The sequence below is a fragment of the Curtobacterium herbarum genome (assembly GCF_016907335.1).
Lineage (GTDB): Bacteria > Actinomycetota > Actinomycetes > Actinomycetales > Microbacteriaceae > Curtobacterium > Curtobacterium herbarum.
In genome coordinates this window covers 1,471,984-1,529,654 of sequence record NZ_JAFBBT010000001.1, presented here as the reverse complement: position 1 = coordinate 1,529,654, position 57,671 = coordinate 1,471,984, and the positions used below count along the sequence as shown (strand labels likewise).

Below are 57,671 nucleotides of genomic sequence, written 5' to 3'. Positions count from 1 at the left end.
GGGTCCACGGGGGTGCCGAAGGGCGTCGCCGTCACCCACCGCTCCGCCGCCGCGTTCGTCGACGCCGAGGCGCGGATGTTCCTGCAGTCGGCACCCCTGGGACCGACGGACCGGGTGCTCGCCGGGCTCAGTGTCGCGTTCGACGCCTCGTGCGAGGAGATGTGGCTCGCCTGGGGGCACGGTGGGTGCCTGGTGCCCGCGCCGCGGTCGCTCGTGAAGAGCGGTGTCGACCTCGGGCCGTGGCTCATCGCGCACGGCATCACCGTCGTCTCGACCGTGCCGACCCTCGCGGCGCTGTGGCCGGACGACGCGCTGGAGTCGGTGCGCCTGGTGATCTTCGGCGGTGAGGCGTGCCCACCCGAGCTCGCCGCGCGCATCGCGTCCCGCGACCGGGAGGTCTGGAACACCTACGGGCCGACCGAGGCCACCGTCGTCGCGTGCGGGGCCCTGCTCGACGGCAGCACCCCGATCCGGATCGGGCTGCCGCTCGACGGGTGGGACCTGGCCGTCGTCGACGCCGAGGGGCAGCGGGTCGCGCCGGGTCAGGTCGGTGAGCTGGTGATCGGTGGTGTCGGGCTCGGCCGCTACCTGGACCCGGCGAAGGACGCCGAGAAGTACGCGCCGTTCCCGGCGCTCGGGTGGGAGCGGGCGTACCGGAGCGGCGACCTGGTGCGGTACGACCCGGAGGGCCTCGTCTTCCAGGGCCGTGCGGACGACCAGGTGAAGCTCGGCGGGCGCCGGATCGAACTCGGTGAGATCGACGCGGCCCTGCAGGCGCTCGACGACGTCGCCGGTGGTGCCGCGGTCGTGCAGCGCACCCCGGCCGGCAACCAGGTCCTCGTCGGCTACGTCGCCCCCGTCGCGGGCGCGACCATCGACACGTCCGCCGCGAACGAGCGGCTCCGGCAGGAGCTGCCCGCTGCCCTGGTGCCGCTCCTGGCTGTGGTGGACGTGTTGCCGACCCGCACGTCCGGCAAGGTCGACCGTGCGGCGCTCCCCTGGCCGCTCGCGGGTGCGACGGGCACGGACCTGCCGCCGACGGTCGCGTGGATCGCGGAGCGGTGGTCCGCGATCCTCGGTGTCCCGGTGGCGGACGTCGACGACGACTTCTTCGCGCACGGCGGCGGCTCGTTGACCGCCGCGCAGCTCGTCTCCGCGATCCGGGAGCGGTACCCGACGACGACGGTCGCGGACGTCTACGACCACCCGCGCATCGGTGCCCTCGCCGACGCCTTGGACGAGTCCGGTCCGGTGGCCGCGGCCTCACGGCACGTCGCCCCCGTCCCGCCGGCGACCGGGGCGCTGCTGACGCTCCTCGGGGTGCCGCTGCAGGTGCTCCGCGGGCTCCGGCTGCTCAGCTGGACGGCGTTGGTCGCTGCTGTCCTGCACGCCACGACGATGCCGTTCCTGCCGGTGCTGCCCTGGCCGGCGCTCGTCGTCGGGCTGCTGCTGTTCGTCACCCCCGCGGGCAAGATGACGCTCACCGTCGTCGCTGCCCGGCTGCTGCTGGCCGGCGTGCGTCCCGGCGACCACCCCCGCGGCGGGTCGGTGCACGTGCGGGTCTGGCTGGCCGAGCGGATCGCCGAGGCGGTCGACGGCCCCTCCACCGCGGGTGCACCGTGGATCAGCTACTACGCCCGCGCGCTCGGGGCGACGATCGGCCGTGACGTCGACCTGCACACCCTGCCGCCGGTCACCGGCATGCTGACGATCGGCAAGCGCGCCTCGATCGAACCCGAGGTGGACCTGGCCGGGCACTGGGTGGACGGCGACGTCTTCCGGCTCGGCACGGTGCACGTCGGTGCGGACGCAGTCGTGCACAGCCGCTCGACGCTGATGCCGGGGGCACACGTCGGTGACGGGGCCGAGGTCGAGGCCGGCTCCGCCGTCGCCGGGCGCGTCCCCGACGGGCAGCGGTGGGCGGGGTCGCCCGCCGAACGCGTCGGCTCGGCACGGCACGGTCGGGAGGCTCGCCCCGCCTCCCCGAAGCGCTGGCTGCTGGCGTACGGGGTCGGCTCGGTCGCCGTCGCCGGGCTCCCCGTCGTCGGTGCCGCGGCCGGGCTCGCCGTCGCCGCCGCCGTCGTCGGTCGTCCGGGGTCGCTCGGCGCCGCCGTGGGACCGGCGCTGCTCGCCGTGCCGCTCGCCACCGTCGTCGCCGGGGTCGTGTACGCGGGGCTCATCGTCGCCGCGGTCCGGCTGCTCGGGCTCGGACTGACCGAGGGACGGCACCCGGTGCGCTCCCGGACCGGCTGGCAGGTGTGGAGCACGGAGCGGATCCTCGACGCCGCCCGCACGCTGCTGTTCCCGCTGTACGCCAGCCTGGTCACCCCGCTGTGGCTCCGGCTGCTCGGCGCGAAGGTCGGCCGGGACACCGAGATCTCCACCGTGCTGCTCATCCCGGCGCTGACGCAGATCGCGTCCGGGGCGTTCCTGGCCGACGACACGATGGTCGCCACGTACGAGCTCGGCGGCGGCCGCGTGAAGATCGGTCGCTCGAAGGTCGGCCGTCGGGCGTTCCTCGGCAACTCGGGCATGACCGGCGCGGGCCGTTCGGTCCCCCGCGAGGCTCTCGTCGCGGTGCTGTCCGCCGTGCCGAAGAAGGCCAAGCGCGGCTCGTCCTGGCTCGGCAGCCCGCCGGTCCGCCTGCGCCGTGCCGCCGCGCAGTTCGACGAGGAACGCACCTTCCGGCCGCCGACCCGGCTGAAGGTCGCCCGCGGCGCCTGGGAGCTGCTCCGTCTGGTCGCGCCGATGGTCTCCGCCGGCATCGGCCTCGGTGTCGCGCTGACCCTCCTGGCGCTGTGGGACACCGTCGGCATCGGCTGGACCGTGCTGCTCGCCGGCCCGGTGCTCATCGTCGCCGGAGCGGTCGCCGCCGCCGTGTCGACGCTGGCGAAGTGGTGCTTCGTCGGCCGGATCACCGCGACCGAGCACCCGCTGTGGTCCTCGTTCGTGTGGCGGAACGAGGTGCAGGACACCTTCGTCGAGACCGTCGCACGCCCCTGGTTCGCCGAACAGGCCATCGGCACGCCGGCCCTGACCGCCTGGCTGCGGAGCCTCGGCGCGACGATCGGCCGCGGCGTCTGGTGCGAGACGTACTGGCTGCCCGAGGCCGACCTGGTCACGATCGGCGCCGGCGCGACGATCGCCCGCGGCACCGTCGTGCAGACCCACCTGTTCCACGACCGCGTCATGCAGCTCGACACCGTCACCCTCGACACCGGTGCGACGCTCGGCCCGCACGGCGTCGTCCTGCCCGCCGCCGGCATCGGCCCCGGGGCGACCGTCGGGCCGGCCTCCCTCGTGATGCGCGGCGAGCAGGTCCCCGCCGGCACGCTCTGGGCCGGCAACCCGATCTCGCCGTGGGAGCACCCGCCGTGGCGTGACCGGAAGACGGAGGCGGGTGACGTGTCCGTGGCGGGTGGCGCCTCCCGGCTGGACGGCACCACCGGGACGGTGGACGGGATGCGCGCCGACGCCCAGCCGCCCGTCGGGGCCGTGACAGACTGACCGGCACCGTGAAGCAGACCGACCCCGCCCCCGACCCGTACACCCCGCACAGCGGCGACCGGCGCTGGTCGAGCCGACACCACGACCTGCACCTGGACTACCGGGTCGCCACGAACCGGCTCGACGCGACCGCCACCCTCACCGCGGTGGCGAACGAGCCGCTCGACAAGGTCGTGCTCGACCTGCACGGCCTCTCCGTCGACCGGGTCGACGTGGACGGGGTCCGCGCGAAGAAGGTCGCGGTCGGCACGCACAAGACCACCGTCACCCCCGCGACACCGATCGCCGCCGGCACCGAGTTCGCCGTGCACGTCCGCTACCGCGGCGCGCCCCGGCCGCTCCGGAGCCCGTGGGGCACCCTCGGGTGGGAGGAACTCACCGACGGCGTCATCGTCGCCAGCCAGCCGATCGGCGCCCCGTCCTGGTTCCCCTGCAACGACCGGCCCGACGACAAGGCCACCTACCGGATCGAGCTCACCTGCGAGGCCGCCTACGACGTCGTCGCGAACGGGGAACTCCTCGGCCGCGACCGGACCGCCCGTGGCACCCGCTGGACCTTCGCCGTCACCGACCCGATGGCGACCTACCTGGCGACCGTGCAGATCGGCCGCTACCGCACCACGACGATCCGGGGCGGTGCCGTCCCGGTGACCCTGCACCACCCGGCCGACCTGACCGCGGCCGCGAAGACCGACTTCGGGCGGGTGCCGGACATGCTCGCCCTGTTCGCCGACCGCTTCGGCCCCTACCCGTTCGCCGAGTACGGCGTCGTGGTCACCGACGACGAGCTGGAGATCCCGCTCGAGGCGCACGGCCTGGCGGTGTTCGGCCGGAACCACGTCGACGGCGAGCACGGCACCGACCGGCTCATCGCCCACGAACTCGCCCACCAGTGGTTCGGCAACTCGGTGACCCTCGGGCAGTGGCGGGACATCTGGCTGCACGAGGGCTTCGCCTGCTACGCCGAGTGGCTGTGGTCCGAGCACCGCGGCGGCACCTCGGCAGACGACCTGGCCGCGCAGTACCGCGCCGGGCTGCTCGACCAGCCGCAGGACCTGGTCGTCGCCGACCCCGGCGCACGGGACATGTTCGACGACCGCGTCTACAAGCGCGGCGCCCTCGCCCTGCACGCCCTCCGACGGACGATCGGCGAGGACGCCTTCACCGACGGGCTCCGGCGGATCACCGGACAGCACCGGCACGGCACGGTCACGACGCCAGACGTCGTCGCCGCGTTCGCCGCCGCCGCGGGGAGCACCCCGGGCGACATGCTGCTCGTCACCGGGCCGTGGATCGACGAGCCCGGGGTTCCCGAGCTTCCCTAGGCGCCGGTGCGCGTGGCGGCGATGCGCTTCGCGGGGCTGCGCGTGGCGGGGCTGGCGTCGTCGGTCGTGCGGTCGTGGGCGTGGGGTCCGTCGCGACGGTCCTGCACCGCCACCGGGGAACCGCCGGCGGCGACGGCGAGCACGAGGTCGTCGTCGAGACGGAGGACCGTGACCGGCTGCATGACGCCGTCGAACCGGGCTGTGTGCCCGGCGCTCTGGGTCTCGGTCGTTCCGGGACCGGTCTCGGTTGCGCCGGACCCGGTCGCGGCGTCGGCGATCGGGCCGAGCACCGCGTCGACCGCGGACGGGTCGACCCGCAGGCCCCGACCGTCCCGCTTGAGGACGGCCTCCTTCACGGCCCAGCACGCGGTGCGGTGGACGGCGACGGACCCGGACCGGGCAGCACGCTCCTGCTCCCCCGGTGTCGAGACGTCGAGCGGCGCGGCGGCGACGCGGGAGGGACGTTCGACGTCGACGCCGATCGAGCCCGGTCCCGACGTGGTCGGCCCGAGTGCGAGGGCGAGGACGCCCGTGGTGCGGGACAGGCTCACCGCCAGGTGCCGGCCGTCCACGAGGGCTGTCGGTCGACCGTGGTCGGCCGCTCCGCAGTGCGGGCAGCGCCGGACGACGCGCACCAGGGCGGGGTCGGTGTCGGTGACCTCCGCGACGAAGGCGACCAGGGCCTCCCGGTCGGCGGGACGCGACCCGCGTCCGGTCAGGACGCGGACGACGGCACCGTCCGACACGGAGTCCCTCAGGCGTGCGTCAGGGCGATGAGCGCGACGTTCATCGTCGCGTACTTGCCCTCGGACCGGGTCGCCTGGCGGACGCGGCCACGGAGGACCTCGTACCGGCCGTCGCTCTCACGGACGAACCCGATCACACCGCTCAGCGGTGTCGACACGCGGTGGTACCCGTCCTCCAGTGGGACGACTTCTGCAGTGGTCGCTCGCTCCATTGCTGGACCCCTTCCTCGTTGACGTGCACTCACCATACCCCGCTTCGGGGGACACCGCTCCCGGATCGTCCACATACTGCGCGGGTCCACCACCGGCGTCGGGGTACACGTCGCGGGCGGTCGAGTCCGTTGTCCACAGCCCCCGGCCCGCCCAGCCGACGCCTGGATAGACTCCGGGCGACGGCCACGGACCCGGTCGACAGGACCACGGAAAGAGGACGGATGCGCACGGTCGACAGCAGGACGGACCCCCGACCGACGACGGTGACACGCCTGCTCTCGGGGATCGTCTCGGCGGTGGCCGCACTGGCACTCGTCGTGCTCCCGGCAGCCGGCGCACAGGCCACCGCGCCGGTCGACATCGGCAGCGCGTACGTCGTCGACGACGCCGGCGCCCTCACCGCGGCGCAGCATGCCGACGTCGAGCAGGCCGTCCAGCAGCTGTACCAGGACACGAAGACGCAGCTCTACGTGGTGTTCGTCCCGTCCTTCAGCGACCCGAGCGACCACACGGCCTGGGGCGCGGCGACGATGCAGCGCAACCAGATCGAGACGGACGGCATCCTGCTCTCCGTCGCGGTCGACGAGCGGAACTACGACGTCCAGCAGACCAACGAGACCGCCATCAGCTCGAGCGACGTCGAGAATGCAGTCGACTCCGACCTGCTCCCGCGCCTGAAGCAGGGGCAGTGGGCCGCCGCGGCGACCGCGTTCGCCGGCGGCCTGCAGCAGAGCCAGCAACCCGCCGACCTGACCTGGCTGTGGGTCCTGCTCGGTCTCGCCGTGCTCGCCGCCGTCATCGCGGTCCTGGTGATCCGCACCCGGAACAAGCGCCGCGCCGCTGCGGCACGCGAGCAGCAGGAGCAGACCCTCGCCGAGCTCGAACGCCGTGCCGGCGGAGCACTCGTCACGATCGACGACGAGATCCGCACCGCCGAGCAAGAGGTCGGGTTCGCCGCGGCCCAGTTCGGCGAGGACGCCGCGAAGCCGTTCGCCGACACCGTGGCGATCGCGAAGCGTGAGGTCCGGAAGGCGTTCGCCCTGCAGCAGCAGCTCGACGACGAGGTCCCGGACACCCCGCAGCAGCGCGTCGACTGGTCGAACCAGATCATCGCCACCTGTGAGCAGGCCCACGCGGCGATCGAGTCGCAGACCGAGGCCTTCGACCAGCTCCGTGCGCTCGAGGACACGGTCGACACCGCCGCGGCCGACCTGACCACGTCGCTCGCCGCAGCCCCGGCCGCCGTCGACGCCGCGCGCGCGGCGCTCGAGCGCGTCCGGAGCGCCTACACCGGCCGGACCCTCGCGACCGTGGCGGACAACGTCGACCAGGCGGCCGAGGTCCTGCAGTTCGCCGACGAGCGCGCCGCCGCAGCACGCACGGCACTCGCCGCCGGGGACCGCGGCGAAGCGGTCGTCGCCGTCCGCGACGGCCAGCACGCGCTCGCACAGGTCCAGCAGCTCACCGGTGCGGTGACCGCCGCCGAGACCACCTTCGCCGACGCCGCCACGCGCGCCGAGGCGATGCGGGCCGACATCGAGGGCGACCTCGCCGCCGCCGGCACGCTCACGGCCGGCGGACCGGACCTCGCCGCCGCCGTCGCCCGGGCGCAGCGCGTCCTCCGTGCCGACGTCGACCCGCGCGACCCCGTCGGGGCCGTCGACGCCCTGACGAAGGCGAACACCGACATCGACGCCGCCCTCGCCGGTGCCCGCACCGCCGAGGAGCAGCACCGCCGGGCCACCCAGGCCCTCGACGCCGCACTGCGAGATGCCCAGAGCCGGATCGCCCAGGCACGGCAGTACGTCACCGTGCACCGGGGCGGGGTGGGCTCGACCGCCCGCACCCGGCTGTCGGAGGCCGAACGCGCGCTCGACGACGCCCTCGACCTCGCCACGACCGACCCGCAGCGGGCCCTGCAGGCAGCGCGTGCGGCCGAGCAGTACGCGGCGGCGGCGATCGACGAGGCGGACGACGACATGGGCGGCTGGCCGGGTGCCGGCGGCGGCACGGGCCGTGGCGGTGCGCAGCTCGGCGGGCTCGTCACCGGCATCGTCCTCGGCGGGCTGCTCGGCGGACGCGGGGGCAGCTACGGCGGCGGGAGCTTCGGCGGCGGGGGTGGCTTCGGGGGCGGCGGCGGCTTCGGTGGCGGCGGGGGCTTCTCCGGCGGCGGAGGCGGCGGCTTCTCCGGCGGCGGACGCTTCTGACCAGGCCGCTCGACCAACTCAGCGATCCATCCACGAAAGGGAACCAGCAATGGCAAAGCAGTCCATCTTCGGTCGTATCTCCTCGCTCGTCCGGGCGAACATCAACCAGCTCATCGACAACGCCGAGGACCCCCAGCTGATGCTCGATCAGCTCGTCCGCGACTACTCGAACAACATCGCCGACGCCAAGAGCGCCATCGCGCAGACGATCGGCAACCTCCGCCTGCTCGAACAGGACAACGACGAGGACGTCCGCGCCGCCCAGGAGTGGGGTCAGAAGGCCGCCAACGCCTCCACCGCGGCGGACAAGTACCGCGCCGAGGGCAAGGCCGCCGACGCCGACAAGTTCGACAACCTCGCCAAGATCGCGCTCGGCAAGCAGATCGCCGCCGAGCAGGAGGTCAAGGACAACGCCGCACCGCTAGCGACCCAGAACGAGCAGGTCGACAAGCTCAAGCAGGGTCTCGCCGGGATGGAGCAGAAGCTCGAGGAACTCCGGGCCAAGCGCAACACCCTGGTCGCCCGCGCCAAGACGGCCGAGGCGCAGACCAAGGTCAACGACGCCCTGGGCAACATCGACATCACCGACCCGACGAGCGACCTGGCCCGCTTCGAGGAGAAGGTCCGTCGCGAAGAGGCGAAGGTCATCGGGCAGCAGGAGCTGCAGGCCTCCAGCCTCGACGCGCAGTTCGAGAGCCTGGAGGACGTCGGCCGCGACGCCGAGGTCGAAGCCCGTCTCGCCGCGCTGAAGTCGGGCGGACCGACGGTCTGAGCACGCCGGCACCGGACGACGTCGGACCCGCCTGACAGACTGACACGATGCGCTTCATCGTGGTCGGTCAGTGGCAGGGTTCGGCGTCGTCCCGTGCGATGCGGCTCGCGGACGGAGCAGCCGCGATCGCTGCGGACCTCCCCCGCGCGGCGACCACCACGATCGACGTCCCGACCGGGGCGGGCGACCGACTCGACACCGCGGTCGCCCGGTACACCTCGGTGCTCACCGTCTCGGGGGCCGTCGCCGGGGAAGCGGCCGTCGCGACCGAGCCCGTCCTGGTGATCGGCGGCGACGGGTCCAGCGTGCTCGGCGCCTCCGTCCTGGTCGGCCCCGACACGGCCGTGGTGCGCCTGTCCGGGTCGAACGGCTTCCGTGCGCTGAACCGCGCCCAGCCGATCGCGGCCGAGACCGCCGCGTTGCGCCTCCTGGTCGACCGCCCCCAGGACCTGTTCCCGGACCTGCCGGCCGTCCCGGGCACGTCCGTGGTCGTCGCCGGCACACGCGGCACCGAGTCGGCCGAGGCCGCGGCGCTGGACCGTGCCGGCATCACCCACCTCGACGTGGACGCGGCGACCCCGGACGCGCTGCGTGCCGCGGTCGAGCGCACCGGTGCCGACAGCGTGTTCGTGCACGTGGACCTGGACGTCCTCGACCCGTCGGAGATCGACGGTCTCCTCGAACCCGTCCCCTTCGGCATCGACGGCGCCGCCCTCGTCGCGCTCGTCCAGGCGGCCACGGCCGGACGGCGGCTCGTCGGCGCGGCCCTGACCGGTTTCGCCCCGGTCGACCCGAACCGAGCGGTCGAGGACATGGGCGTCATCCTGCGGGTGGTCGGCGCACTGTCCACCGCGGCACGCACGGTCTGACGGAACCGTCGGACCGGCCGGAGCGGGTTCTCCACAGAGCGCACTCCTCCCGGCAGTTGCCATCCCCCCGGCGGCTACGCTCGGCCACATGACGGACTACGACCTCATCGTGATCGGAGCCGGCGCTGTCGGCGAGAACGTGGCGGACTACGCCCACAAGCGCGGCCTGTCGGTCGCCGTGGTGGAAGCCGAACTCGTGGGCGGTGAGTGCTCCTACTGGGCGTGCATGCCGTCGAAGGCCCTGCTCCGCAGCAGCCACGCGGTCGCCGCCGCCAAGCGCCTCGGTGGCGCGAAGGAAGCCGTCACCGGTGACGTCGACGCCGCCGCGGTGCTCGCCCGACGCAACTCGTTCACGAGCAACTGGGACGACGCCTCGCAGGTGCAGTGGCTCGAGTCCGCCGACATCGCCCTGATCCGCGGCCGCGCCGTGATCACCGGCGAGAAGACCATCGAGGTCGACGGCACCACCTACACCGCGCACGCCATCGCCCTCGTCACCGGCTCGGTGCACACCCTGCCGCCGGTCCCGGGGCTCGCCGAGGCGAAGCCGTGGGGCACCCGCGAAGGCACGAGTGCGCAGGAGGTCCCGGAGAGCCTGCTCGTCATCGGCGGCGGTGTCGCCGGCTCCGAGCTCGCCACCGCCTGGGCCGCCCTCGGCGCGAAGGTCACCCTGGTCGCCCGCCACGGTCTGCTCGGCGGCATGGAGCCCTTCGCCGGCGAACTCGTCGCCGACGGCATGCGCACGCTCGGCATCGACGTCCGCACCGGCCTGAACCCGACCCGCGTCGACCGCGACGAGCACGGTCTGGTCACCACGACGTTCGACGACGGCACGACCCTGGTCACCAGCGAGGTCCTCGCCGCGACCGGCCGTGCCCCCGGCACCGAACACCTCGGACTGTCCTCGGTCGGGCTGACCGACGGCGAGTGGCTCGACGTCGACGACACCATGCTCGTCACCGGCACCGACTGGCTGTACGCCGTCGGCGACGTCAACCACCGGGCACTCCTGACCCACCAGGGCAAGTACCAGGCCCGTGCGGCCGGCGAGGTCATCGCGGCACGCGTCCAGGGCCGACCGGTGCACGCCGAGCCGTGGGGCGCACACGTCGCCACCGCCGACCACGCCGCGGTCCCCCAGGTCACCTTCACCGACCCCGAGGTCGCGAGCGTCGGCCTCACCGAGGAACAGGCCCGTCAGCAGGGCATCGACGTCCGCGCGGTCGAGTACGACCTGGGCAGCATCGCCGGCTCGGCACTGCAGGCGGACGGCTACACCGGCCGCGCCAAGATGGTCGTCGACGAGTCCCGCGGAGTCGTCGTCGGTGTCACCTTCGTCGGGCAGGACGTCGCCGAGATGCTGCACGCCGCGACCGTCGCCGTCGTGGGCGAGGTCCCGCTCGAGCGCCTCTGGCACGCCGTCCCCGCCTACCCGACCATGAACGAGATCTGGCTCCGCCTGCTCGAGACCTACGGCCGCCCCGAGTGACCGGTGCGTAACCCGCTCGTCGACTCGCCGGTGTCCCGCGCCGGGTGGTTCTTCGCGACCGCCGTGGGCCTGACGATCGGGCTGCCAAAGTCGACCGGCCCCGTGCGGGTCGTCGACGGCCTGGTCGTCTGCCGGGGCCTGCCGCGCTGGGTGTTCCCGCGCGGCGGGACCTGCGTCGGCTCGGTGTACCTGACGCGGGACAACGACGGCGACCGGGTCCTCCGGCACGAGCGCGTCCACGTCGAGCAGTGGCGTCGGTACGGCATGCTCATGCCGCTGCTCTCCGGCGTCGCCGGGCGGGATCCGCTGCGCAACCGCTTCGAGGTCGAGGCCGGCCTGGAGGACGGCGGCTACCGCTGACGCCCGCCGGCCCCGGCCCCCGGCCCCCGGCGTCAGCCGGACACGTACAACAGGAACCGGCTCGAACCACGCGATCCCGCGGTTCGAGCCGGTTCCCGTTGTGCGGAGCCGATCCGCGCCGCCGATCCAGCTCCGCGCCCGCGGCACGGCAGGACCGGCCATCCTCCTCGCGCCGAACGGTCACGACACCCCGCCACCGATCCGCCGAGCGGTCACGTTCCGTCGTTCCGCGGCCCTGAGAACGACGATGTGTGACCGCTCGACGAACTCCTGCCGGGCGTGCCGGCCCGGCTCAGCGGACGCGGCCGCCCGGCTCAGCACGCGCGGCGGGCCGGCTCCGCGCCCGCGGCGCGGGACGACCGGCCACCCTCCTCGCGCCGAACGGTCACGACACCCCGCACCCGATCCGCCGAGCGGTCACGTTCCGTCGTTCCGCGACCCTGAGAACGACGATGTGTGACCGCTCGACGGACTCGGGTCGGGCGCGGCTCAGCGGACGCGGCCGCCAGGCCCAGCGCGCGCGGCGGCCCGGCTCCGCCCCCGCGGCGCGGGATGACCGGCCACCCTCCTCGCGCCGAACGGTCACGACATCCCGCAACCCATCCGCCGAGCGGTCACGTTCCGTCGTTCCGCGACCCTGAGAACGACGATGTGTGACCGCTCGACGAACTCCGGCCGGGTGCGGCGGGCCAGCACAAGGGGTGCGGCGGCCAGGCGCAGCACCCGCGGCAGCCCGGCTCAGCGCGCGCGGCGCGGGACGACCAGCGGCGTGCCGGTCTCCGGATCCCGGACGACCACGCACGGCAACCCGAAGACGTCGGCGACGAGCTCCTCGGTGACGACGGACTCCGGCGACCCCTGCGCCACGATCACCCCGTCCCGCATCGCGATCATGTGCGTCGCGTAGCGGGCCGCCTGGTTGAGGTCGTGCAGCACCGCGACGACCGTCCGACCGGCGTCGTGCAGCGTGGACGCCAGCTCGAGCACGTCGTACTGGTGCGCGATGTCGAGGAACGTGGTCGGCTCGTCGAGCAGCACGATGTCGGTCTGCTGCGCGAGCACCATCGCGATCCAGACCCGCTGCCGCTGCCCACCCGAGAGCTCGTCGACCCCCCGGTCGGCGAGCTCCACGATGTCGGTCTGGGCGAGCGCAGCCTGCACGACCTGCCGATCGGTCCCGCTCGAGGGGTGCAGCAGGTCCTGGTGCGGGAACCGACCGCGGGAGACGAGGTCGCGCACCGTGATGCCGTCCGGGGCGATCGGCGTCTGCGGCAGCATCGCGACCCGGCGGGCGACGGCCTTCGGGCGGTACGAGGTGATCGGTCGGCCGTCGAGGTACACGGTGCCGGCCGACGGCTTGAGCGTCCGGGCCAGCGCCCGCAGCAGCGTCGACTTGCCGCACGCGTTCGGCCCGACGATGACGGTCAGTTCGCCGTCCGGCACGTCCACGTCGAGGTCGTGCACCACGACGCGGTCGTCGTAGCCGAGGCTGAGCCCGCGCGCGCCGAGGGCGGTGACCGGTGCCTCCGGGGTGAGGACGGAGGCTGGCCTCAACACTCCGCCTTGCCGTGCCGCCAGTACCCCATGAACGCGACCTGCTTGCGGTCGAGCCCGACGCTCCGCACCAGGTGACGCCGGAGCTCCTTGACGCAGCCGGCCTCCCCCGCGATCCAGGCGTACACGGGCAGGTCGTCGTCCTCGCGCGGGACGTCCCACAGCACCTGCTGGTCGACGTCCACGTCCAGCAGTTCGGCACCGGCGGCTGCGCGGGCGGCGACGACGACCGGGTCCGGGGCGACGGTCGAGGCCCAGGCGTGCACGTGGTCCGTCATCCGGGCACCGTGCGAGGCACCGTTCCGGGCGATCCAGCGGACCTCGACCCCGGCGGGCGCGGAGACCGGCAGCCGGTCGGCGTCGGTGGGGACCTCGATGAAGACGTGTCCGACGGCGCTGACGTCGAGCGCCTCGAGGATGGCGCAGATGGCGGGCGCGGCGGTCTCGTCGCCGGCGAGCAGGATCCGGTTCGCGGACCCCGGCGAGAACTCGGCGGCACCGGAGGGCAGATCGGCCGGCGACTCCGGCACGCTCGGGCCGACGATCCGCAGTTCATCGCCGACGCGGCACGCGGACACCCAGCGGGATGCCGGACCGGCATCGCCGTGGGCGACGAAGTCGATGTCGAGCTCGTGGGCACCGGGCCGGAACGATCGGACCGTGTAGGTGCGGATCGGGTTCCGGGTCGCGTCCGGCAGGGCACGCCACGCCGCGAACCAGTCCTCGCCCTCGGGCAGGTCGGAGAACCCGTGCCCCTCGAGCGGCAGGAGCACCTTGATCCGCTGGTCGAGGCCGACGGCCGAGAAGTCCGCGAGCTCGTCGCCGGTCAGCGTCACCCGGACGAAGTGCGGGGTGAGCGACGAAACGGCTGCCACACGGACGGAGAAGACGCGGTACCGGGCTGCCACACCTCGAGTATGGCATGCCTTACCTAAGGGGAACAGGGTGCGTCGCACTGCGACACTGGTCGGGTGTCCGAGCACGATGACGAATTCGCCGACGTCCCCGCCCTGGCGGCCGCGAGCGGCGTGACCGAGCCGCTGCGCGCCTCCCGGCAGGCGGTCCCGACCGACGGTGGTGGGACGGTCTCCGCGATCCGCTGGTCGCGGACCGACCCGCCGGCACCCGGACGGGAGGCCCGGATCACCTACCTGCACGGGCTCGGCATCGACGCCCACAGCTTCGACCAGACCGCGATCGCAGTCGACCAGCCGGCCGTCGCGCTGGACCTGCCCGGCCACGGCCGGTCGGCGTGGCGGGAGGACGCGGACTACGCGGCCACCGCGACGGCACCGGCCGTCCTCGCCGCGCTCGACGCGCTGGACGTGCCGCCGGGGCTGGTCGTCGGCCACTCGCTCGGGGCGATCCTGTCGGCACGGCTCGCGGCCCTGGCACCCGAGCGGGTCACCGGTCTCGTGCTCGTCGACATGTCGCCGGACTTCGCGCAGCGGGCCGTCGACCGGATCGCCCGCGCGCTGGAGTCCGAGGAGTCGTTCGCGAGCCTCGACGAGGTCGTCGAACGGGCGATCGCCGCGCGGGTCGGTGGGGACGCGGCGACGCTCCGCCGCGAGGCACGGCACTCAACCCGACTCGGCGCGGACGGCCGACTCGTGCGGCGGCACCACTTCCCGCACCTGGGCGGACGCACGTCGTCCGTCGGCCGGTTCGCAGACGCGTGGCCCGACCTCGAGCAGCTCGACGTCCCGCTGCTGCTCGTCCGCGGCGACCGGGGGTACGTCTCCCCGAAGCTGCACCAGGCGTTCGCCGAGCGGCTGCCGCACGCCACGATCGTGACCGTGGAGTCCCGGCACGCCGTGCAGACGCAGGCGCCACTGCCGCTCGCCCGGGCGATCCGGGAATGGGCGGGCGCACACGGCTTGTTGGATGGCGTCGAAGAACCCCCGACGACTTCGTCCGAGACCTGACACCGCCGACGCCCGAGCGCCCGGTAGCCTCGTCCGAGCGCCGCTGACGACCGTCGTCGGGGCGCCCTCCGATCCGGCCCCACCGCGGGTCGATCCGGCCCCGACGGGGTCCGGCTCCGGGAAGGAACCCAGCATGCGTCCGCTCCACCGCACCGCCCTCGCCGCGGCCGCCCTCGCCGTCGCGACCTCGGTCGCCCTGGCCGGCTGCTCCGGCGGCTCCGACGACACCCGCGGCGGTGCCGACGCGACGGTCCGGGTCGGGCTGGTGCTCGAACCGACGAGCCTCGACATCCGCACCCAGTCCGGCAACGCCCTCGACCAGGTGCTCATCGACAACGTCTACCAGGGGCTCGTCGGGCGGACGGCGGACGGCACGGTCCGCGACGTCCTGGCGGCCTCGCACCAGGTCTCCCGCGACGGCCTGACGTACACGTTCACGCTGCGCGACGGTGCGACGTTCCAGGACGGCAAGCCGGTCACCGCGAAGGACGTCGTCTGGTCGCTCGAGGACGTCAAGGCACACCAGTCCTACGTCGACGCGGACGACCTCGCCTCGGTCAAGACCGTGGCCGCCACCGGGGACGACACCGTCACCCTGACGCTGTCGAAGCCGGACTCGGACCTGCTCTGGAACCTCACCGGCCGGGCCGGACTGGTCCTCGAGCAGGCGGCCGACAACGACCGGACGAAGACCGCGAACGGCACCGGGCCCTTCGAGGTCGCCAGCTGGAAGCAGGGCGACTCGCTCACCTTCCGCCGGAACCCGGACTACTGGGGCACGAAGGCCAAGGTGGCGAAGGTCGTCTTCCGCTACATCACCGACCCGTCGACGGCCGTCAACGCGATGGCCGGCGGGGACCTCGACGTCGAGACCGCGGTCGACGGCACGCTGAAGAGCCAGCTGCAGAACACCTCCGGCGTCACGCTGCACACCGGCAAGACGACCGACAAGTACACGCTGGCCTTCAACGACCAGAAGGCGCCCTTCACCGACGTCCGCGTCCGCCGGGCGATCCGGCAGGCCATCGACCCGAAGGCCGTGATCAAGGCGATCGGCGGCGGCGGGGTGGAACAGGGCGGCCCGATCCCCGCCCTCGACCCCGGCTACCAGGACCTGACCGACGTCGACGCCTACGACCCGGCCGCAGCACGGAAGCTCCTGCAGCAGGCCGGCGTGACGAAGCCGACGCTGACGCTGACCTACGCCAACGTGTACCCGACGGCGATCGGTGACGTCCTGACCTCCGAGCTCGCCGACGTCGGCATCACGCTCACGGTGCAGCGCGTCGACTTCGCGACCTGGCTCGACTCGGTCTTCACGAAGAAGGACTTCGACCTCAGCATGGTGAACCACACCGAGGCGCGGGACTTCGGCAACTGGGCGAACCCGAAGTACTACTTCGGCTACGACAACGCCGAGGTCCAGCGGCTCTACGCCGCCTCGGTCGCCACGACCGACCAGGCCGAGAAGGAACGGGCCCTGCAGCAGGCGGCGAAGATCGTCAGCGAGGACGCCGCCGCCGAGTGGCTCTACACGGCGACCACCACGACCGCGGTCCGCGACGGCGTCACCGGGTTCCCGTTCGACAGCACCACGACCCGCCTGGACCTGGCGGACCTCGCCGTCTCGTAGCATCGCAGTCGTGACCCGATTCCTCGTCGGGCGGGTGCTCCTGCTCGCCGTCGGACTGCTCGTGGCGAGCCTGATCGTCTTCGCGACACTCCGCGTGCTCCCCGGCGACGTCGCGCAGGTCGTCGCGGGCGCCGAGGCGACGCCCGCCCAGGTCGCCGCGCTCCGTGGGCAGCTCGGACTCGACCGGCCGGTCGCGCTGCAGTACCTCGACTGGATCGGCGGCCTGTTCCGCGGCGACCTCGGCAACTCACTGGTCACCCGGGGCCCGGTCGCCCCGGAGATCGCGCAGAAGCTCGCGGTGACGCTGCCCCTCGCCGGCATGTCCCTCGTCGCCGCGCTGGTCATCGGCGTCCCGCTCGGCGTCCTGGCCGCGGTGCTCCGACGCCGACCGGGCGGTGCCGTGATCTCCGCCGCCGCGCAGGCCGTCGCAGCGATCCCGGTCGTCTGGGCCGGCATGCTGCTCGTCGCGCTGTTCGCGGTCACGCTGCACTGGTTGCCCGTGCAGGGGTTCCCGCTCGACGGGTGGGACACCCCGGACCGGGCGTTCGCTGCCCTCGTCCTGCCCGCGCTGACGATCGGTGCGGTGGAGGGCGCCGTGATCCTCCGCTTCACCCGGTCCGCGACGCTGTCCGTCCTGGACGCGGACCACGTCCGGACCGCCGCGGCGATCGGCCTGACGAAGAACCGGGCGCTCCTCCGCCACGGCCTGCCGAGCGTCGCGCTGACCGTGCTCGCCGTCCTCGGGGTGCAGATCGCCGGACTGCTGGTCGGTGCCGTCGTCGTCGAGCAGCTGTTCTCGCTGCCGGGCGTCGGCCGCATGCTCGTCACCGACGTCGGCCGCCGCGACATCACGAAGGTGCAGTCCGAACTGCTCGTGCTCACCGGACTCGTGCTGCTCGTCGGGTTCGCCGTCGACGTCCTGCACCGCGTGCTCGACCCCCGCCAGCGCGAGGCCTCGTCGTGAGCGCGCTCCGACGGCTGCTCCGGACCCCGACGGGACTGTTCGCCGTCGTCGTCCTCGGGCTGCTCGTCGTCCTGGCCGCGGTGTCGCTCGTCTGGACCCCCGAGAACCCCTTCCGCACCGACCCGTTCCACCAGTGGGAGCGCCCGAGCGCCGCGCACTGGTTCGGCACCGACGGCGTCGGCCGCGACATCGCCAGCTACCTGCTCGCCGGCACCCGGACCACGCTCGTCGTCGCGGTCGGTGCCGGGATCATCGCGAGCGTCGTCGGCATCGTCCTCACCGCGATCGGCTCGCTCACCGCCCGCTGGGTCCGCGAGGCCACCGCGGTGCTCCTCGACGTCCTGGTCGCCTTCCCCACCCTGCTCACCGCGATGCTCCTCACCGCGGTGTACGGCGGGTCGCTCGGCGTCGTCGTGGTCTCCGTCGGGCTGGCGTTCGGCGTCACCATCGCCCGGGTCGCCCGCGGTGAGATCCGCCGCATCGCCCGGAGTGACTACGTCGTCGCGGCCCGGGCGTCCGGGGTCGGCCCGCTCGGCGTGTTGTTCCGCCACCTGGTGCCGAACGCGGCGCCGCTGTTCACCGTGCAGCTCTCGCTCGCGATGGCGACCGCGGTCCTCGCCGAGGCCGGGCTGTCCTACCTGGGCTACGGCGCCGACGCGGGCACGGCGTCCTGGGGTCGGCTGCTGTCCGACCTGCAGACCTACATCGGCGTGCACCCGTGGAGTGCGACCTGGCCGGGTGCGGCGATCGCGATCGTCGTGATGGCGCTGTCGCTGCTCGGGGACGCCGTCCGGGACGCCACCGACCCGCGGTTGACGACGAGCCGGCGGGGCCCGGACGCGGCCACCGCGACCGGCGCCAGGCGCAACATCGGCACCGGCACCGGTACGCCCGGTACGTCCGGTACGTCCGGCGCGACCGCCGCGACCGGCGCCGTGACCGGGACGGAGGGCATCGCATGAGCGACGAGACGGCAGCGCCCGGCCTCGACGTCCGCGGCCTGACGGTCCGGATCGCGGGGCGGACGGTGCTCGACGACGTGACGTTCACCGTGCCTCCCGGCCGTCGTGTCGGCGTGATCGGAGCGTCCGGGTCGGGGAAGTCGATGACCTCGCTCGCCCTGATGGGCCTGGAGCCCGCCGGGGCGAGTGTCACGGGCAGCATCCGCCTGGACGGACAGGAGCTCGTCGGCCTGCCCGACCGCGAGCGCGCCCGGACCCGTGGTGCGGCGATCGGCATGGTGTTCCAGGAGCCGGGCACCGCCCTCGACCCGCTCCGCCGGGTCGGCCGGCAGATCGTCGAACCGCTGCGGCTGCACCGCGGCCTGGACCGGCGCGCCGCCGCCGAGGCCGCCGTCGGACTCGCCCGGGACGTCGGTCTGCCCGACCCGGAACTGCTGCTCCGGCAGTACCCGCACCAGCTGTCCGGTGGGCAGCGGCAGCGGATCTGCATCGCGATGGCGATGGCCGGCGAGCCCGCGTTCCTGGTCGCGGACGAGCCGACCACGGCGCTCGACGTGACCACGCAGGCGCGGATCCTCGACCTGTTCGAGTCGCTCACCGCCTCCCGGGGCACCGGGATGCTGTTCGTGACGCACGACCTGGCGGTGCTGTCGCGGATCGCGGACACGGCGGTCGTCCTCGACTCCGGCCGCGTCGTCGAGCAGGGCCGCGTCGCCGACCTGCTCGCCACGCCCGGGCACCCCGCCACCGTCGCGCTCGTCGAGGCCGCGCGGGCCACTGCCAGGAGGACCTCGTGACCAACCCCGACACGCCCACCGAACCGGCGCTGGTCGGCTCGGACCTCCGCCGAACGTACCGACTCCCCCGCCGCAGCCCGTTCGAGCCCGGCGCGGTCCGTACCGCCGTCGACGGTGTCGACCTGACCGTTGCGGCCGGCTCGCGACTCGGGATCGTCGGCGAGTCCGGGTCCGGCAAGTCGACGCTCGTCCGCCTCCTCGCCGGACTGGAGGCCCCCACCACCGGCACCGTGCACGCTTCGGGCCGCCTCGTGGACGCGCGGGCATCGGCCGTGTCCTCGCGCTGGTTCCGGCGCGAGACCGGCATCGTGTTCCAGGACCCGGTCGCCTCGCTCGACCCGCGGATGCGTGTCGGGGCGATCGTCGCGGAACCGCTCCGGGCGCTCCGCGTCGAGGGCGGGCACCGGGCGATGGTCGCGGCCGTGCTGGAACGGGTGGACCTGCCCGCCGACGCCGCCGACCGGTACCCGCACGAGTTCTCCGGCGGGCAGCGGCAGCGGATCGCGATCGCCCGTGCGGTGGTGCACCGGCCGCGGATCCTGTTCGGGGACGAGCCGATGAGCGCCCTCGACGTCGTGGTCCGTGCCCGTGTGATCGACCTGTTCCGCTCGTTCGTCGACGACCTCGGGGCGACGCTCGTGCTCGTGTCGCACGACATCGGCGTGGTGCAGCGGCTGTGCGACACCGTCGCGGTGATGTCGGCGGGGCGGATCGTCGAGCACGGCCCGGTGTCCCTGCTCGACGCGCCGACGCACGAGGTCACCCGGGCCCTGGTCGCGGCGGCGCCGACGCTGCCGTAGCCGCGGGGGGCGGCGGGCGCCCGGCGAGGGCGCCCGGCGGCCCGGGGAGGCGGGCGCCCGGCGAGGCCGGCGTCGGGCGGGCGGGCCGACCGGTCACAACACCCCGCTCACGTCCGCCGACCGGTCACGAACCGTCGGTAATACCGCCCCAGAGCGACGACTTGTGACCACTCGACGACAGAGCCCGGGCGCGCCAGACCCCCCCCCGGCGCGTGCGAGCACGCCCCACACACCCGGCACCGACCGGTCACAACACCCCGCTCACGTCCGCCGACCGGTCACGAACCGTCGGTAACACCGCCCCAGAGCGACGACTTGTGACCACTCGACGACAGACCCCGGGCACGCCAGACACCCCGGCGGGTGAGAGCACGCCCCACACACCCGGCACCGACCGGTCACAGCACCCCGCTCACCTCCGCCGACCGGTCACGAACCGTCGGTAACACCGCCCCACAGCGACAACTTGTGACCACTCAACGACAGACCCCGGGCGCGCCAGACACACCCGGCACCGACCGGTCACAACACCCCGCTCACCTCCGCCGACCGGTCACGAACCGTCGGTAACACCGCCCCACAGCGACGACTTGAGACCACTCGACGGAAGAACCCCGGGCGCGCCAGACACGCCGCCCTCGCCGAGCGCCGCGCGCGCGAGCGCCCCGCGCCCCCCGCTACCAGCCAGCCGGGTGCCGCCGCTGCCAGCGCAGCCGGCGCTCGAGCTGCGCCCCGATCGCCAGGAGCACCCGCTCCCCACCCGGGCGTCCGATGAGCTGCACCCCCATCGGCAGTCCCGCGCCGTCCCGGTGCCCCTCGCCGGTGACCCCGGCGGGCAGGGTGATCGCGGGCAGCCCCGACACGTTCGCCATCGAGGTCCAGGGCGAGTACGCGCACTGGCGCCGGAAGTCCTCCTCCGGGTCGTCGCCGTACCAGCCGAGCGGCCGCGGGGTCATCGCGAGCGTCGGGGTGAGGACGGCGTCGAACCGGTCGAACGCCCGGATCAGCGCGACCGAGAACGCGTCGAGTCCGGCCATCGCGTCGAGCACCTGCGTGCTCGTGAGCGACCGGCCACGCTCGACCAGCCAGGCGACGAGGGGCGTCAGGGCCGACAGGTCGATGCCGGGGATGCGGGCGATGCCGGCCCCCGAGGACTCCCACGCCACCTGGAACGACTCGGCGTAGGGCAGGCGCGGCATCGCCACGTCCTCGACCCCGTGTCCGACCTCGCCGAGCACGCGGACGGCGGTGTCCACGGCCTCCCGCGCGCCCGGGTCGACGACGACGTCCACGAAGTCGTCCCACGGCGAGCCCTCGAGCAGCCCGACGACGAAGCGCCCCTCGCCCCGGACTGCAGCCGCGGTGAACGGCCCCTGGCCGACGTCGGGCGTCACGAGCGCGTACGGCTGCCGCTCCGGCACCCCGGTCGGTGCGACGAGTGCGTCGAGCAGCATCCCGGCATCGGCGACGGTCCGGGTGAGCGGCCCCGCGACGGCGAGTCCACCGAGCCCGGCGCGTCCGGGCATCGACGGCACCCGACCGCGACTCGGCTTCAGTCCCACCAGGCCGGTGGCCGCAGCCGGGATCCGCACCGAGCCTCCGCCGTCCGACCCGACGGCCGCCGGCAGCAGCCCGGCCGCGACGGCGACGGCGGCGCCGCTCGACGACCCGCCCGGGGCGCGCGCGGTGTCGTACGGGTTGCGGGTGGTGCCGAAGCGCGTCTCGGAGGACGACGACATCCCGAACTCGGGCGTCGCCGTCTTGCCCAGGCTGATCGCCCCGGCGTCGTCGAGCGCCGTGACGAGCGGGTGGTCGGCCGTCGCCGGGTACCCCGGCAGGGCGAGCGTGCCGGACCGGGTGGGCACCCCGCGCCGGTCCGTCAGGTCCTTGTCCGCGGACGGGAGGCCCCACAACGGCCGCGACGTCGGCACCAGGTCGCCGAGGTGGTCGGCCCGGGCACCCGCGGCCTCGGCGGTGACGGTCACGAACGCGCCGAGCTCGGGGTCGAGCCGTTCGATGCGGGCGAGGTAGTGGTCGGTGACCTCGCGGGCGGTGGTGTCGCCACGGCGGATCCAGTCCCAGAGTTCCTGCGCCGACAGGTGGTGGAGTTCGAACACGGACCGAGCCTAGGCCGACGCGTCCGGCACCTGCGTGAGCAGCTCGCCCACCTGGCAGCCGAGTGCGACACAGATCGCTTCGAGGGTGCTGAAGCGGACGGCCTTCGCGTGCCCGTTCTTGAGGATCGAGAGGTTCACGGTGCTCACCCCGACCTGTTCGGAGAGCTCGACGAGCGTCATCCCGCGCGCCAGCAGCAGCTCGTCGAGACGGCAGACGATCGCCATCAGACCAGTCCGGACGAGTCGTCCCGGTACCCGGCGGCCGTCCGGAAGACCGCCGCGAGGGCGGACAGTCCGGCCGCGGCGACGAGCGGCCAGAACGGGGCTCCCAGTTCTCCGCCGTGGCCGGTGTAGGTGCCGAGGAACTCGGGCAGCGCCCCGGCGATCGACGGCTGCGTCATCTCGCTCGCGGTCTGCAGGACCGCGGCGGCCTCGAACCCCGCGAACACGATGACCGCGAGCGTGGTGAGCGCGCGTGAGCAGGTGCGGGCGAAGGGACGCCCGTCGCCGATGCTGCGGGTCACGAGCAGCAGGCAGACCGCGATCCCGCCCGCGGTGAGGACGGTGACGAGGTCGCTCAGGTCGTGCAGCACGATCGTCGAGGCCGGGAGGTCCTGCACCCGTCCGACCATCTCGGTCACCGCCGGCGTCGTCCCGGCCACGACCCGCGCTCCGTCGGACACCGCCCCCGAGGGGCGGGCGACCGGCATCTCGAGCGTCCAGGTCCAGTCGATCCCGGTGGTCCGGTGCGCGAGCTGGTCGAGCATCCCGGCGACGATGAACCACGCACGGACGGCAGCGACCACGATCATGCCGAGGGAGACGACGAACACGAAGCTGACGGAGCTCTTCTGGCGGAGTGCGGCGGCGCGCTCATCGGGGATCGACATGCGGTGAGCATAACGACATTCGTTGCGCTGCGCCTGCTGCCGGACCGGTGGTGCTTGACCGGGTCCTCCGGAGTGACCAAGCTCGCCGCATGGACTTCGTCGGAGTGCTCGGCGCGGACGTGCCCGACCCGGAGCTCGAGCAGCGGGCCGCGGTCCGTGCGCTCGGGTTCGACGTCGCCGGTCTCGTCGCGCAGCGGCACCTCGAGGACTCCGGCTCCCTCGGCGTGCAGACCAGCGAACACGACGGCGTGCTGGTGAGTGCGACCGTGTCCCGGCAGTACACGCTCTGGCAGAATCCCGACGACCGCAACGACCCGGTGAACCTGGCGGTGCTGGATGACGAGCGGCGGCGGTCGCTCGAGGAGGTGCCGCCGTGGCCGCGCCCGGACTGGCTCGTCGCCGGGGTCGAGCGGATGCGGTACCCGATGCTGTGGGAGGCAGTCCAGACGCACTGGTCCGCACCAGGAACGGCCCGTCCCACGGCGGCGGAGACCCTCGTCGAGCACGTGCGGTACGTCCTGATGAACCGGTACCCCGACGATCACGCCCTCCCCGACCTGACCGAGCACCCGTGGCCGACCCTGGTCGACGAGCGCAGCGTCCAGTCCGGACACCCGGTCCTGGTCGACGACGTCGAGCGCCCGGGCCTGCTCCTCGACACGGACCCCTTCGTGCTCGGCCTGGCGACCGAACTCGACGACGGGCGGGTCGTGACGGCGGTGCTCCCCCGCGATGAACTGCCCCTGCTCACCGTCGCCTTCGACTCGGCAGCACCCCTCGAACCGAGCGCAGCACCAGCACCAGCACCCGCACCGGCCCCGGTCCCAGGCCCGGTGCCCGCTCCGGGGACGCCCTAACCCGGACGGACCACGTCGAGGACCCGCCGCTCCTCCGCGTCGGTCAGCCCCGACCGCCGCACCCGCCCGACCCCGCGGGCCCGCTCGTCCTCGACGACACGACGGACCGTCTCGGCGAGCGGCCGGGCCGTCCCGCCCGCAGCCAGGAACGCGCGACCGGCCCGCCGGGCGAACCCGACCTCGCTGAGCGGGATCCAGAGCGGCAGCGATGCGGGGCCCGCCCAGTAGGCGACCCCCTGCGCGAGGAGGGTGTCGTCGTCGACGGCCACGAGCCTCCCGTCGAACGCGGTCGCTGCCTGGACCTCGTCGAGGAACGCCCGCATCGACGTGCTCGGTCCGACGGCGTCGACCGTGCCGACCGTGCCTGCACGCCCGGCGCGGACGATCCACTCCGCCAGGTCCGTGACGTCGACGACCTGCACGGCGCGGTCCGCCAGGACGGGTGTCACGACGTCGCCGCCGCGGTCGAGCCGGGCTGCCCAGTAGCCGAAGCGGTCGCTCGGGTCGCCGGGCCCGACGATGAGCCCCGGGCGGACCACGAGCGCGTCCGTCCCCCGCGCCCGCCGGGTCGCCCGCTCCCCGGCGACCTTCGCGTCGGCGTACTGCGTCGGCTCGACGGGCTCGACGGGCTCGACGACCGGGGCGTCCTCGTCGTCACCGGCCCGGTCGGTGCGGGCGTAGACGGAGATCGTCGAGACGGTCGTCCAATGCGCGGCACGGGTCGAGAGGGCTTCGAGCGCGCCCGTCACGTGCGCCGGATCGGTCGCCAACTCGACGACGTCGTCCCAGGCGACACCGACGGCGGAGTATGCATCGGCTGCGGAGCGATCAGCGCGGACGAACCGGGCGCCGGCCGGCGGCTCCCCCGACGCGCCCCGGGCGAGGCAGGTCACCTCGGCGCCGTCCCGCATCGCCGCCTCGGCGACCGCCCGCCCCAACCACCCGGTCCCGCCCAGCACCAGCACCCGTCGCATGCCGTCAGTCTGGCAGCGCACCGGACGGGAGGCACGGGACCGGACCGCACCGTGCCTCCCGTCCGGTGCGTGCCCGGCCCGGTGAGGTGGGACGATGTGGGGATGACCGCCACGCTCGTCGCCAAGGGGCTCGCCGGCGGCTACGCCGCCCGCACGCTGTTCGACTCCCTCGACCTCACGGTCGCGCCCGGTGACGTGATCGGCGTCGTCGGCGTGAACGGCGCCGGCAAGTCGACGCTGCTCCGCCTGCTCGCCGGGGTCGACGAGCCGCTCGCCGGGACGGTGTCCCTGTCGCCGACGGACGCGTTCGTCGGCTGGCTGCCGCAGGAGCACGAGCGGGTGGCCGGTGAGACGGTCGCCGGGTACGTCGCGCGTCGGACCGGTTGTGCGGAGGCGGCGGCGGAGATGGACGCGACCGCGATGGCCCTCGGCGAGCCGGACGCCGGCGACGCGGCCGCGGACCGGTACTCGACCGCGCTCGAGCGGTGGCTCGCCTCGGGTGCCGCCGACCTCGACGAGCGGATGCCGGTGGTGCTCGCCGACCTCGGTCTGACCCTCGACGCACCCGACGGCTCGGTCACCGCGGAGTCGCTCATGACGTCGCTGTCCGGCGGTCAGGCGGCCCGGGTGGGGCTCGCGGCGCTGCTGCTCTCGCGGTTCGACATCGTCCTGCTCGACGAGCCGACGAACGACCTGGACCTGGACGGGCTGGACCGGCTCGAGGAGTTCGTGCGCGGCCTGCGCGGCGGTGTCGTGCTGGTCAGCCACGACCGCGAGTTCCTGGCGCGCTCGGTGACCGCGGTCCTCGAGCTGGACCTGGCGCAGTCGTCGAACCGCCTGTTCGGTGGCGGGTACGACGCGTACCTCGAGGAACGCGAGATCGCCCGCCAGCACAAGCGCGACGCGTACGACGAGTTCGCCTCGACGAAGGCGGACCTGGTCTCGCGTGCCCGGACCCAGCGCGAGTGGTCCAGCCAGGGCGTGCGCAACGCGATGAAGAAGGCTCCCGACAACGACAAGATCCGCCGCAAGGCCGCCAGCGAGTCGAGCGAGAAGCAGGCGCAGAAGGTGCGGCAGATGGAGTCGCGGATCGCCCGCCTGGACGAGGTCGAGGAGCCCCGCAAGGAGTGGCAGCTCGAGTTCACGATCGGCCAGGCACCGCGGTCCTCGGCCGTCGTCGCGACGCTGTCCGACGCCCGGTACGAGCAGGGCGACTTCACGCTCGGCCCGGTGTCGCTGCAGGTGAACGGCGGCGACCGGATCGGCATCACGGGCCCGAACGGCGCCGGCAAGTCGACGTTGCTGCGGGCGCTGCTCGGACGGCAGGAGCCGACGAGCGGCACCGCGTCGATCGGGTCGAGCGTCGCCGTGGGCGAGGTCGACCAGGCCCGCTCGCTGTTCACGGGTGCGGAGCCGCTCGCCGCGGTGTTCGAGGGGCTCGTCCCCGAGATGACGACGGCGGACGTCCGCACCCTGCTGGCGAAGTTCGGGCTGAGGGCCGACCACGTCGGGCGGGCCGCCGGTGAGCTCTCACCCGGCGAGCGGACCCGGGCCGGACTGGCGCTCCTGCAGGCCCGCGGGGTGAACGTGCTCGTGCTCGACGAGCCGACGAACCACCTGGACCTCACCGCGATCGAACAGCTGGAGCAGGCCCTCGAGACCTACGAGGGCACGCTGCTGCTGGTGACCCACGACCGGCGGATGCTCGACACGGTGCAGCTCGACCGGCAGTGGCGGGTCGAGGCCGGGCGGGTGACCGAGGGCTGACCGCCGGACGGCTTCGGCCGCTCAGTCCCGAGGCAGCCCCAGCAGCGCCAGTACCTCGGCGGCCTCCTCGGCCGGGGTCCGGTCGGCGGCGACGGTGACGTGCGCCTCGTCCGGCTCCGGCGGCTCGAGCGTCGCCAGCTGGGACTGCAGCAGCGAGGTCGGCATGAAGTGCCCGGAGCGCGCGGACATCCGTTCCTCGAGGAGCGCGCGGTCGCCGGCGACGTGCACGAACACCACCCCGGAGGCCCGCAGCACGTCCCGGTAGGACCGCTTCAGTGCCGAGCAGGTCACCACCCCGTGCGTCCCGGCCTGCAGGTGGTCGCGGATCCAGCTCGCGACGACGTCGAGCCACGGCCAGCGGTCCTCGTCGGTCAGGGGCGTACCGGCGTGCATCTTGGCGACGTTCGACGCGGGGTGCATGGCGTCCCCCTCGGCGAACGCCCACCCGAGCTGCTCGGCGAGCATCGCGGCGACGGTGGACTTCCCCGAACCGGAGACGCCCATCACGACGAGCACCCGGGCATCCACAGCGCTGACGGCCGCGGTGCTGACGGACCCGGCGCTCATCGGATGAAGATCCCGGCGACGAGGACGCCGACCAGCCCGGTGACCGAGATGAGGCACTCGAGCACCGTCCACGACTTGAACGTCTGCCCGACCGTGGTGCCGAGGTACCCCTTCACCAGCCAGAACCCGGCGTCGTTGACGTGCGACAGGAACACCGACCCGGCGCCGATCGCGAGCACGAGCAGCGAGGTCACCGGCGACGACAGGTCGTGCGCGATCGGGGCCATGATGCCCGCGGCGGTGACGGTCGCGACGGTCGCCGACCCGGTGGCGACGCGGACGAGGGCGGCGACCACCCAGGCGACGAGGAGCACCGAGATGCCGGAGTCCTTGACCGCGTCGGCGATCACGCCACCGATGCCCGTGTCGATGAGCACCTGCTTGAACCCACCGCCGGCGCCGACGATGAGCAGCACCCCGGCGACCGGCGGCAGCGCGCTCTCGAGCGACTTCGCGACCGCCGACCGGTCCATGCCGCCACCGATCGCGAAGAACACCATCGCGTAGACGGTGGCGATGCCGATCGCGATCATCGGCGTCCCGAGGAAGTCGAGCACCCCGACCCAGGCGCCGCCCGCGTAGGGCACGGTGGCCTCGCGGATCGCCTGCGCGAGCATGAGCACGACGGGCAGCAGGATGCCGGCCAGGGCGACCGCGAAGGACGGGTTGCGCGGTTCGCTGATGACGCGCGTGAAGTCGCTCTTGCCGTTCGGCAGGGATGCCGTGTCCTCCGTGGCGGGGCTGCGACGGGCCTCCCGGCCGGGGTGCGCGGGGTCCTCGCCACGGGAGCCGAAGATGTCCGGCACCGGGATGTCGACCCAGCGCGCCGCGAAGCGGGCGAAGACCGGGCCGGCCAGCACGATGACGGGGACGGCGAGCACGATGCCGAAGGCCAGCGTCGTGCCGAGGTCCGCGCCCACGGTCGACACCGCGACCAGCGGGCCGGGGTGCGGCGGGACGAACGCGTGCATCGTCGACAGGCCGGCCAGGGCAGGGATCGCGATCTTCATGATCGGGACGTCGCTGCGCTTGGCGACCAGGACGATGATCGGGATGAGCAGGACCAGGCCGACCTCGAAGAACATCGGCAGGCCGATCAGCGCGCCGATGAGGGCCATCGTCCAGGGCAGTGCGGCGGCCGAGGACCGGCGGACCAGGGTGTCGACGACCCGGTCGGCGGCACCCGAGTCGACCAGGAGCTTGCCGAACATCGAGCCGAGGCCGACGAGGATGCCGACGCTCGTCATGGTGGCACCGAAGCCGTCACCGAAGCTCGTCACCGCCTTCTCCGGGGCGAGACCGGCACCGAGGCCGACGCCGAGTGCCCCGATCGTCAGGGCGACGAAGGGGTGCACCTTGAGCCAGGTGATGAGGGCGATGATCACCACGATGCCGAGGAGGGCGGCGATGACGAGCTGTGGGATCGGTCCGGACGGTTCGACCGTCTCGGTCCCTGCGGCGAGCACGCGACTCGTGCTCGCTGCGGTGGTCTGGAGGTGAGGCATCTGCGCCCCTTCCTGGAGCAGCTCCTGCGCTGCTGCCGTCGCTGCTGCCGTCCTGCTGCTGGTGGTGGCTCGACCGGGGTGCTGATCCCACCCGCGGCCGTCACGGCAATAATCTGATTAATCACACTACATCGTCGTCGCCCGCGCGCCACCCGGACTCAGGCGCAGTCTGCCGCTGCAATGGTCACCGCGCACACATCCGTGCGACCCGGCCCCTCGAGGAGGAACGATGCCCGCACCCGGCGGCCTGCACGCCCACGTGCTCGACACGCTCGGGCAGCGCATCGTCGACGGCACCCTCGCACCGGGCACCGTGCTCCGACCCGACGACGTCGTCGCCGAGTTCGGCGTCTCACGCTCGGTCGTCCGCGAGGCGCTCCGCGTCCTGCAGTCCCTCGGCCTGGTCGAGCCCCGACAGCGCGTCGGCACACAGGTCCAGCCGGCGACCCGGTGGGAGCTCCTGTCGCCGTCGGTGATCCGCTGGCGCGGTTCCGCGGGCGCCTACTTCACGCAGCAGCGCGAACTGCTCGAGCTCCGCCTGGGCATCGAGCCGGTCGCCGCCTGGCTGACCGCCGGACACGGCGGCGCCGCGGCCGACGCGGTGCTGGCCGCCGCCGAGGACATGGTCGCCGCAGCGGCCGCCGGCGACGGACGCGCCTACCTCGACGCCGACGTCCGCTTCCACCGCGCCCTGCTCACCGGGTCCGGCAACAGCGTCTTCGCCCACTTCGCGGGCACCGTCGAGGCACTGCTCCGCACCCGGACGAGTGAGTCCCGGGACACCATCACCGGGTGGACGGCCGAGGCAGCAGCCCGGCACGAGGCCGTCGGACGGGCGGTCGTCGACCGGGAGGCCCGGGTCGCCTCCGACGCGGCCGCCGACCTGGTGCGCACCACCCGCGACGAGTTCATCGCGGAGGCGGGCTGACGTCCGGTCGGTCGGTCTGCCCGGTCGGTCGGTCTGCCCGGCCGGTCAGCGCCCGCCGAAGAGCGGCTTCCGGGTGCTCCGCAGTCGCAGGCGCATCGTGACCGTGCCGAGCCACCGGTCGTACTTGTAGCCGACACGCCCCATCCGCCCGACCTCCTCGAACCCGAGCCGCGCATGCAGTCGGATCGACGCGTCCGCGGACCGGTCGGCGATCACCGCGATCACCTCGCGCACCCCGACGGTCCGGCAGGCCTCGAGCAGCGCCTCCATCAGCGCCCGTCCGAGCCCCTTGCCCCCGGCCGCCGCACCGAGGTAGATCGAGTCCTCGACCACCCGGTTGGACCGGTCGCGGATGTTCCACGGTTCGACGAGCGCGTACCCGAGGACCTGTCCGGACGGGTTCTCGGCCACCAGGAACGGCAGCTTGCGGCGCTGGACCTCGTCGAACCGCTTCTTCCACGCCGCGAAGGTGAACGCGGCCGCGTCGAAGGTCACCGACGAGTTCCGCACGTAGTGCGTGTGGATCTCGCGGACCTCGGGCAGGTCGGCGGCGGTTGCGGGACGGATCGCGTACGCGAACGCCGGCTCGACCGGCGCCGGGGCACGCAGGTGCCGCGGCAGCACCCGCCGCTGCTGGTATTCCTCCTCGAGCACGACCCGAGCCTACGGGAGGCCCGTCATGCCTCCGTCGGCAGTGTCCAGTCGACGGGGTCCGCGCCCTGGGCGACGAGCAGGTCGTTGACCGCCGAGAACGGCCGGCTGCCGAAGAACCCGCGGGAGGCGCTGAGCGGGCTGGGGTGTGCCGACGCCACGACCGGGGTGTCGCCGAGGAGCGGCCGGACCGACGCGGCCTGCGCACCCCAGAGCACGGCGACGAGCGGAAGGCCACGGGCGACGAGCGCCTCCACGGCCCGCTCGGTGACGCGCTCCCAGCCCTTGCCGCGGTGGCTGGCGGGTTCGCCGACGCCGACGGTGAGCACCCGGTTGAGCAGCAGCACGCCCTGGTCCGACCAGGCGCGCAGGTCGCCGTGCGGGGGCGGGGTGACACCGAGGTCGTCGTGCAGCTCGCGGTAGACGTTCTGCAGGCTGCGCGGGACCGGGCGGACGTGCGGGTCGACGGCGAAGGACAGCCCGATCGGGTGCCCGGGCGTCGGGTAGGGGTCCTGCCCGACGACGAGCACCTTCACCCGGTCGAACGGGTCCTCGAAGGCGCGGAGCACGGCGGGACCGGCGGGCAGGTACGGGCGTCCGGCGTCGGTCTCGGCGCGGAGCCAGTCACCGATGCGGTGGACGTCGTCCTCGACGGGTGCGAGTGCTTCCGCCCAGCCGGGGTCGACCAGGTCGACGAGGGGCTTCGGCTGCACGCTCAGGCGCCCATGGTGGCGACCGCGACGGACTCGTCGCCCGCCACCACCCGCCAGACGCTCCCGGTGCCGCGGACCTCGAGCGCGCCCTCGCCGACGACCAGCGTGGTGTCCTCGTCGATGGCCAGGCCCGCGGTGACGAACTCGGCCTCGGCCGCGGCCACGAGGCGGGCGAGGGTGCCGGCCTGGACCGCGTGCACGTCGATCGTCAGGTCGACGAGCCCGAGCCCTTCGCGGAGCTCGACCTCGTCCAGGCCCTCGGACGCGGCTTCCGGGCAGACCTCGACGCCGCCGATGCGGAAGCCGCCGACCAGGGCCCGGTCCGCGGCGATCATCGCGCCGGCCGAGTAGCCGAGGTAGGGCAGCCCGTCGGCGACGAGCAGGCGGATCTGGTCGACGAGCGGGGCGACGGCGTCCAGGTAGTCGGGCGTCCGGCCGCCGTTCACGACGAGTGCGTCGACGTCGCTGAGGACCGTGGTGTCGAAGACCCCGCCCGCGGCGACCTCGGTGACCAGGACCTCGGCGGCACGGGAGCCACCGAGGACCTCGGCGATGTCCGCGGTCGAGGACGGCGAGGACCCGTCGGCACCGGCGACGGAGAGCAGCGCGATGCGCGGTACGGTACGACCGACGGCGGCTGAGCGTGCGGTGGCCTCGGCGGTGAAGGGCGCGGCGGCGTCCGCGGCGACGAAGGGACCGCCGCCGACCAGGTGGATGCTCACGACTCGGCCGTCACCGGGGCGAGGGCGCTCCACGGGAACGTGATCCAGCCGTCGACACGACGCCAGACGTGGTCCGGCTCGAGGACGGTGCCGGGCTTCGAGTACAGGCAGGCGCTGCGGACGTCGGCTCCCGCGGTGCGGATGATGTCGACCACCAGGGCCAGGGTGCGGCCGGAGTCGGACACGTCGTCGACGACCAGGACCCGCTTGCCGGCGAGGCTCGGGGCGTCGAGGGCCGGCGCGAGGACGACGGGCTCCTCCAGGCGCTGCTCGACGTCGGTGTAGAACTCGACGTTGATCGAGCCGCACTCCTTCGTGCCGAGGGCGTAGGCCACGGCACCGGCGATGATGAGCCCACCGCGGGCCACGGCGACGACGACCTCGGGCTCGAAGCCAGCGGACAGGACGTCCTTCGCGAGCAACCGGGCGGCGTCGCCGAACTCGAGCCAGCCGAGCACCTCCGGTCCGCTCGTCACGGTCACGGTCGACGAGGCGGGAGACTCCGCGGGTTCGCTGCTGATCGGCATCCGCCCACGGTACCGGCAGGGATGCTCCGCCCGCGACCCGCGTTGCCCACCCGGGCGGTGCGCCGCCCGGGTGGTGCCGGCGCGGGTGGTGCCGGCGCGGCTGGTGCCGGCGCGGGTGCGCTGCCGGCGCGGGTGCGCTGCCGGTCGCTACACCTTCGGGGTCAGCGGCCCGCGCGCGAGCTTGTGCTGCGCCGACTGCGCCACCGGCCGGACCGTCACCAGGTCCAGGTTGACGTGCGCCGGCAGCTCGACCGCGTGCACGATCGCCTCGGCCACGTCGTCGGCGACCAGCGGTGCCTCCACCCCGTCGTAGACCGCGGCAGCCGCGTCACGGTCGCCGCCGAACCGGACGAGGGCGAACTCGTCGGTCTTCACCATGCCGGGAGCGATCTCGACGACGCGGATCGGTTCGCCGTTCAGCTCGAGCCGGAGCACCCCGACCAGGGCGTGCTCGGCGTGCTTCGCGGCGACGTACCCGCCGCCGTTCTCGTACGCGACGAAGCCAGCGGTGCTCGTCACGGTGACGACGTCGGCACCACCGACCGCGGCCGCACGACGACGGAGGGCCGGCAGGAGGGCCGCGGTGACACGCTTCGTGCCGAGGACGTTCACCTCGAACATCGCCCGCCAGTCGTCGACGTCGCCGTGCTCGACCGAGGCCGACCCGAACGCTCCACCGGCGTTGTTGACGAGCACGTCCACGCCGCCGAGCTCGTCGACCCGTGTGGCGAGCGCCGTCACGTCGGCGTCGTCCGTGACGTCGACGACCAGGGTGTCCGCGCCGGTCTCCGCGGCGAGCGCCTCGAGTCGGTCGGCGCGGCGGGCGACGGCGAGGACGTCCCAGCCGTGCTGGCGGAACAGGCGGACGGTGGCGGCGCCGATGCCGGAGCTGGCTCCGGTGACGACGGCTCGACGTGTGGTCATGGTGCTCCTCGCGGGTGGGTGGCGCCGGGGGGGGCGCGGAGGCCACGCTACCGACACGGGGGCAGCCGTCGGACGGTAACGTGCGGAGGATGACGACGGACGCCGCCCCTCCCGCGCCCTCTGCCCCGGCGGGGGCGCTCGACCCGGGTCGGCTCAGGCGACGGATCCCGATGTGGGACACGGCCCGGTTCCTGGCGGTGACGCTGGTGGTGATCGGGCACGCGATCCAGCGGCAGACGACGGGCAGCGAGCACGCGCTGGCGCTGTACACGTTCATCTACGCGTTCCACATGCCCGCGTTCGGTGTGATCAGCGGGTACTTCTCGTCGGCGGACACCCCGACGGCGAAGCGGATGCGGCGGACGTTCACGGACATCGTGGTGCCGTACATCATCATGCAGACGATCTGGACCGTGGTGCAGGCGGTGGTGGAGGGCGGCAAGGAGTTCAACCCGACGAAGCCGACGTGGACACTGTGGTTCCTGTTGGCGCTGGGGATCTTCCGGCTGATCCTGCCGTACCTGGCGCAGCTGCGGTGGCCGCTGGTGTGGGCGGTGGTCCTGAGCATCGGTGTCGGCTACTTCGACAACGTGGACTCGACGCTGTCCCTGGGTCGGGCGATCAGCCTGTTGCCGTTCTTCCTGCTCGGGTGGCAGGTGAAGCAGTGGGGGCTGTTCGACCGCTGGTACGAGGCGTCCCGTCGCACGGTGGTGCGGGTGCGGGTCGTCGCGGGTGCGGTCTTCGCGGGGTGGGCGGTGTCGTGTGCGCTGTGGATCCCGCAGTTCAAGGAGTTCGACCTGCACCACTGGTTCTTCTACGACGACTCGTACTCGGGCCTGGGTGAGGACGCCTGGTGGGCCGGTGCTGTGCGGTTCGGGCTGATGCTGCTCGCGACGCTGTTGACGGCGTCGTTCCTGGTGCTGGTCCCCCGGCGGAACGTCTGGCTGACGCAGTTCGGTGCGGCGACGATGTACGTGTACCTGCTGCACACGTTCCTGCTCTACCCGATCCGTGAGTCCGGGGTCCTGGCAGGTGAGCACTCGGCGTGGCCGTTCGTGCTGCTGATGGTGCTGGTGGCGTGTGCGGTGAGCCTGTTCCTGGCGCAGCCGTTCGTCCGACGCGGGATGCGGTGGTTGCTGGAGCCGAAGGTCGACTGGCTGTTCCGCCGCGATCCGGCCTAGCGCCCGAGTCGTGGCCGCGCCCGGGTCCTAGCCGCGCCCGCGTCGCCGGAGCTCGGCGACGACGTCGTCGAGGAAGTCGTCGACCTGGTCCTGGTCGTAGCCTTCGCGCCACCGGGTCACACGGAAGCGGGCGCCCTTCACGTCCTCGGGACGGAGGGGCTTCGCGGTGGCGAGCCGGCCGGTCGTCGGGATCGTGCCCCCGTCGGCCACGATGAGGGTCGCCTGGACCCGGTCGAGCAGGTCGTCGACGTCCTGCTGGTCGTACCCGTTCCGGTACTTCGTCGGCTGGAACCGCTTCTCCGCCACGTCCTGTGCGCGCATGTCGTCCCCCTCGGTCGGCGTCGGTGCAGCTCGATCCTGGCACGGGTCGGCCCGGCGTCGCATTACGTCCGACGACGCGCGCGCTGGTGCCCGGCCGGCCGTCTGCGTACCGTGACGGTCGACGCACGGGCGCGGCGGTCCTCCCGGCCGGCGTGCGTGTCGATGCACGTGCCGACCCGACGAGCACGGTGACGGACAGGAGATCCCGATGACCAACGACGCAGCCGCCTGGCGGTTCGAGACCACGCAGATCCACGCCGGGGCGCGACCGGATCCGACGACGGGTGCCCGGGCGACGCCGATCTACAAGACGACGTCCTACGTGTTCGAGAACTCGGACCACGCCCGTGACCTGTTCGCGTTGGCGCAGCCGGGCAACATCTACTCGCGCATCATGAACCCGACGAACGACGTGGTGGAGCAGCGTCTCGCGGCGCTCGAGGGCGGCACCGGGGCGTTGCTCGTGTCGAGCGGCCAGGCGGCGGAGACCTACGCGGTGCTCAACATCGCGGGCGCTGGGGACCACATCGTGTCGTCGTCGTCGATCTACGGCGGCACGTACAACCTGTTCAAGTACACGCTGGCGAAGCTCGGCATCGAGACGACCTTCGTCGAGGACCAGGACGACCCGGAGGAGTGGCGTCGCGCGGTCCGTCCGAACACGAAGCTGTTCTTCGCCGAGACCATCGGCAACCCGCGCATCAACGTCCTGGACATCGAGACCGTCGCGGGTGTCGCGCACGCGTCCGGCGTGCCGCTGATCGTCGACAACACGATCGCGACGCCGTACCTGATCCGTCCGTTCGAGCACGGCGCGGACATCGTGGTGCACTCGGCGACGAAGTTCCTCGGCGGGCACGGCACGGTCATCGGCGGCATCATCGTCGACGGTGGCACGTTCGCCTGGTCCGAGCACGGCGAGCGGTTCCCGGAGTTCAACACGCCCGACCCCTCGTACCACGGGGTGGTGTTCGCGCAGGCGGTCGGTGACGGGTTGGCCTACATCACGAAGGCCCGCGTGCAGCTGCTCCGAGACCTGGGTGCGTCGAACTCGCCGGACACCGCGTTCGCGCTCCTGCAGGGCATCGAGACCCTGAGCCTGCGGATCGAACGGCACGTGTCGAACGCGCAGGAGATCGCGGAGTGGCTCGACCGGCACCCGGACGTGGCGACCGTGGCGTACGCGGGGCTGCCGACGAGTCCCTGGTACCCGGCGGCGACGAAGTACGCGCCGCGGGGTGTCGGCGCGGTGCTGTCCTTCGAGCTCAAGGGCGGGGTCGACGCCGGCCGTGCCCTGGTCGACGAGCTGCAGCTGTTCTCGCACCTGGCGAACATCGGCGACGTCCGCTCGCTCGTCATCCACCCGGCGTCGACCACGCACTCGCAGCTCACGCCGGAGCAGCAGCTCACCACCGGGGTCACGCCGGGGCTGGTGCGCCTGTCGGTGGGGATCGAGAACGTCGAGGACCTCAAGGCCGACCTCGAGGCCGGGCTCACCGCGGCCCGCGCCGTCGCCCAGGCGGGCCTCCGCGCCTGACCCCTGCCCCCGGCCCCCTCGCGAAACGCAACCCGGGCGGCTCCTCGCAGCGGTACTCCGTTGCGGGAAGCCGCCCGGGTTGCGTTTCGCGGCCCCGCCGGCGCCGCGCCGCCGCCGGGCGTGACGTAACACGGCGGTGGTGGGGCGAGCCTCCCGCCAGAATGGACGCACGATGGACTGGCAGACGACCCCTGAGGACTCCGTGCCGTCCACCATGGTGCCCGGCGCCGAGCTCGGCACCCTCGGCAAGCCACCCGTGACCGGCGCCTGGCGGCCGGGCGACCCGCCCGGGGCCAGGCGGTTCGAGACCCTCGGCGAGCAGTTCGTCCGCGGTGGGCGCATCCCCTCGGTCCGTGTCGCCTACGAGACCTGGGGCACGCTCTCCCCCGCCGCCGACAACGCCGTCCTGGTGTTCCACGCCATGACCGGCGACTCGCACGTCGCCGGCCCGCCCGGACCGGGCCACCGCACCGCCGGGTGGTGGGGTGACGTCGTCGGCCCCGGCCGCGCGATCGACACCGACCGCTGGTTCGTCGTCGCCCCGAACATGCTGGGCGGCTGCCAGGGCACCACCGGACCGTCGTCGCCCGCGCCCGACGGACACGAGTGGGGCTCGCGGTTCCCGTTCGTCACGATCCGGGACCAGGTCGCCACGCAGCTGCGCCTGGCCGACCGGCTCGGCATCGACCGGTTCGCCGCCGTCGTCGGCGGGTCGATGGGCGGCATGCAGGCCCTGGAGGCCGCGGTCACCTGCCCCGAGCGCGTCGCCCGACTCGCGGTGCTGGCGAGCACCGCGCAGACCACCGCCGACCAGATCGCCGCGAACTCGCTGCAGCGGGCCGCGATCCAGATGGACCCGGGCTACGCCGGCGGCGACCACCACGACGCCGAACCGGGCGAGGGCCCGCACCGCGGCCTGGCGCTCGCCCGGCGGATGGCGATGATGACGTACCGGGCGTCCGACGAGCTGAACGGCCGGTTCGCCCGCTCGTGGCAGAGCGACGTCTCCCCGCTCGGTGACGACGGTCGGTTCTCGGTGGAGAGCTACCTCGACTTCCACGGCAACAAGTTCACCCGGCGCTTCGACGCGGCCTCGTACGTCGCCCTCACCCACGCGATGGACTCGCACGACGTCGGTGCCGGCCGCGGCGGGGCGGCGGCAGCGCTCGCCCGGGTGACCGCGCGGACCCTCGTCGTCGGGGTGTCCAGCGACCGGCTGTTCCCCGTCGAGGACCAGCACCGCATCGCCGCCGGGGTCCCCGACACGCTGGACGGCGACCGGGCCGCGGTGATCACGAGCGAGTTCGGGCACGACGGTTTCCTCATCGAACACGAGGCCGTCGGGGCGCACCTGCGGCGCCTGCTCGACTGATCGGGGTGCACGGTTGTCCCCGGAAGACGGGACACCGGCAGACCGATCCGTCGACCCCCGCGTGCCGAAGACCCCATCACGGGTGTCGCCCGTGGAATGATGCAGAGGGCACGGTGTCGACCAGTGCTCGGTTTCCCAAGAACCCACCAGCTCTCCCGAACCAGGAACAGCCAGGACCAACGATGGAACTCCTCGCGCAGGAACGTGACCGACTCCTCCGGTCGACGACCCGTGTCGTGGGCATCGTCTGCGCGCTCGTCAGCGTCGTGGGCGTGGCCACGTCCCTCGCGGTGCCCGCGCTGCCACTCGTCGCCGCGTTCGCCTGCATCGCCGTGATGGTCGGCGCGCTCGTGGCGTTCGGCTGGAACGGCTCGACCTGGTGGACGGCCGCCACCGTCGTCAGCGGCCTCGGCGCCGTCGCGATCCTGACCACGTCCGTCGCACCCGACGACCGCGGGGTGATCGCCAGCGCGCTCGTCCCGCTCGCCGGCGGCGGACTCGCCTCGCTCCTCATGGCGCAGCGTGGCCACCGCGCCGGTCTCGGCCTCGCCGCCGGCGCCGGGGTCGTCTCGCTCGCGCTGATGAGCTGGGCCAGCGGCGCCGTCCTCTCCGCCCCGGTCAGTGGCGTCCTGCTCGGCTGGGTCCTGATCGCCGTCATCGCCGTCTGGATCAGTCGGAGCATCCCCCGCGTCGCCCGGCGCATCTACAGCATCGGCACCGCGCACCGCGCCGAACGCCAGGCCAGCGAGACCGAGGCGCAGCGCCGCCAGGGCGCCCGCCTGCTGCACGACACGGTGCTCGCCACCCTCACCCTGCTGGCACACTCCGGCGTCGGCGTCTCCGAGCACGCGATGCGCGAGCAGGCCGCCGAGGACGCCCGGCTCCTCCGGCACCTCCGCCTCGGCGCCACCCCGCAGCCGCAGCAGTCCGGCGACTACTCGCTGACCCGGACCGAGGAGTCGCCGCTCGGCCAGACCCTCGAGTCCGTCAAGCAGCGCTTCGGCCGGATGGGCCTGGAGGTCGCCTGGCACGGCACCGGGCAGGTCCTGCTGCCGAAGCACGTGCTCGACGCCTTCCTGCTCGCGCTCGGCGAGTGCCTGGAGAACGTCCGCCGGCACGCCGGCGTCCCCGAGGCGCACGTGACGATCGTGCACGACGAGGCGATGGTCCGCGCGATGGTCACCGACTCCGGCGTCGGCTTCGAACTCGACACCGTCAGCGCCGAACGGCTCGGCTTCAAGGAGAGCGTCGTGAACCGGCTCCGCGAGGTCGGCGGCGACGCCCGCCTGTTCTCGGCCCCCGGCGCCGGCACCACCGTCGTCCTGGAGGCACCCCGATGAGCGGCGTCCCCGAGGACACCTTCGGCCGCGGCCTGCCCGGCGAGCAGAACGCACCCCGCACCCGCCGGGAGGCCCGCGAACGCTACCGAGGCACCGAACGTCGACAGGCGCGCGGCCTCCCCTCCACCTCGACCGGCGCACGCTCGCTCCGGCAGGCGGCCCAGCCCGGCGCCTCGCTCGGCGCCGGCCACCTGGGTCTCGGTGCCGCCGTGCTCACCGGGCTGGAGGCGCTCGGCGGCATCGTCTTCTTCCTCGTGCACTGGGACGACTACACGAACCCGTGGATGACGGCCACCGCCTGGGCCCTGTTCGTGGTCGCCGCGAGCTGCGTCCTGGCAACCGTCCTCACCTACGGCGAACGCCTGACCGGCGTCGCGTTCGGACTGATCTGCGTCGTCCTCGCCTGCATCGTCACGCTCGACTTCATCGGCATCTGGGCCGAGCACGACGTCGGCCACTTCGCGACCGCGGCGATGGCCGCCGGGTTCGCACTCCTGCCGATCACGACCCTCCGGCCCGCGCGGGAGGTCGTCGCCGCCATCGTCGCCCTCGGCCTGGCGTTCGTCGTCTACGCCGCGGTCTCCACCCCGCTGACGACCGAGACCCTGCCCGGCATCGTGACGATGCTCGCCGTCACCCTCGTCCCGCCGTCCGTCGCCCTGTTCGTCGTGCACCGCTTCCGGCAGCTCGTCCAACGCGAACTCGACCGTGTCCTGGTGCAGAGCAACGTCGGCGCCCCGCAGTTCGCCGTCGGGATGCTCGCCTCGGACGAACTCGCCCGCCTGGACCTGGCGGCCGAGAAGCTCCTCGACGCCGTCGCGAACGGCTCCGACCCGCTGCCGCTCTCCGACGCGTCCGCCTCGGTCGCCGCGTCCCTGGCCACCGAACTCCGCCTGCACCTCATCGAGGGTCGCCGCGAGACCTGGCTGTACCACGCGATCACGGAGTCCGACAACCTCGGCCGGTCCGTCGCCGTCACCGACCCGAGCGCCCTCGCCGGACACCTCACCCCCGCCCAGCGCGACGGCCTGCTGCAGGCGCTGTGGCAGATGGTCGGCGACGGCCGGACCCAGCAGCCCGGCGTGCCCGTCGTCTCGGTCACCCTCGGCCCCGTCGGCAGCGACGGCCACCCCGTCACCGACGACACCATGGACGTCCCCGTGGTCATCGAGTCGCGCGGCGTCCCCCGCCGTCGCCTCGGCCCCGCCGCGTGGACCGCCCTGCAGCGCATCGGCCCGTACACCGACAGCGTCCGGGACGGCGTGCTGCACGTCACGGCGCACTGCGTCGTCAACCGGCACCCGCAGATGTGACGCAACCACGAGCCTCCCGGCGGCAGCACGGACACGCGAGTGCCGCTACCGGACACCATGGCCAGCCTCCCCGAACCGGACCGACGATCCTCCTAGGATCAGCAGGCCCGTCAGGGACCCACCAGAAAGGACCACCGCGCATGGCGACTCCAGCAGAACCGATCAGACTCGCGCTCGTCGACGACCACCGGATGCTGCTCAGCGCCCTGACCGAGTGGATCCGCAACGCCGCGGACGACATCGCGATGGTCACCGCGGTCACCACCTGGCCGGAGCTGCTCACCAGCCCCGCCTTCCCCGTCGACGTCGTCCTGCTCGACCTGGACCTCAAGGACTCGATCCCGGTGTCGCTGAAGATCTCGACGCTGAAGACCGCCGGGGTGAAGACCGTCGTGATGAGCACCTACTCCGAGCCGAACGTGGTCCGTGAGGCCCTCGGCGCCGGTGCACTCGGCTACCTGGTCAAGAGCGAGGACGCGGCCATGATCGTCGAGGCGATCCGCGCGGCACAGCGCGGCGAGCAGTACGTGTCCGCCGAACTCGACCTGGCCATCAACAGCGGCGACGTCGGCGGGGTGCCGAAGCTCAGCGCGCAGGAGCGTCGCGTGATGGCGCTGTACGGCGGCGGCGAGCCCGTGAAGAGCGTCGCCTACCAGCTCGGCATCTCCGAGGAGACGGCGAAGAGCTACCTCAAGCGCATCCGCGAGAAGTACCGCGTCGCCGGGTTCGACGTCGGCACGAAGGTGGCGCTGCGGAAGCGGGCGATCACCGACGGGATCATCGTCCAGGACGGTTCCCCGCACGGGTTGTAGGGGGCCGGGCTGGCTTGGCTGGCACGTCTCGAGGTCGCACAACACGCCGCTCAGGTCTGACCTGGGCGGCGTGTTCTGCGACCTGGGCGTGACGCCGACGGCACGTCGTGCGACCTCGGGGATGCTCCGACGGTGCTGTCAGCGTGCGACGGGCGCGTCGGCCGGCCGGGAGGCCCGGGGCCGCGTCCGGCAGGCGGGTGTCAGTGCGAGGACACGGACTCGCGGATCGGGCCGGTGCTGGCCCCCGCGGTCCGGACCGACGCTGCGCGTCGGTTCGTGCGGTTCTCCACCGCGTAGCTGATCACCGCGACGACGACACCGAGCAGCGCCAGGCCGATGCCGAGCCAGCCCGGGGCGACGAACCCGAACCCGGCCGCGATGACCGCGCCTCCGAGCGCTGCGCCCAGCGAGTTGCCGAGGTTGAACGCCGAGTGGTTCAGCGCTGCCGCGATCGTCCGGGCGTCACCGGCGACGTCCATCAGGCGGGACTGCACGGCCGGCGGGATCGCAGACGACGTCGCTCCGAGCAGGAACGCACCCACGAACAGCCCGGCGACCCACTGCGCCGTGAGGACGGTCACGAGCAGTGCCCCGACCAGCGCGAAGAGCCCGACGAAGATGGTGGCCTTGACGCTGCGGTCGGCCAGGAACCCGCCGAGCAGTCCGCCGACGACCATGCCGAGCCCGACCACGACGAGCACCAGCGGCACCGAGGACTCCGACAGCCCCGTGACGTTCTGCACCAGTGGCGAGATGTACGAGTAGACGGCGAAGAACCCGCCGAAGCCGACCGCGCCCAGGCTCATCACGATCCAGACCTGCGGCACCTTGAACGCGCGGAGCTCCCGGCCGATGGTCGCGTGCACGTCACGTCCACTGCGCGGCACGAAGAACGAGACGGCGAAGAAGGTCAGGACGAACAGTGCGGCGACGACCCCGTAGGCGATCCGCCAGCTGGCGACCTGCCCGATCCAGGTGACCGCCGGGACACCGACGACGTTCGCGACGGACAGTCCGAGGAGCACGAGGGCGATGCCCTTGCCGCGCTTGCCCGGACCCATGATGTCGCCGGCGACGATGGAGGCGATCCCGAAGTAGGCGCCGTGCGGCAGGCCGGCGACGAACCGGGCGACGAGCACCAGGCCGAACGAGGGCAGCACCGCGCTGGCGACGGTCGCGACGGCGAACCCGACGAGCAGCACCATGAGCAGGCCCTTGCGCGGGAACTTGGCCGACATCGCGGCGATCGTCGGTGCACCCATGACGACGCCGAGTGCGTACGCGCTGACGAGCCACCCGGCGTGGGCGACCCCGCCGTCCGGGTCGGCGGCGTACTGGCCGGGCAGCAGGGCCTCGGCGATGTTCGGCAGCAGGCCCATCGCGACGAACTCGGTGGTGCCGATGGCGAAGCCACCCAGCGCGAGGGCGAGGATGGCGAGCGTGCGGCGTGCCGGCGTGAGCTGGGACATGGAACCTGTTCTCGTGCCGGAGCACGGTGGGACGGGCACGGTGGGTGCGAGCACGGTGTTGGCGAGCACGGGCAGGACGGTTGCCGGATCAGTGTAGACCGCTCCAACCCGGCGACGGAAGGGGCTGCCGAATCGATTCGACCTGACGCCGAGCGACGGCTGACACCACGACGAACGCGGCCGCGCCGACCGGGATTCCCGATCGGCGCGGCCGCGTCCGTCAGATGCGGGCCGTCGGCCGCACACCGCTCAGGCTGCGCGCTGCTCCGACGTCCGCTGCGGGCGCCGCACCGACGTGCCGGACGTGGTCCGCGCCTCCGGCAGTTCGTCGCGGTGCACCCACCCGGTGCCGCACTCCGCACAGCTGGCCCAGGCGTGCTGGCCGTCGTCGGAGGAATCGATGACGACCGAAGGGAGGTCGCAGTCCGGGCACCAACCGTCGTGCATCATGAGCGGGCTCCTTCCGTCGTGGGTGCCGGTGCTCGTGCACCGGCTGATGGACCCATCACACCCCCGACCGCCGACATCGCCGCAACGTCGGCGGCGTGTCGGGCCTCACGACGACCGACTCGTCGCGAGCATCGCACGGGACGCCGACGAACGGTCGGTGACGATCAACGACCTGACGCATCCCGACGGCACGCCCACCGTCCACCGTCTGGAGTACGGAGCACGGGGCGAACTCCTCCGACGCACCACGACGCGTGCCGGTCGGAGCACGACGACCCGGTGGGAGTACGACGCGGCGGGCAACCAGCGCGCAGTTGTCCCCCCGGACGGGGTGCGGACCGAGTTCGACCGTGGCCGCGGTGGCGTCCTGACCGCCATCCGTCGGTCGGACTTCCCCGAGGCGACGTTCCGGCACGACGGAGACGGTCGCCTGACCGGCGCCATCGCCGGAGCGCTCGCCCAGGCGTGGGAGTACGACGACGGGTTCCTCGTCAGCCACTCCTCCGACGGCAGCGAGACCGTCCTCGAGCGCGACGACCGCGGGCGTCTGACAGCCGTCCGTGGACCGGACGGCGAGGCCGTGCGGTACGAGTACGACGCCGCCTCGCAGCTCCTCGCCGCCCGTGACGGGTCCTCGGTGTCGACCTGGAGCTACGACGGATCCGGTCGGCTCGTCGACGAGCAGCGGGCCGCTGACCGGTGCTCGTACTCGCACGACGGAGCCGGAGCGCTCCTGGAGGCCGAACGCCACGGCGATGCTCCTTCAGTCGTCCGGTTCGCGTACGACGGCCTCGGTCGGCGGGTCCGAGCCGAGTCAGACGAGGTCACGACGTCGTACGCGTGGGACGAGCTGGGTCATCTCCGCACCGTCGTGCGCGAGGACGGCACCGGCACCGACCGCACCGACCTCTGGGTGAACGCCCTCGGGGAACTCGCCGAGGTCAACGGCACCACGCTCAGCTGGGACCCCACGACCCCGGTGCCGACCCTGATGTCGGTCGGCGACGCACCTGTCGTCACGGCACCCGGCCTCCTGGGCGTCGACGGGACGTGGACGTCTGCCGGTTGGCGGCGAGCGCGCTCGACACAGCGCGCGGACCCGTGGACGGCGACGGACGCCGTCACGGCTGCGGGCCTCCCGGACGGCATCGGGGTCAGCCCGACCGGAACCGTCGTGGTCGGCGGGCTCGAATTCACGGGCGCGCGCATGTACGACCCGTCGGTGCGCTCGTTCCTCTCGCCCGACCCGCTGCCGGCGGTGGTGGGTGCGGCGTGGTCGGACAACCCGTACTCGTATGCCGGCAACGACCCGGTGAACCAGATCGACCCTTCTGGCCTCCGCCCGATCACGGACGCGGAGTTGGCCGCTTACGGTGCCGGGCGCCAAGGGCTCCTCGGCATCGCGCATCGGTTCTCGAACAACGGCGCGTTCGCGATGGACGGTGACGTCCATGCTTCGCACGCGCTGTCTTGGCTGCTCGGGATGTCCCTCCTCGACCCCTCGCCCGGTCCCGGGTTCTGGCTCGGGCTCTTGAGCCCCATGCCCCTGATCGGGATCCCCATCGGTATGGCGGCGGACTTCTATGCCGGGACGGTTCTGACGAGCGGGCAGGGTGAGATGCTCTTCGGATGGGCAACGGGGACGTCGCCGAGGACCCTATTGTACGGGTCGGACAGCAAGATGACACAGGCCGTCAGCCAGGAGCTGACGCCCGCTCGACGAGAAAGGGCGGTGAAGGGACTGAAGGATGGGAATGCCGTCGTCTCAGACAGGCTGGGCTACTCGGCTGGGCCAGCATCGCTCTCCAACGAGAACCTTATACGCGACATAGGGACGGTGCTCACGTGGCCGATCGCGAGCGAACGTGACCGCACGCTCCTCGCTCTCGGGACATACGACGTCGAAGCGCGACTGGTTCGGGAGAACGGAGACGGTACGGCGACGGTCGAGTACACCGCGGTCAACGAGACGACGCTCGGTTCCCTCCTCCGGTTCCCAGGAGCGGACTACGAGGGGCTCAATCGTGCGGCTGGCGAGGACGGCCCGGCGTCGCGTGTGACTGAGGAGTTCACTTGGAAGGAGACAGTGGAATGGTGATCCGGATGAAACCGATGGCGATCGTCGCCATCGCTGCGATCTCGGTGTTGCTCGCTGCCTGCACTTCGGGCACCGCGGATCAGAAGGACGGAGGAAGCGACCTCCGCGATCAGTACATCGGGACCTGGACGAGGAGCGCTGATGGCGGCTCGTCTTCATTGGTCTTGTCTCCCAACGGGACGTTCGAGGCACATGACTTCCCGGCCGTGCTCGTGTGCGGACAGTCAACTGGAGGACGAGAGATCGACGCGTGCCGCTCGAACCCAGACACAGTCTCTGCCGCCGGGACGTGGTCGATACCGGACGAAGAGCAGGGCACCGTGTGGCTCGACAGCGACGGCCTCAGTTTCAGCACGGCATACCGCAATTTCGACAGCTTCTTCGGCAAGTCCTTCTCCCTCGGCTTCTACACGGGGTCCATCGACAAGCCGAAGCCCGACTACCTCTTCGCCAAGAGATAGACGCTCGATGCGCCCCGCCCGGACGACGTCTTCACACGCGATCCGTCGGGAAGTCGCTGACCGGTCGTCGTTCAGCCCCCGAGCGCCGCTTCGAGCCGCTCGAGCTTGCCGTTACGAGGCTCTCAACCGGGCAGCCGGCGACCACGGCCCCTTCTCGCGGGTCACCGAACGGTTCACAGGGAAAGAGGAAGTAGTGCAGTGGTGACAAGACGTCGTGCGGGGATCACCGGAATCCTGGCGGCGATGACCGTGGCGTTGACCGGCTGCACCCTGCCAGCGCAGCCCGGGCCGCAGGACTACGTCGGGACGTGGCGGCTGCAGACGGCGAGCGGGGACGCCGCCGCTCGGTTCGAGGTCGCAGGCGACAACACCTACACGGCACACGACATCCCGGCGTCGATGGCGTGCGGGACGGAGGTCTACTCGGGCAGTCCGCCCGGGTGCGCAGATCACCGAGACGCCGTGGACTTCGCGGGGAAGTGGCGGTTGTCCGAAGCCGACGCCAAGGAGCTCCGGTTCTACTTCGCCGACCTCCTCTTGCGGAAGGGGTACCGCGACGGCGACGAGCTCGGCTTCTACACCCACACACTCGATGCGCCCCGCCCGGACTACGTCTTCACACGCGATCCGTCGGGGAGCCGCTGATCGGTCGCCGCTCAGTCCCCGAGCGCCGCTTCGAGCCGCTCGAGCTTGCCGTCCAACTCCCCCGTGTGCCCGGGCCGGATGTCGGCCTTCAGCACGAGCGAGACCCGTGTGCCGAAGGGTGCGACGGCCTCGGTCGCGGCCTTGACCACGGCGAAGACCTCGTCCCACTCCCCCTCGAGCTCGGTGAACATCGACGAGGTACGGTTCGGCAGGCCGGACTCGCGGACGACCCGCACGGCTGCCGCGACGGCGTCGTGGACGGAGCCGTCCTCGGTTGCGGCAGGGCCGCCGGACGGGGCGATGGAGAAGGCGACGATCATGCCTCCATCCTGCCCCGCTGCGCGTCAGCGCGCGACGGCCTCAGCGCGCGATGGGGTCAGTGCGCGATGGGGTCAGTGCGCGATGGCCTCAGCGCGCGACGGGGTCCGCGTGCGTCGGGTCGTCGGCCGGACGCCAGGCCCGTGGCACGATCCCCTGCCGCCACATCCGGACGAGCACCACGACCGCCCACACCAGCACCGCGACCTCGAGGGCGTTCCGCACCGACAGGACGACGAGGATCCACGGCTGCACGGCGAGCACCTGGTCGTAGTAGCCCGGGTACACGAGCTGCGTGAGGAAGGCCATCGGCAGCATCGCGGCCGCGACGGGCAGGAACCGCCAGGCGCTCCCCCGCCCGGCGACGAGCCCCCAGACGACCGGCACGGCGAACCAGCCGATGTACTGCGGCGACCCGACCTTGTTCGTGGCGATGAGGGCGGCGACGAACAGCAGCGCCAGCACCGGGGCGACCTGGGTGCGGCGGGCCCCGGTCCGGACGGCGAGCAGGGCGAGGACGACGCCGACGGCCACGACGGCCGCCATCAGCGGGGTGGACAGTGCGGCGGCGACGGTGGTGCCGGCGCCGGAGACCTCGAAGGTCAGGATCTCGTGGTCGTAGAAGACCGCCGCGCCGGGGACGTGGGCGGCGGCGGCCCAGAGGAACGGCGTCGCGAGCGGCGACTCGATCTGCAGCCCGCGGCCGGTCTGTTCGCCGATGAACGAGAGCAGGTGGGCGGCGCCGCCGAAGAGCACGTCGACCAGGACGACGAGCGCGGTGACGGTGAGGGCCCCGGCGACGACCTCGCCGCGACGCCCGCGACGGAGGACGAACAGCACGCCGACCAGGGCGGCCGGCCAGACCTTGACCCAGGCGGCGACGGTGAACACGGCCGCGGCGATGCCCGGACGTCCGGCGACGAAGGCCACGCCGACCAGGGCGACCGCGGTGGCGACGGTGTCGATCCGGCCGAGCCCGATCGGACCGAGGGCCAGCAGGAACACCAGCCACCACCAGACGACCCGGACGCCGAACGCACGGAACCGCCAGAGCACGGCGGCCGCGACGGCGTTCAGCAGCACCATGAGCAGCAGCCACCCGGTGCCGATCGACGCGGTGCCACCGAGGGCCGCGGCCGCCATCGGGACGATCGCCAGGATCGGGTAGACCCAGGGCGAGTCGATGCCGACCCAGAAGTGCGACGACTGCCCGGACTCGATCCACCGCCGGTAGGTGATGGTGACGTCACCGATCGGCTGGTTCGGCACGACGAGCGTCAGGTACCAGAGCACCAGGTGCACCGCGACGAACGCCACCCCGAAGACGACGATCTCGGGCCACGGGTTCCTGCGCACCGAACGAGCGTACCGACCGGCCGCCGATCCTCAGCCGATCCCGAGAGTGACGTGTCACCGTCTCCGGGTGACCTCCGCACCGAACCCGCCGGACGCTCCGGCTCCTCGCCCTCGGCGTCGTCTCGTCATCGTGCTCGTCGTCCTCGTCGTGGTGGCGGTGGTCGCCGTGGTCGCCGTCGCGATCAGCACCCGCGCCTACACGTCGAGCGAGAACGCCAAGGCCTCGGCCACGCCGACGGTCGCCGCCAGCCGCGCCCCGTCGACGCTCGACGCGGCGGACCTGTCCGGCGCGTGGACGGTCGGCACGGGTTCCGAGGCCGGCTACCGCGTGCACGAGGTCCTCAACGGCTCGGACGTCACCGTCACCGGCCGCACGTCGGAGGTCACCGGGTCGGCGACCGTCGACGGCACGACGATCAGCGCGGCGACCATCACGGTGCAGGTCGGGGACATCGCGACGGACTCCGCACAGCGCGACTCGTACTTCCGTGACTCGGCGCTCGACACGCAGGCGTTCCCCACGGCGACGTTCACGCTCACCCAGCCGGTCTCGGACGCCGTCCCGACGGGCAACGGCACGACGACCGTGAAGGCGACCGGGACCCTCGAACTGCACGGCGTCACGAAGCCGGTCACCGCGACGCTGCAGGTCGGGTTGAACGGGGACGGCGTCGACGTCTCCGGCACGGTCCCGATCACGTTCTCGGACTACTCGGTGCAGGCCCCGAACCTGGGGTTCGTCAAGGTCGACGACGCCGGGTCGGTCGAGTTCCTCGTGCACGCCACGCCGTCGTCCTGACCTTCGTCCGGGCGGGTCGCGGCGCGACCGGCTGACGGACGGGAGGCTCCCCACCGGCCCGCCCCGGGCCTCCCGTCAGCAGGCCGACGGGCAGACAGGCAGCAGGCAGACGCCCGCTCCGTCAGTCCGCGTCCGCGTCCCCGCGGACCGCGAGGTCCCGCACCACCCCGGGCAGCTGCTCGATGAGCGACGTCATCGGGAACGGCCCGCCCCGCGAGGCCCGACGCGCCGCGACCCCGTGCACGACCGCCGCCGCCGCTGCCAGGTGGGCCAGGTCCTCCGGTCCGACCGCGGACGTGCCGGCGCGCGCGGCGACGAGCGCCCCGAGGACCCCGCCGAGGACGTCCCCTGCCCCCGCTGCCGCGAGCCAGGGCGTCGCCGAGGACGCGACCAGCCGCACCCCGCCGTCGGGCGTGACGACGTGCGTGTCGGCGCCCTTGAGGAGCACGACGCTCCCGCTCCGTTCGGCGGCGCGGAGGGCCGAGCCGCGCGGATCGCCCTCGACCTCGTCGCGCGACACGCCGAGCAGCGACGCCAGCTCGCCGGCGTGCGGGGTGAGCACCGCGAGCGGACCGAGGTCGACGAGCGGGATCGCCCCGGCGTCGACGACGACCGGCACCCCGTCGTCGGAGGCGTGCGTGAAGCCCGCGCGGGTAGCCTCGTCGAGTGCGTCGAGGGACTCCGCCGAGATCCCCGAGCCGACCAACCACGCCTGGACGCGGCCGACTCCGGCGACGATCTCGGGCCGTCGGGCGAGCACGAAGTCGGTGGCGCGGTCGGGCCCGACGTAGCGGACCATGCCGAGACCGGTGTGGACCGCGGCGTCGACACCCATCACCGCGGCACCCGGGTACTGCGCGGACCCGGTGGCGACGCCGAGGACCCCGCGTCGGTACTTCGAGGTGTCGCCGGTCGGGACGGTGATCCAGCGGGCGGCGTCGGCGGGTCGGACGGAGACGAAGTCGTTCATCGTGCCCACGGTACGGTGACGGGCATGAGCCTGTCCCTGCCTGGTCGTGTCGTCGTCTTCGACTACGGCGAGGTGATCAGCCGGACCCCGCACGCCGCCCGCGCCGCACTGCTCGAGGCGACCGGGCTCGAGGCCGACACGCTGTTCCCGGTGTACCAGGAGCTCCGGCACGACCTGGACCGTGGCGACCTGACGGTGCTCGCGTACTGGCGTGCGATCGCCGAGCGCACCGGCCGGTCCTGGTCGGTGACCGAGATCCACCGGCTGTGGGCGCTCGACTTCACCGGGTGGTTCGAGGTCGACCCCGAGGTCCTGGCCCTCGTCGAGGAGCTGCACGACGGCGGCACCCGGGTGGCGCTGCTCTCGAACGCGGGCTTCGACTTCGGTGACCCGTACCGCCGCTCCCCGATGGGCTCGCTGTTCGAGACGGTCGTGGTGAGCGCCGAGGAGCACGTCCTCAAGCCTGACGCGGCCATCTACCGCGAGACCTGCGCGCGACTCGGCATCGAACCGGGCGCGATGGTCTTCGTCGACAACCGTGCGGAGAACGCGGCCGGCGCGGACGCGATCGGCGCCGTCGGCGTGCACTTCACCTCGGCGGCCGGTCTCCGTCGGTCGCTCGAGGAGCTCGCGACCGCCGGCTGACGGGAGGCGCGGGTCGGCTGCTGACGTCCTCTCGCTTCTTCCGGAGGAGCGCCCGGTACGATCGAGGCATTGTGGACGACCCTCCTAGTGCTGACCATCACATGCCCGCCGCTCACACAGTGAGCTGCCCGACTCCGAGGTGCGCCTCGTGAGCCCCGTCGACATCGTCATGCTGATCGGCGGCATCCTGCTGACGCTCGGCACCGGCGTCTTCGTGGCCTCCGAGTTCGCGCTCGTCAACCTCGACCGTGCCGACGTCGAAGCCCGGCGTGACCGCGGTGAGACCGGCCTCGGCACCGTCATCGGTGCCCTCAAGGTCACCTCGACGCACCTGTCCAGCGCGCAGCTCGGCATCACGCTGACGACACTGCTCACCGGTTACCTGCTCGAGCCGTCGATCGCGAAGCTGCTCGAAGCGCCGTTCCTGGCGATGAACCTGCCCGAGGGTGTCGTCGAGACCGTCGGCTCGATCGTGGCGCTCGTCATCGCCACGCTGCTGTCGATGATCCTCGGCGAACTCGTGCCGAAGAACTTCGCCCTCGCGCTGCCGCTGCAGACCGCTCGACTCGTCGTGCCGCTGCAGGTCGGCTTCACGACGGTGTTCAAGCCGGCCGTCGCCCTGCTCAACGGCACCGCGAACGCCATCCTCCGCGGGATCGGCATCGAGCCGCAGGAGGAACTCTCCGGGGCCCGGAGCGCCGAGGAACTCACCTCGCTCCTCCGCCGGTCCGCGTCCGAGGGCTCACTCGAGCAGGACACCGCCACGCTGCTCCAGCGCACGCTGTCCTTCTCCGAGCTGAGCGCCAGCGACGTGATGACCCCGCGTCCCCGCCTGTCGACGATCCGCGTGTCCGACAGCGCCGAGGCGGTCATCGCCCTGGCGCGCCGGACCGGCTTCAGCCGCTTCCCCGTCATCGAGGAGGACGCGGACGACGTCGTCGGACTCGTGCACGTGAAGCAGGCCGTCTCGGTCCCGCGTGAGAAGCGTCCCGAGGTGCCGGTCGGCGCGCTGATGACCGACGCCGAGCGCGTGCCGGAGACCATGCCCGGCGACACCCTGCTCACCGAGGTGCGCGGTCGTGGCTACCAGATGGTCATCGTCGTCGACGAGTACGGCGGGACCGCCGGCGTCGTCACGCTCGAGGACCTAGTCGAGGAGATCGTCGGCGAGGTGTCCGACGAGCACGACCGGGCACGCATCGACGTCGTCCGGAGCCGCGGCTGGCTGACCTTCCCGGGTCTGCTGCGCCCCGACGAGCTCGAGGACCGCGCGAGCGTCACCGTCCCCGAGGACGGCCCCTACGAGACCGTCGGCGGGTTCCTCATGCAGGAGCTCGGCCGTCTGCCCCAGGTCGGTGACGAGGTCGCGATCGACTCCGGCGTCTTCCGCATCGAACGCCTGGACGGCCGCCGCATCGACCGGATCCGGTACACGCCGAATCCGGTCGGCGAGGACACCCTCGGCAGCAGCGCTCGGAGCAGCACTGCCCGGAGCGGCAGCAGCAGCGGCAAGCGCACCACCGCCACGAGCACCACCGAGACGGACCAGGAGACCACCCGATGAGTTCCGACTGGTGGGGCATCTTCTGGCTCGTCGTGCTGCTCGGCGGCAACGCGTTCTTCGTCGCGGCGGAGTTCGCCGTCATCTCGGCCAGGCGCTCGCAGATCGAACCGCGCGCCGAGCAGGGCTCCCGCGCTGCACAGATGACGCTGTGGGCGATGGAGCACGCCACCCGGATGCTCGCGACCACGCAGCTCGGCATCACGGTCTGCTCGCTGCTCATCCTCAACGTGTCCGAGCCGGCGATCCACCACCTGCTCGAGGTCCCGCTGCACCTGACCGGCTGGAGCGCCGAGGTGATCGGCATCGTGGCGTTCGTCTTCACGCTGCTGCTCGTGTCGTTCCTGCACGTGGTGTTCGGCGAGATGGTGCCGAAGAACATCTCGTTCTCGATGCCGGACCGGGCGGCGCTGCTGCTCGTGCCGACGCTCTGGTACATCGGTCACGGCCTGCACTGGGTCGTCGTCGGGCTCAACGAGGTCGCGAACGGCGTGCTGCGCCTGTTCAAGGTCGAGCCCAAGGACGAGGCCGTCAGCGCCTACACCGTCGAAGAGGTCCAGACGATCGTCGAGCAGTCCCGACGCGAGGGCACCCTGGCCGACGACTCCGGCACGCTCCGGATGGCGTTCGAGTTCACCGAGAAGAAGGTCAAGGACGTCGCCGTGCCGATGTCCGGGCTCGTCACCCTGCACGAGGACGCGACGCCGGCCGACGTCGAACGGGCCGTCGCCCAGCGGGGCTTCTCGCGCTACGTGCTCATCGACGACGCGGGTGACCCGACCGGGTACGTGCACGTCAAGGACGTCATCGACCTGCGGCCGGACGAGTTCGACGACCCGGTGCCGCCGAAGCGCATCCGCCAGCTCATCTCGCTCTACACGGAGATGGACCTGGAGGACGCACTCGCGACGATGCGCGGGGCCGGACGCCACGTGGCGCGGGCCTTCGACGCGGACGGCCGGACGACGGGCGTGCTGTTCCTCGAGGACATCCTCGAGGAGCTCATCGGCACCGTCGAGGACGCCACCCGGCGCCGGTAGACGCACCAGTAGTCGGACGGGAGGCGCGGTGCCAGCTGGCTCCGCGCCTCCCGTCCGTCCGTCCGTCCGACCCGCGAAACGCAACCTCGGCGCCCCGCCGCAACGCGATACCGCTGCGCGGCGACGCCGACATTGCGTTTCGCGGGGGCTGCGGGACGCTACCAGCTGACGGGGAGGGGCTTGCCCTCCTCGTAGCCGGCGGCGGACTGGATGCCGACCAGGGCCCGGTCCGCGAACTCGGTCAGCGACTGCGCGCCCGCGTAGGTGGCCGAGCTGCGGAGGCCCGTCGTGATCATGTCGAGCAGGTCCTCGACGCTCGGGCGCTCCGGGTCCAGGTAGATCGTCGACGACGAGATGCCCTCGGCGAAAAGCGCCTTCCGTGCCCGCTCGTACGGGTCGAGACGCTCGAAGCGCTCCCGCACCGCCTTGGCGGAGGCCATCCCCCAGCTCTCCTTGTACGCCCGACCGGCGTCGTCGCGGCGCAGGACACCGGGGGCCTCGAGCGTGCCGGCGAACCACGAGCCGATCATCACGGCCGACGCACCTGCGGCCAAGGCGAGGGCGACGTCACGGGGGTAGCGGACACCGCCGTCGGCCCAGACGTGCGCACCGAGCGAGCGAGCCGCCGCCGCGGTCTCGAGGACGGCGGAGAACTGCGGACGCCCCACGGCGGTCATCATGCGGGTGGTGCACATCGCGCCCGGCCCGACGCCGACCTTGATGATCGACGCGCCCGCGGCGACCAGGTGGGCGACGGCGTCGGCGGTGACGACGTTGCCCGCGACGAGCGGGATGCCGAGGTCGAGCGCGGACACCGCACGGAGCGCGCGGATCATGCCCTCCTGGTGACCGTGTGCGGTGTCGAGGACCAGCACGTCGACCCCGGCGTCGGCGAGGGCTGCGGCCTTCGCGGCGACGTCGCCGTTGATGCCGACGGCCGCGGCGACACGCAGGCGGCCGGAGGCGTCCACGGCGGGTCGGTAGATGTCGGAGCGGATGGCGCTCGTCGGGCTGACGGTACCGACGACCCTGCCGTGCCGCATCACCGGCGCGAAGTCGACACCGGCGGCGGTGAGCACGTCGTACACGTGCCGGGAGGACCCGGCGTCCTCGGCGTCGATCGCGGTCGTCGCTCCGTGCAGCAGGTCCCCGAGGACCGCGTCGGCCCCGGCGGTCGCGAGCCGGGTCGCGGGCACGCAGCCCAGGTACTCCCCCGCCTCGTCGCGGACCACGACACCGCGGCCCTCGACGGGCAGCAGCTGCTCGAGCGCCTCGGCGACCGTGGCGTCGGCACCCAGGTCGATGGCGGAGTCGAAGTCGACCGGCTGCGCCTTGACCCAGCGGATCGCCGCGTCGAGGTCCTGCAGGTGCATGTCCTGTGGCAGGACGCCGAGGCCGCCACGACGGGCGAGGGTCGCCGCGAGCCGCGGACCCGTCACCGAGTTCATGTTGGCACTGACGATCGGGATCGTCGCACCGGTGCCGTCGTTCGTCGACAGGTCCACGTCGAAACGGCTCGTCACGCTCGACCGGCTGGGGACGAGGAAGACGTCGGAGTAGGTCAGGTCGTGGGTCGGCCGCGTCTCGTAGAACCTCATGACGGCCACTGTACGGCGGCGCACGGAGGGCCGCCGGGGAGCGCCGCCCGGACCCACCCGGGAGGCTCGACTCACCCGCCGTCTCCCACCTCACGGCCACTGATGAGCGGCTAGGGTTGACGGCGTGCGGGACAGGGTTGCCCTGCACGACACACACGAGCATCAATCGACGGAGAGTGGGCGATCGGCTGTGTCGAGCCATCTGACCGGAACTGACGAGACCGCGGGCGAATTCGGCGCGAACGAGTGGCTGGTGGACGAGCTCTACGAGCAGTTCCTCGCCGACAAGAACAGCGTCGACGAGTCGTGGTGGCCGGTCCTCGAGAGCTACCACCGAACGCAGCCGAGCACCTCGGCCGCCGATGCCGAATCCACCGGTGCCGACTCGTCCGCTGCGGCGCCCGCCCAGGCCGCAGCCGCCGCGGACGCCCCCGCCGAGCAGCCCGCCGCCGTCGCCGGTCCTTCGTCCACGCAGCAGCCCGCCACCGGCGAGGCGAAGACGCCCCTGCAGGCCCGCACCACCTCGCGGCAGCCGTCGCCGCAGCCGATCCCGGCCGAGGCGAACGACGCCGCCGACGAACACGAAGAGACCCACGAGGACGTCGCCACCCCGCTCCGTGGCATGGCGAAGACCCTGGCGTCGAACATGGACGCGTCGCTCAGCGTCCCGACCGCCACGAGTGTCCGGACGATCCCGGCGAAGCTGATGATCGACAACCGGATCGTCATCAACAACCACCTGCGCCGAGCCCGCGGCGGCAAGATCTCGTTCACGCACCTCATCGGCTGGGCCATGGTCCAGACGCTCAAGGACTTCCCGAGCCAGAACGTCTCCTACGAGGAGCGCGACGGCAAGCCCTTCCTGGTCACCCCGGCGCACGTCAACCTCGGCATCGCGATCGACGTCCCGAAGAAGGACGGCACGCGCTCGCTGCTCGTCCCGAGCATCAAGCGCGCCGAGACCCTGACGTTCGGGCAGTTCCTCTCCGTCTACGAGGACGTCGTCAAGCGCGCGCGGGACAACAAGCTGACCCCCTCGGACTTCCAGGGCACGACGATCTCGCTGACGAACCCGGGCGGCATCGGCACCGTGCACTCGGTCCCGCGCCTCACCAAGGGACAGGGCTGCATCGTCGGCGCCGGCGCGCTCGAGTACCCGGCGCAGTTCCAGGGCTCGGCACCGAAGACCCTCGTCGAGCTCGGCGTCGGCAAGACCATCACGCTGACGAGCACCTACGACCACCGCGTCATCCAGGGTGCCGGATCGGGCGAGTTCCTCAAGAAGGTGCACGAGCGGCTGATCGGCCAGCACGGCTTCTACGACGACATCTTCGCCGCGCTCCGGATCCCCTACAAGCCGATCCAGTGGGCGAACGACATCAACGTCGACCTGGCGCACCGGGTCAACAAGACGGCACGCGTGCAGGAGCTCATCAACAGCTACCGCGTCCGCGGGCACCTGATGGCCGACATCGACCCGCTCGAGTACCGGCAGCGCACGCACCCCGACCTCGAGATCGAGCGCCACGGCCTGACGTTCTGGGACCTCGACCGGGAGTTCGTGACCGGTGGGCTCGCCGGCACCACGACCGCACCGCTCCGTGACGTCCTCGGCATCCTCCGGGACGCCTACTGCCGGACGGTCGGCATCGAGTACATGCACATCCAGGACCCGGAGCAGCGCCGCTGGGTGCAGGAGCACATCGAGGTCCCCTACTCGAAGCCGTCGAAGGACGAGCAGCTGCGGGTCCTCGGCAAGCTCAACGAGGCCGAGGCGTTCGAGACCTTCCTGCAGACCAAGTACGTCGGGCAGAAGCGCTTCTCACTCGAGGGCGGCGAGTCGACCATCGCGTTCCTCGACACCCTGATCCAGCACGCCTCGGTCGCCGGCCTCGACGAGGTCGCGATCGGCATGGCGCACCGCGGTCGCCTCAACGTCCTGACGAACATCGCGGGCAAGACCTACGGCCAGATCTTCCGGGAGTTCGAGGGCACCCAGCTCCCCGGCACCGTGTCCGGGCAGGGCTCCGGCGACGTGAAGTACCACGTGGGCACCGAGGGCGTCTTCCGCGCCTCGGACGGCTCGCGCATCCCGGTGACGATCGCGGCGAACCCGTCGCACCTCGAAGCCGTCGACGGCGTGCTCGAGGGCATCGTCCGCGCCAAGCAGGACCGGAAGCCCGCCGGCACGTTCGGCACGCTGCCGGTCCTGGTGCACGGCGACGCCGCGATGGCCGGGCAGGGCGTGGTCGTCGAGACACTGCAGATGTCGCAGCTGCGCGGCTACCGCACCGGCGGCACCGTCCACCTGGTCATCAACAACCAGGTCGGCTTCACCACGCCTCCGGAGTCCGCCCGCACGTCGGTCTACTCGACCGACGTCGCGAAGACGATCCAGGCGCCGGTCTTCCACGTGAACGGTGACGACCCGGAGGCCGTGGCGCGCGTCGCCGACCTGGCCTTCGCGTACCGCGAGGAGTTCCACCGCGACGTCGTCATCGACCTGGTCTGCTACCGCCGACGCGGCCACAACGAGGGCGACGACCCCTCGATGACGCAGCCGCTGATGTACAACCTGATCGAGGCGAAGCGCTCCGTCCGCACGCTGTACACCGAGGCCCTCGTCGGCCGCGGTGACATCACGCAGCAGGAGTACGACGACGCGCACCGTGACTTCCAGGACCGCCTGGAGCGCGCGTTCGCCGAGACGCACGAGGCGCAGACCGGCACGATGCCGACCGTCGCCGTGGACGACTCCGGTGCCGTGAACGGCCTCGAGCGTCCCACTGCGCAGCGCGACGACTCCGAGCTCGAGGTGCACGACACCGCGATCTCGCAGGAGCTCGTCGAACTCATCGGCGACGCGCACGGCAACCCGCCGTCGGGCTTCTCGATCCACCCGAAGCTGCAGCAGCTCCTCACGAAGCGCCGCGAGATGACCCGTGCCGGCGGTGTGGACTGGGCGATGGCCGAGCTCATGGCGATCGGTTCGGTCCTGGTCGAGGGCAAGCCCGTGCGACTCGCCGGACAGGACGCCCGTCGTGGCACGTTCGTGCAGCGCCAGGCGGTGTTCCACGACCGGACGAACGGCCAGGAGTGGCTGCCGCTCGCGAACCTGAC

General features: G+C 72.7%; 50 protein-coding genes and 2 pseudogenes (2 of these 52 only partly in view). 30 read left to right on the top strand and 22 right to left on the bottom strand.

The window, feature by feature from the left end:
* A protein-coding gene (locus JOD51_RS07350; protein WP_204607675.1) for a Pls/PosA family non-ribosomal peptide synthetase crosses the window boundary here: on the top strand, positions 1-3,507 show its 3' portion. It extends 480 nt beyond the left edge of the window; the window shows 3,507 of its 3,987 coding nt (coding positions 481-3,987); its start codon lies beyond the left edge, outside the window; it ends in the stop codon at positions 3,505-3,507.
* Between the two features lie 8 nt (positions 3,508-3,515).
* The gene (locus JOD51_RS07345) at positions 3,516-4,832 is read left to right on the top strand and encodes a M1 family metallopeptidase (protein ID WP_259556670.1); all 1,317 of its coding nucleotides are present in this window, start codon (positions 3,516-3,518) and stop codon (positions 4,830-4,832) included.
* On the opposite strand, the gene JOD51_RS07340 is transcribed toward JOD51_RS07345, so the two are convergent.
* Entirely contained in the window at positions 4,829-5,578 is a 750-nt protein-coding gene (locus tag JOD51_RS07340; protein ID WP_204607674.1) for a 4'-phosphopantetheinyl transferase family protein, read from the bottom strand. The two genes, JOD51_RS07345 and JOD51_RS07340, sit on opposite strands and share 4 nt — an antisense overlap.
* Positions 5,579-5,586: 8 nt before the next feature.
* A complete protein-coding gene (locus JOD51_RS07335; RefSeq protein ID WP_111043803.1) occupies positions 5,587-5,790 on the bottom strand; it encodes a hypothetical protein in 204 nt (67 codons plus the stop codon).
* A gap of 222 nt (positions 5,791-6,012) precedes the next feature.
* Here JOD51_RS07335 and JOD51_RS17335 point away from each other — a divergent pair, with 222 nt between their 5' ends.
* The 5 genes from JOD51_RS17335 (at position 6,013) to JOD51_RS07310 (ending at position 11,488) form a co-directional block, all read left to right on the top strand.
* On the top strand, positions 6,013-7,998 hold the full coding sequence (locus JOD51_RS17335; RefSeq protein WP_204607673.1) for a TPM domain-containing protein: 1,986 nt from the start codon (positions 6,013-6,015) through the stop codon (positions 7,996-7,998).
* Between the two features lie 49 nt (positions 7,999-8,047).
* Positions 8,048-8,770: a PspA/IM30 family protein gene (locus tag JOD51_RS07325; RefSeq protein WP_204607672.1), complete on the top strand. Its 723-nt coding sequence runs from the start codon at positions 8,048-8,050 to the stop codon at positions 8,768-8,770.
* 47 nt (positions 8,771-8,817) lie between these two features.
* On the top strand, positions 8,818-9,639 hold the full coding sequence (locus JOD51_RS07320; RefSeq protein WP_204607671.1) for an arginase family protein: 822 nt from the start codon (positions 8,818-8,820) through the stop codon (positions 9,637-9,639).
* Positions 9,640-9,727: 88 nt separating this feature from the next.
* The gene (locus tag JOD51_RS07315) at positions 9,728-11,128 is read left to right on the top strand and encodes a dihydrolipoyl dehydrogenase family protein (RefSeq protein ID WP_204607670.1); all 1,401 of its coding nucleotides are present in this window, start codon (positions 9,728-9,730) and stop codon (positions 11,126-11,128) included.
* Between the two features lie 3 nt (positions 11,129-11,131).
* Positions 11,132-11,488 carry a Fe-S oxidoreductase gene (locus JOD51_RS07310; protein ID WP_204607669.1) on the top strand — a complete coding sequence of 119 codons (357 nt, stop codon included), beginning with the start codon at positions 11,132-11,134 and terminating at the stop codon, positions 11,486-11,488.
* Between the two features lie 738 nt (positions 11,489-12,226).
* Here the strand turns inward: JOD51_RS07310 and JOD51_RS07305 are convergent.
* Entirely contained in the window at positions 12,227-13,042 is an 816-nt protein-coding gene (locus JOD51_RS07305; protein ID WP_204607668.1) for an ABC transporter ATP-binding protein, read from the bottom strand.
* Positions 13,039-13,950, bottom strand: coding sequence for a siderophore-interacting protein (locus tag JOD51_RS07300; RefSeq protein WP_204607667.1), 912 nt, complete (start codon positions 13,948-13,950; stop codon positions 13,039-13,041). Before JOD51_RS07300 ends, JOD51_RS07305 begins: the two co-directional genes overlap by 4 nt.
* Before the next feature lie 63 nt (positions 13,951-14,013).
* On the opposite strand from JOD51_RS07300, the gene JOD51_RS07295 reads away from it, so the two are divergent.
* The 6 genes from JOD51_RS07295 (at position 14,014) to JOD51_RS07270 (ending at position 20,123) form a co-directional block, all read left to right on the top strand.
* A complete protein-coding gene (locus JOD51_RS07295) occupies positions 14,014-14,967 on the top strand; it encodes an alpha/beta fold hydrolase (RefSeq protein ID WP_204607666.1) in 954 nt (317 codons plus the stop codon).
* A gap of 133 nt (positions 14,968-15,100) precedes the next feature.
* On the top strand, positions 15,101-16,600 hold the full coding sequence (locus JOD51_RS07290; protein ID WP_204607665.1) for an ABC transporter substrate-binding protein: 1,500 nt from the start codon (positions 15,101-15,103) through the stop codon (positions 16,598-16,600).
* A 10-nt stretch (positions 16,601-16,610) separates the two neighbouring features.
* Positions 16,611-17,564, top strand: coding sequence for an ABC transporter permease (locus JOD51_RS07285; RefSeq protein ID WP_204607664.1), 954 nt, complete (start codon positions 16,611-16,613; stop codon positions 17,562-17,564).
* Positions 17,561-18,526, top strand: a complete 966-nt coding sequence (locus JOD51_RS07280; RefSeq protein ID WP_204607663.1) for an ABC transporter permease — start codon at positions 17,561-17,563, stop codon at positions 18,524-18,526. The genes JOD51_RS07285 and JOD51_RS07280 overlap by 4 nt, the downstream gene beginning before the upstream one ends.
* A complete protein-coding gene (locus tag JOD51_RS07275) occupies positions 18,523-19,323 on the top strand; it encodes an ABC transporter ATP-binding protein (protein ID WP_204607662.1) in 801 nt (266 codons plus the stop codon). The genes JOD51_RS07280 and JOD51_RS07275 overlap by 4 nt, the downstream gene beginning before the upstream one ends.
* Entirely contained in the window at positions 19,320-20,123 is an 804-nt protein-coding gene (locus tag JOD51_RS07270) for an ABC transporter ATP-binding protein (protein WP_259556668.1), read from the top strand. The genes JOD51_RS07275 and JOD51_RS07270 overlap by 4 nt, the downstream gene beginning before the upstream one ends.
* A 677-nt stretch (positions 20,124-20,800) precedes the next feature.
* On the opposite strand, the gene JOD51_RS07265 is transcribed toward JOD51_RS07270, so the two are convergent.
* Genes JOD51_RS07265 through JOD51_RS07255 form a run of 3 tightly spaced genes read right to left on the bottom strand, consistent with a single transcriptional unit; the run spans position 20,801 to position 23,130 of the window.
* Entirely contained in the window at positions 20,801-22,240 is a 1,440-nt protein-coding gene (locus JOD51_RS07265; protein ID WP_204607661.1) for an amidase, read from the bottom strand.
* Between the two features lie 9 nt (positions 22,241-22,249).
* Positions 22,250-22,465 carry a helix-turn-helix domain-containing protein gene (locus JOD51_RS07260; RefSeq protein ID WP_204607660.1) on the bottom strand — a complete coding sequence of 72 codons (216 nt, stop codon included), beginning with the start codon at positions 22,463-22,465 and terminating at the stop codon, positions 22,250-22,252.
* Complete coding sequence (locus tag JOD51_RS07255) at positions 22,465-23,130, bottom strand: hypothetical protein (protein ID WP_204607659.1); 666 nt, start codon at positions 23,128-23,130, stop codon at positions 22,465-22,467. Before JOD51_RS07255 ends, JOD51_RS07260 begins: the two co-directional genes overlap by 1 nt.
* Positions 23,131-23,219: 89 nt before the next feature.
* Between JOD51_RS07255 and JOD51_RS07250 the strand changes: the two genes are divergently transcribed.
* The gene (locus JOD51_RS07250; RefSeq protein ID WP_204607658.1) at positions 23,220-23,987 is read left to right on the top strand and encodes a hypothetical protein; all 768 of its coding nucleotides are present in this window, start codon (positions 23,220-23,222) and stop codon (positions 23,985-23,987) included.
* Here the strand turns inward: JOD51_RS07250 and JOD51_RS07245 are convergent.
* Positions 23,984-24,961 (bottom strand): NAD-dependent epimerase/dehydratase family protein, encoded by a 978-nt coding sequence (locus JOD51_RS07245; protein ID WP_204607657.1) that lies wholly within the window; start codon positions 24,959-24,961, stop codon positions 23,984-23,986. The two genes, JOD51_RS07250 and JOD51_RS07245, sit on opposite strands and share 4 nt — an antisense overlap.
* Positions 24,962-25,063: 102 nt before the next feature.
* Between JOD51_RS07245 and JOD51_RS07240 the strand changes: the two genes are divergently transcribed.
* Complete coding sequence (locus JOD51_RS07240; RefSeq protein WP_204607656.1) at positions 25,064-26,728, top strand: ABC-F family ATP-binding cassette domain-containing protein; 1,665 nt, start codon at positions 25,064-25,066, stop codon at positions 26,726-26,728.
* Between the two features lie 21 nt (positions 26,729-26,749).
* Here JOD51_RS07240 and JOD51_RS07235 read toward each other — a convergent pair whose 3' ends face one another.
* Both JOD51_RS07235 and JOD51_RS07230 read right to left on the bottom strand, forming a co-directional pair.
* Positions 26,750-27,295, bottom strand: a complete 546-nt coding sequence (locus tag JOD51_RS07235; RefSeq protein ID WP_204607655.1) for a gluconokinase — start codon at positions 27,293-27,295, stop codon at positions 26,750-26,752.
* Positions 27,292-28,800, bottom strand: a complete 1,509-nt coding sequence (locus tag JOD51_RS07230) for a GntP family permease (protein WP_204607654.1) — start codon at positions 28,798-28,800, stop codon at positions 27,292-27,294. The genes JOD51_RS07235 and JOD51_RS07230 overlap by 4 nt, the downstream gene beginning before the upstream one ends.
* A gap of 229 nt (positions 28,801-29,029) precedes the next feature.
* Here JOD51_RS07230 and JOD51_RS07225 point away from each other — a divergent pair, with 229 nt between their 5' ends.
* Positions 29,030-29,728, top strand: a complete 699-nt coding sequence (locus JOD51_RS07225; protein ID WP_204607653.1) for a FadR/GntR family transcriptional regulator — start codon at positions 29,030-29,032, stop codon at positions 29,726-29,728.
* Positions 29,729-29,773: 45 nt separating this feature from the next.
* Here JOD51_RS07225 and JOD51_RS07220 read toward each other — a convergent pair whose 3' ends face one another.
* The 5 genes from JOD51_RS07220 to JOD51_RS07200 form a co-directional block, all read right to left on the bottom strand.
* The gene (locus JOD51_RS07220) at positions 29,774-30,382 is read right to left on the bottom strand and encodes a GNAT family N-acetyltransferase (RefSeq protein ID WP_204607652.1); all 609 of its coding nucleotides are present in this window, start codon (positions 30,380-30,382) and stop codon (positions 29,774-29,776) included.
* A 23-nt stretch (positions 30,383-30,405) separates the two neighbouring features.
* On the bottom strand, positions 30,406-31,092 hold the full coding sequence (locus JOD51_RS07215) for a uracil-DNA glycosylase (protein ID WP_204607651.1): 687 nt from the start codon (positions 31,090-31,092) through the stop codon (positions 30,406-30,408).
* 2 nt (positions 31,093-31,094) lie between these two features.
* Complete coding sequence (locus tag JOD51_RS07210; RefSeq protein ID WP_204607650.1) at positions 31,095-31,814, bottom strand: Type 1 glutamine amidotransferase-like domain-containing protein; 720 nt, start codon at positions 31,812-31,814, stop codon at positions 31,095-31,097.
* On the bottom strand, positions 31,811-32,341 hold the full coding sequence (locus tag JOD51_RS07205) for a phosphoribosyltransferase (protein ID WP_181432864.1): 531 nt from the start codon (positions 32,339-32,341) through the stop codon (positions 31,811-31,813). The genes JOD51_RS07210 and JOD51_RS07205 overlap by 4 nt, the downstream gene beginning before the upstream one ends.
* Positions 32,342-32,488: 147 nt before the next feature.
* Positions 32,489-33,265: an SDR family oxidoreductase gene (locus tag JOD51_RS07200; protein ID WP_204607649.1), complete on the bottom strand. Its 777-nt coding sequence runs from the start codon at positions 33,263-33,265 to the stop codon at positions 32,489-32,491.
* Between the two features lie 89 nt (positions 33,266-33,354).
* Here JOD51_RS07200 and JOD51_RS07195 point away from each other — a divergent pair, with 89 nt between their 5' ends.
* Positions 33,355-34,446: an acyltransferase family protein gene (locus tag JOD51_RS07195; protein WP_204607648.1), complete on the top strand. Its 1,092-nt coding sequence runs from the start codon at positions 33,355-33,357 to the stop codon at positions 34,444-34,446.
* Between the two features lie 42 nt (positions 34,447-34,488).
* Here JOD51_RS07195 and JOD51_RS07190 read toward each other — a convergent pair.
* Both JOD51_RS07190 and JOD51_RS07185 read right to left on the bottom strand, forming a co-directional pair.
* Positions 34,489-34,638, bottom strand: a pseudogene (locus JOD51_RS07190) (DivIVA domain-containing protein); the annotation flags it as partial.
* A gap of 33 nt (positions 34,639-34,671) precedes the next feature.
* A pseudogene (locus JOD51_RS07185) lies at positions 34,672-34,767 on the bottom strand (DivIVA domain-containing protein); the annotation flags it as partial.
* 208 nt (positions 34,768-34,975) lie between these two features.
* Between JOD51_RS07185 and JOD51_RS07180 the strand changes: the two are divergent.
* The 5 genes from JOD51_RS07180 (at position 34,976) to JOD51_RS07160 (ending at position 41,141) form a co-directional block, all read left to right on the top strand.
* Positions 34,976-36,304, top strand: coding sequence for a bifunctional o-acetylhomoserine/o-acetylserine sulfhydrylase (locus JOD51_RS07180; RefSeq protein ID WP_204607647.1), 1,329 nt, complete (start codon positions 34,976-34,978; stop codon positions 36,302-36,304).
* A 172-nt stretch (positions 36,305-36,476) separates the two neighbouring features.
* Positions 36,477-37,676, top strand: a complete 1,200-nt coding sequence (gene metX, locus JOD51_RS07175) for a homoserine O-acetyltransferase MetX (RefSeq protein ID WP_204607646.1) — start codon at positions 36,477-36,479, stop codon at positions 37,674-37,676.
* Between the two features lie 182 nt (positions 37,677-37,858).
* Positions 37,859-39,016, top strand: coding sequence for a sensor histidine kinase (locus JOD51_RS07170; RefSeq protein WP_204607645.1), 1,158 nt, complete (start codon positions 37,859-37,861; stop codon positions 39,014-39,016).
* Positions 39,013-40,329, top strand: coding sequence for a hypothetical protein (locus JOD51_RS07165; protein ID WP_204607644.1), 1,317 nt, complete (start codon positions 39,013-39,015; stop codon positions 40,327-40,329). Before JOD51_RS07170 ends, JOD51_RS07165 begins: the two co-directional genes overlap by 4 nt.
* 140 nt (positions 40,330-40,469) lie before the next feature.
* Entirely contained in the window at positions 40,470-41,141 is a 672-nt protein-coding gene (locus JOD51_RS07160) for a response regulator transcription factor (RefSeq protein ID WP_110902095.1), read from the top strand.
* 200 nt (positions 41,142-41,341) lie between these two features.
* On the opposite strand, the gene JOD51_RS07155 is transcribed toward JOD51_RS07160, so the two are convergent.
* Positions 41,342-42,610 (bottom strand): MFS transporter, encoded by a 1,269-nt coding sequence (locus JOD51_RS07155; protein WP_204607643.1) that lies wholly within the window; start codon positions 42,608-42,610, stop codon positions 41,342-41,344.
* A gap of 400 nt (positions 42,611-43,010) precedes the next feature.
* Between JOD51_RS07155 and JOD51_RS07150 the strand changes: the two genes are divergently transcribed.
* From JOD51_RS07150 to JOD51_RS07140, 3 genes are all read left to right on the top strand, one after another.
* On the top strand, positions 43,011-45,158 hold the full coding sequence (locus JOD51_RS07150) for an RHS repeat domain-containing protein (protein ID WP_307839417.1): 2,148 nt from the start codon (positions 43,011-43,013) through the stop codon (positions 45,156-45,158).
* Entirely contained in the window at positions 45,152-45,619 is a 468-nt protein-coding gene (locus JOD51_RS07145; protein ID WP_204607641.1) for a hypothetical protein, read from the top strand. Before JOD51_RS07150 ends, JOD51_RS07145 begins: the two co-directional genes overlap by 7 nt.
* A gap of 201 nt (positions 45,620-45,820) precedes the next feature.
* Entirely contained in the window at positions 45,821-46,264 is a 444-nt protein-coding gene (locus JOD51_RS07140) for a hypothetical protein (protein WP_204607640.1), read from the top strand.
* An 11-nt stretch (positions 46,265-46,275) separates the two neighbouring features.
* On the opposite strand, the gene JOD51_RS07135 is transcribed toward JOD51_RS07140, so the two are convergent.
* Positions 46,276-46,584: a thiamine-binding protein gene (locus tag JOD51_RS07135; protein WP_111075542.1), complete on the bottom strand. Its 309-nt coding sequence runs from the start codon at positions 46,582-46,584 to the stop codon at positions 46,276-46,278.
* Between the two features lie 88 nt (positions 46,585-46,672).
* Positions 46,673-47,938 (bottom strand): glycosyltransferase family protein, encoded by a 1,266-nt coding sequence (locus tag JOD51_RS07130; RefSeq protein WP_259556667.1) that lies wholly within the window; start codon positions 47,936-47,938, stop codon positions 46,673-46,675.
* A 67-nt stretch (positions 47,939-48,005) separates the two neighbouring features.
* On the opposite strand from JOD51_RS07130, the gene JOD51_RS07125 reads away from it, so the two are divergent.
* Positions 48,006-48,737, top strand: coding sequence for a YceI family protein (locus JOD51_RS07125; protein ID WP_259556666.1), 732 nt, complete (start codon positions 48,006-48,008; stop codon positions 48,735-48,737).
* A gap of 121 nt (positions 48,738-48,858) precedes the next feature.
* On the opposite strand, the gene JOD51_RS07120 is transcribed toward JOD51_RS07125, so the two are convergent.
* The gene (locus JOD51_RS07120; protein WP_204607637.1) at positions 48,859-49,707 is read right to left on the bottom strand and encodes an ADP-dependent NAD(P)H-hydrate dehydratase; all 849 of its coding nucleotides are present in this window, start codon (positions 49,705-49,707) and stop codon (positions 48,859-48,861) included.
* 24 nt (positions 49,708-49,731) lie between these two features.
* Between JOD51_RS07120 and JOD51_RS07115 the strand changes: the two genes are divergently transcribed.
* The 3 genes from JOD51_RS07115 to JOD51_RS07105 all read left to right on the top strand — a co-directional run bounded on the left by JOD51_RS07115 (position 49,732) and on the right by JOD51_RS07105 (position 52,953).
* Entirely contained in the window at positions 49,732-50,352 is a 621-nt protein-coding gene (locus JOD51_RS07115) for an HAD family hydrolase (RefSeq protein WP_204607636.1), read from the top strand.
* 169 nt (positions 50,353-50,521) lie between these two features.
* Positions 50,522-51,916, top strand: coding sequence for a hemolysin family protein (locus JOD51_RS07110; RefSeq protein ID WP_239540274.1), 1,395 nt, complete (start codon positions 50,522-50,524; stop codon positions 51,914-51,916).
* A complete protein-coding gene (locus JOD51_RS07105) occupies positions 51,913-52,953 on the top strand; it encodes a hemolysin family protein (RefSeq protein WP_204607635.1) in 1,041 nt (346 codons plus the stop codon). Before JOD51_RS07110 ends, JOD51_RS07105 begins: the two co-directional genes overlap by 4 nt.
* Positions 52,954-53,111: 158 nt before the next feature.
* On the opposite strand, the gene guaB1 is transcribed toward JOD51_RS07105, so the two are convergent.
* Complete coding sequence (guaB1, locus tag JOD51_RS07100; RefSeq protein ID WP_204607634.1) at positions 53,112-54,551, bottom strand: GMP reductase; 1,440 nt, start codon at positions 54,549-54,551, stop codon at positions 53,112-53,114.
* 190 nt (positions 54,552-54,741) lie between these two features.
* Between guaB1 and JOD51_RS07095 the strand changes: the two genes are divergently transcribed.
* Positions 54,742-57,671 carry the 5' portion of a multifunctional oxoglutarate decarboxylase/oxoglutarate dehydrogenase thiamine pyrophosphate-binding subunit/dihydrolipoyllysine-residue succinyltransferase subunit gene (locus JOD51_RS07095; RefSeq protein ID WP_204607633.1) on the top strand. 865 nt of this gene lie beyond the right edge of the window, so 2,930 of the gene's 3,795 nt are visible here — the first part of the coding sequence; the start codon lies at positions 54,742-54,744; the stop codon falls past the right edge of the window.

Bases quoted from the DNA above. Each gene is read 5' to 3' on its own strand.
- JOD51_RS07105 (WP_204607635.1), top strand. From the start codon at position 51,913: ATGAGTTCCGACTGGTGGGGCATCTTCTGGCTCGTCGTGCTGCTCGGC.
- JOD51_RS07315 (WP_204607670.1), top strand. From the start codon at position 9,728: ATGACGGACTACGACCTCATCGTGATCGGAGCCGGCGCTGTCGGCGAG.
- metX (WP_204607646.1), top strand. From the start codon at position 36,477: ATGGACTGGCAGACGACCCCTGAGGACTCCGTGCCGTCCACCATGGTG.
- JOD51_RS07260 (WP_204607660.1), bottom strand. From the start codon at position 22,465: ATGGCGATCGTCTGCCGTCTCGACGAGCTGCTGCTGGCGCGCGGGATG.
- JOD51_RS07240 (WP_204607656.1), top strand. From the start codon at position 25,064: ATGACCGCCACGCTCGTCGCCAAGGGGCTCGCCGGCGGCTACGCCGCC.
- JOD51_RS07235 (WP_204607655.1), bottom strand. From the start codon at position 27,295: ATGAGCGCCGGGTCCGTCAGCACCGCGGCCGTCAGCGCTGTGGATGCC.
- JOD51_RS07150 (WP_307839417.1), top strand. From the start codon at position 43,011: ATGACGACCGAAGGGAGGTCGCAGTCCGGGCACCAACCGTCGTGCATC.
- JOD51_RS07160 (WP_110902095.1), top strand. From the start codon at position 40,470: ATGGCGACTCCAGCAGAACCGATCAGACTCGCGCTCGTCGACGACCAC.
- JOD51_RS17335 (WP_204607673.1), top strand. From the start codon at position 6,013: ATGCGCACGGTCGACAGCAGGACGGACCCCCGACCGACGACGGTGACA.
- JOD51_RS07180 (WP_204607647.1), top strand. From the start codon at position 34,976: ATGACCAACGACGCAGCCGCCTGGCGGTTCGAGACCACGCAGATCCAC.
- JOD51_RS07335 (WP_111043803.1), bottom strand. From the start codon at position 5,790: ATGGAGCGAGCGACCACTGCAGAAGTCGTCCCACTGGAGGACGGGTAC.
- JOD51_RS07275 (WP_204607662.1), top strand. From the start codon at position 18,523: ATGAGCGACGAGACGGCAGCGCCCGGCCTCGACGTCCGCGGCCTGACG.
- JOD51_RS07255 (WP_204607659.1), bottom strand. From the start codon at position 23,130: ATGTCGATCCCCGATGAGCGCGCCGCCGCACTCCGCCAGAAGAGCTCC.
- JOD51_RS07165 (WP_204607644.1), top strand. From the start codon at position 39,013: ATGAGCGGCGTCCCCGAGGACACCTTCGGCCGCGGCCTGCCCGGCGAG.
- JOD51_RS07115 (WP_204607636.1), top strand. From the start codon at position 49,732: ATGAGCCTGTCCCTGCCTGGTCGTGTCGTCGTCTTCGACTACGGCGAG.
- JOD51_RS07110 (WP_239540274.1), top strand. From the start codon at position 50,522: ATGCTGATCGGCGGCATCCTGCTGACGCTCGGCACCGGCGTCTTCGTG.
- JOD51_RS07135 (WP_111075542.1), bottom strand. From the start codon at position 46,584: ATGATCGTCGCCTTCTCCATCGCCCCGTCCGGCGGCCCTGCCGCAACC.
- JOD51_RS07145 (WP_204607641.1), top strand. From the start codon at position 45,152: ATGGTGATCCGGATGAAACCGATGGCGATCGTCGCCATCGCTGCGATC.
- JOD51_RS07200 (WP_204607649.1), bottom strand. From the start codon at position 33,265: ATGACCACACGTCGAGCCGTCGTCACCGGAGCCAGCTCCGGCATCGGC.
- JOD51_RS07205 (WP_181432864.1), bottom strand. From the start codon at position 32,341: ATGCCGATCAGCAGCGAACCCGCGGAGTCTCCCGCCTCGTCGACCGTG.
- JOD51_RS07225 (WP_204607653.1), top strand. From the start codon at position 29,030: ATGCCCGCACCCGGCGGCCTGCACGCCCACGTGCTCGACACGCTCGGG.
- JOD51_RS07320 (WP_204607671.1), top strand. From the start codon at position 8,818: ATGCGCTTCATCGTGGTCGGTCAGTGGCAGGGTTCGGCGTCGTCCCGT.
- JOD51_RS07120 (WP_204607637.1), bottom strand. From the start codon at position 49,707: ATGAACGACTTCGTCTCCGTCCGACCCGCCGACGCCGCCCGCTGGATC.
- JOD51_RS07155 (WP_204607643.1), bottom strand. From the start codon at position 42,610: ATGTCCCAGCTCACGCCGGCACGCCGCACGCTCGCCATCCTCGCCCTC.
- JOD51_RS07195 (WP_204607648.1), top strand. From the start codon at position 33,355: ATGACGACGGACGCCGCCCCTCCCGCGCCCTCTGCCCCGGCGGGGGCG.
- JOD51_RS07325 (WP_204607672.1), top strand. From the start codon at position 8,048: ATGGCAAAGCAGTCCATCTTCGGTCGTATCTCCTCGCTCGTCCGGGCG.
- JOD51_RS07245 (WP_204607657.1), bottom strand. From the start codon at position 24,961: ATGCGACGGGTGCTGGTGCTGGGCGGGACCGGGTGGTTGGGGCGGGCG.
- JOD51_RS07250 (WP_204607658.1), top strand. From the start codon at position 23,220: ATGGACTTCGTCGGAGTGCTCGGCGCGGACGTGCCCGACCCGGAGCTC.
- guaB1 (WP_204607634.1), bottom strand. From the start codon at position 54,551: ATGAGGTTCTACGAGACGCGGCCGACCCACGACCTGACCTACTCCGAC.
- JOD51_RS07170 (WP_204607645.1), top strand. From the start codon at position 37,859: ATGGAACTCCTCGCGCAGGAACGTGACCGACTCCTCCGGTCGACGACC.
- JOD51_RS07290 (WP_204607665.1), top strand. From the start codon at position 15,101: ATGCGTCCGCTCCACCGCACCGCCCTCGCCGCGGCCGCCCTCGCCGTC.
- JOD51_RS07230 (WP_204607654.1), bottom strand. From the start codon at position 28,800: ATGCCTCACCTCCAGACCACCGCAGCGAGCACGAGTCGCGTGCTCGCC.